This is a genomic window from Microvirga sp. GN3 (assembly GCF_055792825.1).
Genome location: NZ_JBVVAK010000044.1, coordinates 1 through 55,756, shown reverse-complemented (window position 1 = coordinate 55,756; position 55,756 = coordinate 1). Strand labels below are relative to the sequence as shown.

General features: G+C 62.7%; 57 protein-coding genes, 1 tRNA gene and 1 pseudogene. 39 read left to right on the top strand and 20 right to left on the bottom strand.

The features are described from left to right. Positions 1–105: 105 nt before the first annotated feature. From ACS5Q1_RS21040 to ACS5Q1_RS21005, 8 genes are all read left to right on the top strand, one after another. Complete coding sequence (locus ACS5Q1_RS21040; protein WP_473100005.1) at positions 106–1,023, top strand: ABC transporter permease; 918 nt, start codon at positions 106–108, stop codon at positions 1,021–1,023. Position 1,024: 1 nt separating this feature from the next. After that, positions 1,025–1,921 (top strand): ABC transporter permease, encoded by an 897-nt coding sequence (locus ACS5Q1_RS21035; RefSeq protein WP_473100004.1) that lies wholly within the window; start codon positions 1,025–1,027, stop codon positions 1,919–1,921. Positions 1,922–1,924: 3 nt separating this feature from the next. After that, a complete protein-coding gene (locus tag ACS5Q1_RS21030) occupies positions 1,925–2,899 on the top strand; it encodes an ABC transporter ATP-binding protein (protein WP_473100003.1) in 975 nt (324 codons plus the stop codon). Further along, positions 2,896–3,927: an ABC transporter ATP-binding protein gene (locus ACS5Q1_RS21025; RefSeq protein WP_473100002.1), complete on the top strand. Its 1,032-nt coding sequence runs from the start codon at positions 2,896–2,898 to the stop codon at positions 3,925–3,927. The genes ACS5Q1_RS21030 and ACS5Q1_RS21025 overlap by 4 nt, the downstream gene beginning before the upstream one ends. Continuing rightward, positions 3,928–5,325 carry a M20 family metallopeptidase gene (locus tag ACS5Q1_RS21020; RefSeq protein ID WP_473100001.1) on the top strand — a complete coding sequence of 466 codons (1,398 nt, stop codon included), beginning with the start codon at positions 3,928–3,930 and terminating at the stop codon, positions 5,323–5,325. A gap of 99 nt (positions 5,326–5,424) precedes the next feature. Beyond that, the gene (locus ACS5Q1_RS21015) at positions 5,425–6,414 is read left to right on the top strand and encodes a bile acid:sodium symporter family protein (RefSeq protein ID WP_473100000.1); all 990 of its coding nucleotides are present in this window, start codon (positions 5,425–5,427) and stop codon (positions 6,412–6,414) included. A 78-nt stretch (positions 6,415–6,492) separates the two neighbouring features. Next, entirely contained in the window at positions 6,493–7,662 is a 1,170-nt protein-coding gene (locus ACS5Q1_RS21010; protein WP_473099999.1) for a M20 family metallopeptidase, read from the top strand. 578 nt (positions 7,663–8,240) lie between these two features. After that, positions 8,241–9,266 carry a 1-aminocyclopropane-1-carboxylate deaminase gene (locus ACS5Q1_RS21005; RefSeq protein ID WP_473099998.1) on the top strand — a complete coding sequence of 342 codons (1,026 nt, stop codon included), beginning with the start codon at positions 8,241–8,243 and terminating at the stop codon, positions 9,264–9,266. 29 nt (positions 9,267–9,295) lie between these two features. Here the strand turns inward: ACS5Q1_RS21005 and ACS5Q1_RS21000 are convergent, their stop codons facing one another. Beyond that, entirely contained in the window at positions 9,296–9,775 is a 480-nt protein-coding gene (locus tag ACS5Q1_RS21000; RefSeq protein WP_473099997.1) for an Lrp/AsnC family transcriptional regulator, read from the bottom strand. Between ACS5Q1_RS21000 and ACS5Q1_RS20995 the strand changes: the two genes are divergently transcribed. Both ACS5Q1_RS20995 and ACS5Q1_RS20990 read left to right on the top strand, forming a co-directional pair. Beyond that, entirely contained in the window at positions 9,723–10,862 is a 1,140-nt protein-coding gene (locus ACS5Q1_RS20995; RefSeq protein WP_473099996.1) for a DMT family transporter, read from the top strand. The genes ACS5Q1_RS21000 and ACS5Q1_RS20995 overlap by 53 nt on opposite strands. Before the next feature lie 14 nt (positions 10,863–10,876). Next, positions 10,877–11,173: a hypothetical protein gene (locus ACS5Q1_RS20990; protein ID WP_473099995.1), complete on the top strand. Its 297-nt coding sequence runs from the start codon at positions 10,877–10,879 to the stop codon at positions 11,171–11,173. 165 nt (positions 11,174–11,338) lie between these two features. Here the strand turns inward: ACS5Q1_RS20990 and ACS5Q1_RS20985 are convergent, their stop codons facing one another. From ACS5Q1_RS20985 to ACS5Q1_RS20975, 3 genes are all read right to left on the bottom strand, one after another. Continuing rightward, the gene (locus ACS5Q1_RS20985) at positions 11,339–11,611 is read right to left on the bottom strand and encodes a hypothetical protein (RefSeq protein WP_473099994.1); all 273 of its coding nucleotides are present in this window, start codon (positions 11,609–11,611) and stop codon (positions 11,339–11,341) included. Between the two features lie 227 nt (positions 11,612–11,838). After that, entirely contained in the window at positions 11,839–12,576 is a 738-nt protein-coding gene (locus tag ACS5Q1_RS20980) for a hypothetical protein (RefSeq protein WP_473099993.1), read from the bottom strand. A gap of 155 nt (positions 12,577–12,731) precedes the next feature. After that, positions 12,732–12,801, bottom strand: a tRNA-Cys gene (locus ACS5Q1_RS20975). A gap of 446 nt (positions 12,802–13,247) precedes the next feature. Here ACS5Q1_RS20975 and ACS5Q1_RS20970 point away from each other — a divergent pair. The 3 genes and pseudogenes from ACS5Q1_RS20970 (at position 13,248) to olsB (ending at position 16,298) form a co-directional block, all read left to right on the top strand. Beyond that, complete coding sequence (locus ACS5Q1_RS20970) at positions 13,248–14,414, top strand: site-specific integrase (RefSeq protein ID WP_473099992.1); 1,167 nt, start codon at positions 13,248–13,250, stop codon at positions 14,412–14,414. 93 nt (positions 14,415–14,507) lie between these two features. Further along, positions 14,508–15,188, top strand: a pseudogene (locus tag ACS5Q1_RS20965) (ATP-binding protein); the annotation flags it as partial. A gap of 177 nt (positions 15,189–15,365) precedes the next feature. Then, the gene (gene olsB / locus ACS5Q1_RS20960; protein ID WP_473099991.1) at positions 15,366–16,298 is read left to right on the top strand and encodes a l-ornithine N(alpha)-acyltransferase; all 933 of its coding nucleotides are present in this window, start codon (positions 15,366–15,368) and stop codon (positions 16,296–16,298) included. Here the strand turns inward: olsB and queG are convergent. After that, positions 16,295–17,539, bottom strand: coding sequence for a tRNA epoxyqueuosine(34) reductase QueG (gene queG / locus ACS5Q1_RS20955; RefSeq protein ID WP_473100010.1), 1,245 nt, complete (start codon positions 17,537–17,539; stop codon positions 16,295–16,297). The genes olsB and queG overlap by 4 nt on opposite strands. Then, positions 17,437–18,129 (bottom strand): glutathione S-transferase family protein, encoded by a 693-nt coding sequence (locus tag ACS5Q1_RS20950; protein WP_473099990.1) that lies wholly within the window; start codon positions 18,127–18,129, stop codon positions 17,437–17,439. Before ACS5Q1_RS20950 ends, queG begins: the two co-directional genes overlap by 103 nt. Positions 18,130–18,308: 179 nt before the next feature. Here ACS5Q1_RS20950 and ACS5Q1_RS20945 point away from each other — a divergent pair, with 179 nt between their 5' ends. After that, positions 18,309–19,106: an undecaprenyl-diphosphate phosphatase gene (locus ACS5Q1_RS20945; protein ID WP_203442702.1), complete on the top strand. Its 798-nt coding sequence runs from the start codon at positions 18,309–18,311 to the stop codon at positions 19,104–19,106. 316 nt (positions 19,107–19,422) lie between these two features. On the opposite strand, the gene nth is transcribed toward ACS5Q1_RS20945, so the two are convergent. Then, positions 19,423–20,166 carry an endonuclease III gene (gene nth, locus ACS5Q1_RS20940; RefSeq protein ID WP_473099989.1) on the bottom strand — a complete coding sequence of 248 codons (744 nt, stop codon included), beginning with the start codon at positions 20,164–20,166 and terminating at the stop codon, positions 19,423–19,425. A gap of 20 nt (positions 20,167–20,186) precedes the next feature. Here nth and ACS5Q1_RS20935 point away from each other — a divergent pair, with 20 nt between their 5' ends. After that, a complete protein-coding gene (locus tag ACS5Q1_RS20935; protein WP_473099988.1) occupies positions 20,187–20,696 on the top strand; it encodes a DUF2244 domain-containing protein in 510 nt (169 codons plus the stop codon). Between the two features lie 743 nt (positions 20,697–21,439). Beyond that, entirely contained in the window at positions 21,440–22,348 is a 909-nt protein-coding gene (locus ACS5Q1_RS20930; protein WP_473099987.1) for a methylated-DNA--[protein]-cysteine S-methyltransferase, read from the top strand. 163 nt (positions 22,349–22,511) lie between these two features. Here ACS5Q1_RS20930 and ACS5Q1_RS20925 read toward each other — a convergent pair whose 3' ends face one another. Together ACS5Q1_RS20925 and ACS5Q1_RS20920 are read right to left on the bottom strand one after the other, a co-directional pair. Beyond that, positions 22,512–22,889 (bottom strand): hypothetical protein, encoded by a 378-nt coding sequence (locus ACS5Q1_RS20925; protein ID WP_473099986.1) that lies wholly within the window; start codon positions 22,887–22,889, stop codon positions 22,512–22,514. A 165-nt stretch (positions 22,890–23,054) separates the two neighbouring features. Next, entirely contained in the window at positions 23,055–23,483 is a 429-nt protein-coding gene (locus ACS5Q1_RS20920; RefSeq protein WP_473099985.1) for a GFA family protein, read from the bottom strand. Positions 23,484–23,845: 362 nt separating this feature from the next. Between ACS5Q1_RS20920 and dnaK the strand changes: the two genes are divergently transcribed. The 11 genes from dnaK to ACS5Q1_RS20865 all read left to right on the top strand — a co-directional run bounded on the left by dnaK (position 23,846) and on the right by ACS5Q1_RS20865 (position 33,374). Continuing rightward, positions 23,846–25,762, top strand: a complete 1,917-nt coding sequence (dnaK, locus tag ACS5Q1_RS20915; RefSeq protein WP_473099984.1) for a molecular chaperone DnaK — start codon at positions 23,846–23,848, stop codon at positions 25,760–25,762. A gap of 207 nt (positions 25,763–25,969) precedes the next feature. After that, entirely contained in the window at positions 25,970–27,121 is a 1,152-nt protein-coding gene (gene dnaJ, locus ACS5Q1_RS20910) for a molecular chaperone DnaJ (protein ID WP_203442694.1), read from the top strand. Between the two features lie 181 nt (positions 27,122–27,302). Beyond that, positions 27,303–27,926, top strand: a complete 624-nt coding sequence (locus tag ACS5Q1_RS20905) for a class I SAM-dependent methyltransferase (RefSeq protein WP_473099983.1) — start codon at positions 27,303–27,305, stop codon at positions 27,924–27,926. A gap of 8 nt (positions 27,927–27,934) precedes the next feature. After that, on the top strand, positions 27,935–28,660 hold the full coding sequence (pyrF, locus tag ACS5Q1_RS20900; RefSeq protein ID WP_473099982.1) for an orotidine-5'-phosphate decarboxylase: 726 nt from the start codon (positions 27,935–27,937) through the stop codon (positions 28,658–28,660). Positions 28,661–28,714: 54 nt separating this feature from the next. After that, positions 28,715–29,002: a DUF1330 domain-containing protein gene (locus ACS5Q1_RS20895; RefSeq protein ID WP_473099981.1), complete on the top strand. Its 288-nt coding sequence runs from the start codon at positions 28,715–28,717 to the stop codon at positions 29,000–29,002. A gap of 3 nt (positions 29,003–29,005) precedes the next feature. Further along, positions 29,006–29,308, top strand: coding sequence for a DUF1330 domain-containing protein (locus ACS5Q1_RS20890; RefSeq protein ID WP_473099980.1), 303 nt, complete (start codon positions 29,006–29,008; stop codon positions 29,306–29,308). Between the two features lie 264 nt (positions 29,309–29,572). Next, positions 29,573–30,379: a 4-hydroxy-tetrahydrodipicolinate reductase gene (gene dapB, locus ACS5Q1_RS20885; protein ID WP_473100009.1), complete on the top strand. Its 807-nt coding sequence runs from the start codon at positions 29,573–29,575 to the stop codon at positions 30,377–30,379. A 184-nt stretch (positions 30,380–30,563) separates the two neighbouring features. Next, complete coding sequence (locus ACS5Q1_RS20880; RefSeq protein ID WP_203442689.1) at positions 30,564–31,184, top strand: 2,3-bisphosphoglycerate-dependent phosphoglycerate mutase; 621 nt, start codon at positions 30,564–30,566, stop codon at positions 31,182–31,184. A gap of 65 nt (positions 31,185–31,249) precedes the next feature. Beyond that, entirely contained in the window at positions 31,250–31,732 is a 483-nt protein-coding gene (locus ACS5Q1_RS20875; protein ID WP_473099979.1) for a hypothetical protein, read from the top strand. A 40-nt stretch (positions 31,733–31,772) separates the two neighbouring features. Next, entirely contained in the window at positions 31,773–32,390 is a 618-nt protein-coding gene (locus tag ACS5Q1_RS20870) for an alpha-ketoglutarate-dependent dioxygenase AlkB family protein (protein ID WP_473099978.1), read from the top strand. Between the two features lie 45 nt (positions 32,391–32,435). Continuing rightward, positions 32,436–33,374: a hypothetical protein gene (locus ACS5Q1_RS20865; RefSeq protein WP_203442687.1), complete on the top strand. Its 939-nt coding sequence runs from the start codon at positions 32,436–32,438 to the stop codon at positions 33,372–33,374. On the opposite strand, the gene ACS5Q1_RS20860 is transcribed toward ACS5Q1_RS20865, so the two are convergent. The 3 genes from ACS5Q1_RS20860 to ACS5Q1_RS20850 all read right to left on the bottom strand — a co-directional run bounded on the left by ACS5Q1_RS20860 (position 33,371) and on the right by ACS5Q1_RS20850 (position 37,591). Continuing rightward, positions 33,371–34,006 (bottom strand): trimeric intracellular cation channel family protein, encoded by a 636-nt coding sequence (locus tag ACS5Q1_RS20860; protein WP_246776755.1) that lies wholly within the window; start codon positions 34,004–34,006, stop codon positions 33,371–33,373. The genes ACS5Q1_RS20865 and ACS5Q1_RS20860 overlap by 4 nt on opposite strands. A 153-nt stretch (positions 34,007–34,159) precedes the next feature. Beyond that, a complete protein-coding gene (gene grpE, locus ACS5Q1_RS20855; RefSeq protein ID WP_473099977.1) occupies positions 34,160–34,777 on the bottom strand; it encodes a nucleotide exchange factor GrpE in 618 nt (205 codons plus the stop codon). 63 nt (positions 34,778–34,840) lie between these two features. Further along, positions 34,841–37,591, bottom strand: a complete 2,751-nt coding sequence (locus ACS5Q1_RS20850) for a [protein-PII] uridylyltransferase (protein WP_473099976.1) — start codon at positions 37,589–37,591, stop codon at positions 34,841–34,843. Between the two features lie 262 nt (positions 37,592–37,853). Between ACS5Q1_RS20850 and ACS5Q1_RS20845 the strand changes: the two genes are divergently transcribed. The 4 genes from ACS5Q1_RS20845 (at position 37,854) to ACS5Q1_RS20830 (ending at position 41,129) form a co-directional block, all read left to right on the top strand. Further along, complete coding sequence (locus ACS5Q1_RS20845) at positions 37,854–38,822, top strand: aliphatic sulfonate ABC transporter substrate-binding protein (protein ID WP_473099975.1); 969 nt, start codon at positions 37,854–37,856, stop codon at positions 38,820–38,822. An 83-nt stretch (positions 38,823–38,905) separates the two neighbouring features. Beyond that, complete coding sequence (locus tag ACS5Q1_RS20840) at positions 38,906–39,811, top strand: ABC transporter permease (RefSeq protein WP_473099974.1); 906 nt, start codon at positions 38,906–38,908, stop codon at positions 39,809–39,811. After that, positions 39,812–40,600 (top strand): ABC transporter ATP-binding protein, encoded by a 789-nt coding sequence (locus ACS5Q1_RS20835; RefSeq protein ID WP_473099973.1) that lies wholly within the window; start codon positions 39,812–39,814, stop codon positions 40,598–40,600. 19 nt (positions 40,601–40,619) lie between these two features. Then, entirely contained in the window at positions 40,620–41,129 is a 510-nt protein-coding gene (locus ACS5Q1_RS20830; RefSeq protein ID WP_473099972.1) for an OsmC family protein, read from the top strand. A gap of 369 nt (positions 41,130–41,498) precedes the next feature. On the opposite strand, the gene ACS5Q1_RS20825 is transcribed toward ACS5Q1_RS20830, so the two are convergent. Next, entirely contained in the window at positions 41,499–42,773 is a 1,275-nt protein-coding gene (locus tag ACS5Q1_RS20825; protein ID WP_473099971.1) for a penicillin-binding protein activator, read from the bottom strand. A gap of 139 nt (positions 42,774–42,912) precedes the next feature. On the opposite strand from ACS5Q1_RS20825, the gene rsmI reads away from it, so the two are divergent. Together rsmI and ACS5Q1_RS20815 are read left to right on the top strand one after the other, a co-directional pair. After that, positions 42,913–43,851 carry a 16S rRNA (cytidine(1402)-2'-O)-methyltransferase gene (gene rsmI / locus ACS5Q1_RS20820; protein WP_473099970.1) on the top strand — a complete coding sequence of 313 codons (939 nt, stop codon included), beginning with the start codon at positions 42,913–42,915 and terminating at the stop codon, positions 43,849–43,851. Next, positions 43,848–44,225 carry a YraN family protein gene (locus ACS5Q1_RS20815; RefSeq protein WP_473099969.1) on the top strand — a complete coding sequence of 126 codons (378 nt, stop codon included), beginning with the start codon at positions 43,848–43,850 and terminating at the stop codon, positions 44,223–44,225. Before rsmI ends, ACS5Q1_RS20815 begins: the two co-directional genes overlap by 4 nt. Positions 44,226–44,333: 108 nt before the next feature. Here ACS5Q1_RS20815 and ACS5Q1_RS20810 read toward each other — a convergent pair whose 3' ends face one another. Further along, positions 44,334–45,206 (bottom strand): LysR family transcriptional regulator, encoded by an 873-nt coding sequence (locus ACS5Q1_RS20810; RefSeq protein WP_473099968.1) that lies wholly within the window; start codon positions 45,204–45,206, stop codon positions 44,334–44,336. 103 nt (positions 45,207–45,309) lie between these two features. On the opposite strand from ACS5Q1_RS20810, the gene ACS5Q1_RS20805 reads away from it, so the two are divergent. Next, positions 45,310–45,519, top strand: coding sequence for a DUF1127 domain-containing protein (locus ACS5Q1_RS20805; RefSeq protein WP_246776753.1), 210 nt, complete (start codon positions 45,310–45,312; stop codon positions 45,517–45,519). Here the strand turns inward: ACS5Q1_RS20805 and ACS5Q1_RS20800 are convergent. Next, the gene (locus tag ACS5Q1_RS20800) at positions 45,516–46,397 is read right to left on the bottom strand and encodes a lipid kinase (RefSeq protein WP_473099967.1); all 882 of its coding nucleotides are present in this window, start codon (positions 46,395–46,397) and stop codon (positions 45,516–45,518) included. The two genes, ACS5Q1_RS20805 and ACS5Q1_RS20800, sit on opposite strands and share 4 nt — an antisense overlap. 176 nt (positions 46,398–46,573) lie before the next feature. Between ACS5Q1_RS20800 and gshB the strand changes: the two genes are divergently transcribed. Then, on the top strand, positions 46,574–47,518 hold the full coding sequence (gene gshB, locus ACS5Q1_RS20795) for a glutathione synthase (protein WP_473099966.1): 945 nt from the start codon (positions 46,574–46,576) through the stop codon (positions 47,516–47,518). 207 nt (positions 47,519–47,725) lie between these two features. Here the strand turns inward: gshB and hemW are convergent, their stop codons facing one another. Continuing rightward, positions 47,726–48,886 (bottom strand): radical SAM family heme chaperone HemW, encoded by a 1,161-nt coding sequence (gene hemW, locus ACS5Q1_RS20790; RefSeq protein ID WP_473099965.1) that lies wholly within the window; start codon positions 48,884–48,886, stop codon positions 47,726–47,728. 449 nt (positions 48,887–49,335) lie between these two features. On the opposite strand from hemW, the gene ACS5Q1_RS20785 reads away from it, so the two are divergent. Then, complete coding sequence (locus ACS5Q1_RS20785) at positions 49,336–50,007, top strand: TetR/AcrR family transcriptional regulator (RefSeq protein WP_473099964.1); 672 nt, start codon at positions 49,336–49,338, stop codon at positions 50,005–50,007. Between the two features lie 75 nt (positions 50,008–50,082). Next, complete coding sequence (locus tag ACS5Q1_RS20780; protein ID WP_203442673.1) at positions 50,083–50,562, top strand: DUF2852 domain-containing protein; 480 nt, start codon at positions 50,083–50,085, stop codon at positions 50,560–50,562. Between the two features lie 216 nt (positions 50,563–50,778). On the opposite strand, the gene ACS5Q1_RS20775 is transcribed toward ACS5Q1_RS20780, so the two are convergent. Next, positions 50,779–51,414, bottom strand: a complete 636-nt coding sequence (locus ACS5Q1_RS20775) for a non-canonical purine NTP pyrophosphatase (protein WP_473099963.1) — start codon at positions 51,412–51,414, stop codon at positions 50,779–50,781. Positions 51,415–51,532: 118 nt separating this feature from the next. Next, positions 51,533–52,246 (bottom strand): ribonuclease PH, encoded by a 714-nt coding sequence (rph, locus tag ACS5Q1_RS20770; protein WP_203442671.1) that lies wholly within the window; start codon positions 52,244–52,246, stop codon positions 51,533–51,535. Positions 52,247–52,393: 147 nt separating this feature from the next. On the opposite strand from rph, the gene hrcA reads away from it, so the two are divergent. Together hrcA and ACS5Q1_RS20760 are read left to right on the top strand one after the other, a co-directional pair. Continuing rightward, positions 52,394–53,485, top strand: a complete 1,092-nt coding sequence (gene hrcA, locus ACS5Q1_RS20765; RefSeq protein ID WP_473099962.1) for a heat-inducible transcriptional repressor HrcA — start codon at positions 52,394–52,396, stop codon at positions 53,483–53,485. Positions 53,486–53,606: 121 nt separating this feature from the next. Continuing rightward, a complete protein-coding gene (locus ACS5Q1_RS20760; RefSeq protein WP_473099961.1) occupies positions 53,607–54,011 on the top strand; it encodes a hypothetical protein in 405 nt (134 codons plus the stop codon). A gap of 58 nt (positions 54,012–54,069) precedes the next feature. On the opposite strand, the gene ACS5Q1_RS20755 is transcribed toward ACS5Q1_RS20760, so the two are convergent. Continuing rightward, complete coding sequence (locus tag ACS5Q1_RS20755; RefSeq protein WP_473099960.1) at positions 54,070–55,056, bottom strand: Bug family tripartite tricarboxylate transporter substrate binding protein; 987 nt, start codon at positions 55,054–55,056, stop codon at positions 54,070–54,072. A gap of 213 nt (positions 55,057–55,269) precedes the next feature. Next, a complete protein-coding gene (locus tag ACS5Q1_RS20750; protein ID WP_473099959.1) occupies positions 55,270–55,599 on the bottom strand; it encodes a hypothetical protein in 330 nt (109 codons plus the stop codon). Positions 55,600–55,756: the final 157 nt, after the last annotated feature.

The window sequence follows — 55,756 nt, the reverse complement described above, 5'->3', positions numbered from 1 at the left end:
ACACGCGCCATGCGCGCCTGCGCGAGTCTGTTTCACAGTTCCGACCGTCGCTGCGCGGTTTGGATCGGCGAGTGGCCTTTAATCAAAGCAACACGGAGCAATGCCGTGATCGGCTATATTCTCAAACGTTTGGGCCTGGCGCTTCTCGTCGCGCTTGCGGTCTCGGCAATCGCCTTCTTTCTCCTGCGCCTTTCGGGCGACATCGCCATGGCTATCGCCGGTGAAGGCGCGCGGGAAGAAGACTTGGCCATCATCCGCAAGACTTACGGCCTCGACAGGCCGCTGCTGATTCAATATGCGGACTGGCTCTGGCAAACTCTTAAAGGCAATTTCGGCACCTCCATCTATTTCAAGACCGATGTGAGCAAGCTCGTTCTCGACAAGCTGCCGACGACGATCCTCCTCGGCATCCTGGCGCTTGGATTCGCGCTGCTGATCTCGATCCCTCTCGGCGTTTTGGCGGCGGTCTATACCAATACCTGGATCGACCGCCTGGCGCTCGCCATTGCGGTGATCGGACAGGCGCTGCCGAACTTCTTCTTCGCGCTCATCCTGGTGATGATCTTCTCGATCACGCTGCGGTGGCTTCCGGTCTCCGGCTCGGCCACATGGCTGCATTTCATCATGCCGACTATTGCTCTGGGCTATTACGTGGCTCCCGCCTTCATGCGCCTGATCCGAGCCGGCATGATCGAAGTGCTTTCCGCCGATTACATCCGCACCGCCCGCGCGAAGGGGCTGCCTGCAGGAAAAATCGTCTTCAAGCACGCGCTGCGGAACGCGGTGGTACCTGTGGTCGCGTTGACGGCCGTGCAGCTCGGTTTCCTGCTCGGCGGCTCGGTTGTCATCGAGACGATCTTCGCCCTCGATGGACTCGGCTATCTCGCCTACCAGAGCATCACCTACAAGGACTTCCCGGTAATGCAGGTCATCGTTCTGCTCCTGTCGGTGGTCTATGTGCTTCTGACCCTTGCCTCCGACATTGCCAACGCGTGGCTCGATCCGCGTATCCGGGTGGCCTGACATGACCGATATCGCTCTCTCCATTCCCAACGTTCCGGAACCATCTCCTGGCATGCGGCTCCTCCGCCGCTTTCTGGGCCAGAAGGCTTTCGTCCTTGGCGCGGGCATCCTTGTGGTGATCATTGCGCTGGCGCTCCTGACCCCGCTGATTGCTCCGCACGACCCTTATGCCCAGAACCTTGCTCTGCGGAATGTGCCGCCCGTCTGGTACCAGAAGGGATCCTGGCTGCATCCGCTCGGCACCGATCAATTGGGCCGCGACTACCTGTCCCGCGTTCTCTATGGCGCCCGCATCTCACTCCTCATCGGCGTGAGCGTCGTTCTCATCTCCGGCGTGATCGGCACGGCCATGGGCCTTCTCGCCGGCTATTTCGGCGGAAAGGTCGATATGGCGGTGACATTCCTGGTCACGACCCGGCTGTCCATGCCGGTCATTCTGGTGGCGCTCGCCGTGGTGGCCATGATTGGCGGCTCACTGTGGATCGTAATCCTCGTGCTCGGCCTCCTCAAATGGGACCGCTTCGCCGTGGTGATGCGAAGCGCGACTCAGCAAGTTCGTTCCCTCGACTATGTGGCGGCAGCGGAAGCCGCCGGGGCGTCGACCCCTCGCATCATCGTGCGGGAGGTGCTGCCCAACATTGTCCCGCATCTGATTGTCGTCGCAACCTTGGAGGCGGCGAGCGCCATTCTGCTTGAAGCAGCGCTCTCCTTCTTGGGTCTCGGCGTTCAGCCTCCCCTACCCTCGTGGGGTCTCATGATCTCCGAGGCAAAGGCCTACATGTTCTTCTCGTTCTGGCTCATCGCCATTCCCGGATCGGCGCTCGCGCTGCTGATCTTTGCCATCAATCTCGCGGGCGACGGCCTGCGCGACGTGATCTCACCGGAAGGACGGGCCTAACCCATGAACGACACGATCCTTGAGGTCGACGGCCTGAACGTCGACATTTCTACTCCCCGCGGCACCTTGCATGCGGTCCGCGACATCTCCTTCTCCGTCAAGCGCGGCGAGACGCTCTGTCTCGTGGGAGAATCCGGCTGCGGAAAATCCATGACGTCCCTGGCGATCATGGACCTCTTGCCAAGGGCCGCGAAGCGCAATGCGCGCCGCCTTGCCTTTGCAGGAGAGGATCTTTCCAAGGCATCCAAGCGGCAGATCAATAGCTTACGCGGCAACCGCATGGCGATGATCTTTCAGGAGCCGATGACTGCCCTTAACCCCGCCTACACCATCGGCAATCAACTCGTGGAGGCGTATCGCCAGCACAAAAACGCAAGCGATGCAGAGGCCCGCGAGCGCGCCGTTTTCCTGCTCAGCAAGGTCGGCATCGCGTCGGCGGCTGAGCGCCTTGGTCAATATCCGCACCAACTCTCGGGCGGCCTGCGCCAGCGCGTCATGATCGCCATGGCGCTGATGTGCAGGCCTGAACTCCTGATCGCCGACGAGCCCACCACCGCTCTCGACGTGACGATCCAAGCCCAGATCCTGCGCCTTTTGGCGGATCTGCAGCGCGAGCTCGGCATCGCAATGCTCTTGATCACCCATGATCTCGGTATCGTGGCCCGGATTGCGGATCGCGTCGCCGTCATGTATGCGGGCCAGATCGTCGAGGAAGGACCGACCGCGTCGCTCTTCCGGAAACCGCAGCATCCCTACACGCAGGGACTGATCGACTGCATTCCGGTACCGGGGCGCACGGTGCCGGGCGGCCGGTTGGGCGTCATTCCCGGCGTCGTGCCTTCGCTTGTCGGCGACATTCGCGGCTGCAGCTTCCGCGACCGTTGCAGCCGAACCCAGTCCATCTGCACCCAAGCACCACCTGTCCATGAAGCCAAGGATGGCCAGAGGTGGCGCTGCATTCTGGAGAACGCAGCATGACAGCGCTTCTTAAAGCTCAAGGCCTCACCCGCTCCTTCGGCGTCAGCCAAGGCATGTTCAAGCCGCGGCGCACATTGCATGCCGTGAACGGCATTAACCTCGACATCCGCAAGGGCGAAGTGCTCGGCATCGTGGGGGAATCGGGCTGCGGGAAATCCACCCTCGCCCGCATGCTGCTCGGCCTCCTGCCGCCGACGGCGGGCAGCATCACCCTCGACGGCCAGGACATCCATACGCTGGGCCGCCAGGGCATGGCGCGACGCGTGCAGCCGGTTTTCCAGGATCCCTATTCGTCTCTCAATCCCCGCCGCACCATCGCGTCCATTGTGGCCCTGCCGCTTGAGGTTCACGGCATCGGCAACGCGGCGGAGCGGCGCAAGCGCACCCTCGACATTCTCGACAAGGTCGGCCTGCCCCAGCGCTTCGCCGACCGTTACCCGCGCGAATTGTCGGGCGGCCAGCGGCAGCGCGTGGCGATTGCCCGGGCGCTAGTGATGAACCCGGAAATCGTGGTCTGCGACGAGCCGACCTCCGCCCTCGACGTTTCGGTACAATCGCAGATCCTGAACCTGCTGATGGATCTGCGGCGCGAGCTCGGCCTCACCTATGTATTCATCAGCCACAACCTCGCCGTGGTCGAGCACATCGCCACCCGTGTGGCGGTCATGTATCTCGGCCGCGTCGTGGAGTTGGCTGAGACGGAGGCGCTCTTCAAGGCGCCGCGCCATCCCTACACCAAGGCGCTGCTGGCTTCCGTTCTGACGCCCGACCCCGGCGCGGGTATTCCGGAGACGGGGCTTGGGCTCGCTTTTCCGGATCCTCTCAATCCGCCGCCCGGATGCCCCTTCCATCCGCGTTGCCCCGAGCGGCTGACCCAATGCAGCACGACCGCCCCTCGGTTCACGCAGCACGGACACGACGCCGTGGCCTGCCACCTCCATGACCCTGAACTGAGCGTCCCTGTTCCGCAGAACGTGCCGCCGCTCCAGGTTCATTCCGCTCCCTTCAAGCAAAAGGAAAACTCCTAAATGTCTCGCGAAGCGGCCATTGCAAAGGCTGAAGCCTATTTCGAGTCCGGGGCACTCAAGGCCGATCTTGCGCGCCTGATCGCTATGCCGACCGAAAGCCAGAACCCGGATCGCGCCGAGGTACTCACGGCCTATATTGAGAGCGAGATGCGCCCGCTCCTGGAAAGCCTCGGCTTCACGTGCAAGACCTTGCACCATCCGAGGGCCAAAGGTCCGTTCCTCTTCGCCGAGCGCATTGAGGATCCGTCCCTCCCGACTATCCTCGGCTACGGACACGGCGACGTCATCCGCGGGCTCGACAAGGATTGGAGCGAAGGGCTCTCCCCCTGGACCCTTACGGAAGTCGGCGACCGCTGGTATGGCCGCGGCGTGGTGGACAACAAGGGCCAGCACGTCATCAACATCGCGGGTCTGAAGGCCGTGCTGCAGATCCGCGGCAAGCTCGGGTTCAATGCCAAATATCTCATCGAGATGGGCGAGGAGATGGGCTCTCCGGGCCTGCGCGAGTTGTGCGAGGAGCACAAGGAGCTGTTGAAGGCGGATGTGCTCATCGCCTCAGACGGCCCCCGCCTCAATGCAGAACGTCCGACAATCTTCCTCGGCTCGCGCGGCGGCGTGACCTTCGACCTGACGATCAACGCCCGTGACAGCGGCCACCATTCCGGCAACTGGGGTGGCCTCTTGTCGGATCCGGCCATTCAGCTCGCCCATGCAATTGCGACCATTGCTTCTCCCACCGGCCAGATCCGTATCCATGAATGGGTGCCGAAGGAAGTTCCGGCCTCGGTCCGCCGGGTGCTCGCCGATTGCGAGGTCAATGGCGGCCCCGATGGTCCCACCATCGATCCCGTATGGGGCGAACCCGGCCTGACACCCGCCGAGCAGGTGTTCGGCTGGTGCTCGTTCGACGTGCTGGCCATGAAATCCGGCAATCCCGAAACGCCCGTGAATGCCGTTCCGCCGAGCGCCTGGGCCCGCTGCCAACTGCGCTTCGTCGTCGGCGTGGACCCAAACGAGGTTCTTCCCGCCCTACGCCGTCATCTCGACCGGCATGGCTTCACCATGGTCGAGATCGCCAAGAGCCGTGACGAGATCTTTCATGCCACCCGCCTCGATCCAGAGGATCCGTGGGTGCACTGGGCCGTGAACTCGCTCGCCAAGACGACGGGCAAGAAACCGGCCATCCTGCCCAATCTCGGCGGCTCTCTGCCCAACGACATCTTTTCAGAGATCCTGGACCTGCGGACCATCTGGGTGCCCCATTCCTATCCGGGCTGCTCCCAGCATGCTCCGAACGAGCACTTGCCGGTTGCCATCGCCCGCGAGGCCCTCGCGATGATGGCGGGCCTCTATTGGGATCTCGGTACTAGAGACCTCCCGCCGCTCACCAAGGCTTAAACATCACAAGGGCGGCTGTCTGACATTCGGCATCCGCCCTTTACATTGCGACTGCGCGTCCTGGTCACAGCCTTAAGGCTGTGACCGAAAGAGTTTTTCATGACCTCACTCATCAAACGGGAATGGTACACGATCACCATCTTCGGGATGGTCGTGCTGGCCTCGTTCGTGCCGATCAGCGGCGAGCCTGCCCATGCCTTCTCCATCGGCACCCAGGCTGCCGTCACGCTCCTGTTCTTCCTGCACGGTGCCCGCTTGTCGCGCGACGTGGTGTTGGCGGGCATGATCCATTGGCGGCTGCACCTCTTCGTGCTCGCCACCACCTTCGTGATCTTCCCGATCCTCGGCCTGATCATCGTTGCTCTGCCAAGCCTCGCAACCTCGGCGCTCGGCACAGGCATCCTGTTCCTATGCGTCCTGCCTTCCACGGTTCAGTCTTCGATCGCCTTCACGTCCATTGCAGGCGGGAACGTCCCTGCAGCGATCTGTTCTGCCTCGGCTTCGAATATCCTAGGCATGTTCCTGACCCCTCTGCTGATCGGAGTGCTATTCCATACGCAAGGTAATAGCAGCATCTCGCTCGATGCTGTCGAAAGCATTCTCCTGCAGCTGCTCGCCCCCTTCGTCCTGGGGCAGCTCGTCCAGCCGCTGATCGGCCAATGGCTCGGACGCCACAAGTTTCTCACGCAGATTGTGGACCGAGGCTCCATCCTAATGGTCGTTTATGGAGCCTTCAGCGAAGCCACGATCAGCGGCCTTTGGCGCAGTCTGTCTATCGGCGATCTCAGCGCCATTGTCGCAACCGATATCGTGCTTCTCGCCGTGGTGCTGTGCTTCACGTATTTCGGCAGCGGCTGGCTCAGGTTCAACCGTGAGGATCGCATTGCCATCACGTTTTGCGGCTCCAAGAAGAGCCTTGCCTCCGGTGCACCGATGGCGAGCGTGATCTTCGCTGGGCAGAACATCGGCCTGATCGTTCTTCCGCTGATGCTATTCCATCAGATCCAGTTGATGGTATGCGCTGTCCTCGTCCGTTACTTTGCGAGCAGCGGTCGGGAGATGGGCACAGAGCTGGTAGAAGCTCGTTGATACTTCACTGGAAGACGACACGCCTCAACGGATATCCGTCACTTGCTTCGGATTCCTAAACACAGAGCGAGCAACGCTATGCATACGCACAGTTCGCAAGCGATCACCCACTGGCTTGGCGAGCAGCAGGAAGCGATGGTCCAGCTTCTCTCTGACCTCGTCAACATCGATTCTGGCTCTTACAACAAGGCTGGTGTCGACGCCGTGGGCATGCGACTCACTCGGTTCTTTTTAGACCACGGCATTGAAGTGTCGGTGACATCTCACGCAGAATTTGGCGACATACTCCGTGCCGAAAGCGGAGATGTCCGCCGGGATGAGCGTCGGTACAACGTCCTGTTGCTGGGTCACCGGGATACCGTCTTTCCGACCGGAGAAGCCTCGCGGCGGCCATTCACAATCAAGGATGGGCGTGCCTATGGACCGGGCGTTGCCGACATGAAGGCCGGCCTAGTGATGAATGCTTTCGTCCTGGTGGCGTTCAAACGCTTCGCACCACAGTTCCCCCTCGTCGCGATGATGACAGGCGATGAGGAGATCGGCTCCAGCGCATCGCGGGATTTCATCATCCAGGAAGCCAAGAGCGCCCTTGCGGTGTTCAACGCTGAACCGGGGCGGGCTTCCGGCAATATCGTGACCGGCCGCAAGGGCAGCCTGAGTTATCGTCTCGACATCAGCGGGAAGGAGGCCCACTCCGGCGTAAACTTCGCCGAGGGGGCGAGCGCCATTGCGGAGCTCGGGCACAAGATCGTCGCCTTACATGACCTGACCTGCGTTGAAGATGGCATCACGGTCAACGTTGGTCTGATATCCGGTGGTCAGTCCGTGAATACGACCGCTCCTCATGCGAGTGCCGAGTTTGAAGTGCGCTTCGTCACGAATGAGCAGCGCGAGGCTGTCAGCAAGGCGATTAAGGCCATCATGGCGGCCTCAAACGTTCCTGGAACGGCAATAAAGCTGGTCTGCAAGAGCAATTTCCTGGCGCTCGTACCGACCGCCGAAAGCGAGAAAATCGCAGCCTCCTATCTCCAATCGGCCCATGACTTCGGGGTTGATATCGAAGGTGAGTTTACCGGCGGCTGTGCCGACTCCGGCTTTACCGCGAGCGCCGGTGCCCCAACCCTATGCGGTGTAGGACCGGTTGGCGGCAAGGCCCATACTGCGGCTGAGTATATCGAGCTGCATACTCTCCACGAGAGAGCTCAAATCCTGGCAGAACCGATCCGGAAAATCTTCATAGCCGCTTGATAAGCTGACCTGCCCCAGCGATGACCAACCTCATCACGGTCGAACTCCCTGCCTGTGGCGACAGGCACGCATCACTCATGCTCCCAGCACTTCTAATCTGAAGAACTCCCAGCACTTCTAATCTGAAGAAACGGGTGATCTCTTGAACGCGCTGCAAGAGGAGTGGTGCTGAACGGGCATCGAAGCTGAACAATGTACCCATCGTGGGCACTTAGAAGTCTGTGGTGCAGAGATTGCCGATCCCGTCTCGACTGCGGCCCTATCTTTGGTCAGATAACGGCCTCGCATCCCTATGCTGCCATTCCCCACTAACGCGCTAGCCCATAGCAGGATGGGTAACTTGCGGGCGTGAGACGCTGTTGGCCTAACCCTCGGTTTACTTCTGAGGAGTGACAGGGGCCAACCTTGACGTTGAAGATGTTCAACCTTCGGCCCTGAAAGGATCTTTCATATTCTGGCTCATGATCGAACATGTCGTTCATAGAATACGGCACAACCTCAGAACACGCAAAAATGAGAGGCGAACTTAGAGAGCACCTTTCACAGGGTCTCTGATACGAATTGTCCATCGATGATCGATGGAGACATCAATGCTAGACAGATTTGAACGTTACCCGCTGACCTTCGGGCCAACACCGATCGAACATCTGCCGCGCCTCAGCGCGGCCTTGGGAGGCGAGGTAGAAATCTGGGCGAAGCGAGACGATTGCAATTCCGGCTTGGCCCTGGGCGGTAACAAGTTGCGAAAGCTGGAGTACATCATCCCGGACGCGATCGCTTCCGGTGCTGACACCCTCGTCTCCATCGGCGGCGTACAATCCAACCACACACGGATGGTTGCTGCGGTCGCAGCCAAGATCGGCATGAAGTGCCGGCTTGTTCAGGAGAGTTGGGTTCCCCACGAAGATGCGGTCTATGACCGCGTCGGGAATATCCTGATGACCCGGCTCATGGGAGCTGACAGCCGCATCGTCGAAGATGGCTTCGATATTGGCATCCGGAAGAGCTGGGAGGACGCCATCCAGTCGGTGATCGATGAAGGAGGCAAGCCTTATCCGATCCCGGCCGGCGCATCCGTCCACAAGTATGGTGGCCTCGGCTATGTCGCATTCGCCGAGGAAGTGCGGCAGCAGGAAGCAGAACTTGGCGTCCGCTTCGATTACATCATTGTCTGCGTGGTCACAGGATCGACGCAGGCTGGGATGATTGTCGGCTTCGCAGCGCAAGGTCGGGCCGACAAGGTGATTGGCATCGATGCTTCAGGAACGCCTGACAAGACACGGTCGCAAGTCCGCCAGATCGTGGACAACACCGCCTTCCTCGTCGGACTCGGTCGCAATGTCCGGGAGGATGAGGTCGTCATCATCAATGACTATGCGTATCCGGCGTATGGCGTCCCATCCAAGGAAACCAACGAAGCGATCCGCCTTGCCGCCCGCACGGAGGCCATGATCACGGACCCTGTATATGAAGGCAAGTCGATGCAAGGTCTCATCGATCTCACCCGTAAGGGCTTTTTCCCCAAAGGATCCAAGGTGCTCTACGTCCACCTCGGCGGCGCTCCGGCAATCAACGGGTATAGCTACACCTATCGGAACGGCTGAGACCGCTTTGGACACCTTCTGCTGCCGCGTCAGAACGCCAGCGGGGCATTGTCCGTGACTTCCTTCATCACGAAGAAGGTCCGCGTCTGACGAACACCTGGCAGCTTCAGCAACTGGTCACCGTGCAAGCGATTGAAGGCCTGCATGCTGCTGACGCGGATCTTCAGGAAGTAATCATAGTCGCCCGCAATCAAGTAGCACTCGATCACGAAGCGCAGTTTCTTCACTGCGGTCTCAAACGCCGAGAAGGACTCTGGTGTCGATCGGTCCAGAACAACGCCAACCATCACCACGACCTCCAAGTCGACGCTTGCGGGATCAATGATGGCGCGCACCCCCCTGATCGTCTTCTTGAACAGGCGCTGCGTCCTGCGATGGCAGGTTGCAGGGCTGAGGTTCACCCGCGTTGCAAGCTCCGCATTGGTCAATCGACCGTCCTTTTGCAGATGGCGCAGGATGTTCAGGTCGATTGCATCAAGTTCATCGTCGGAATCGAGAGATTCTTTCAAGCGGACGCCTCTTCTTCACCGTATTGGATTACAGCTTATGCGATCCACGCACGAGATCACAAGGGCTGCTGGCGCCAGGTCACGGGCCAAATTGCAACCTGCGGGTGGATACCCGACCCCTCACCTACAATGGCAAACCCGGTGGATGGATACGCTTCTAATACTCGGAATGGTAATCCTCTGGGGGGTGAGCTGGCCCGTGATGAAGCTGGCTGTTGGTCAAGCGCCCCCGCTATGGCTCGCGGCGATCAGGTTCGCGAGCAGCGCGATCTGCCTGTTCTGGGTCAACCTGTTGCGCCGGGATCTCCGCCTACCCTCGGTCGAGGACCTGCCCATCGTTTGCAGCATCGGCGTGCTACAGATGGCAGTCTTCACGGGCCTTGGAATGGTTGCCATGCAGACTACCAATGCCGGGAAGCCCTCATTGCTCGCCTATTCAACTCCGCTCTGGTCGGTGCTGATCGCGTGGATCATCTTCCTTGAACGACCAATGCGGCTCCAGGTCGTGGCGGTCGTTACAGGCCTCGTTGGCATTGCGATCATCTGCTCACTACCCGCCATGGATTGGCAGAACCCTTACGCACCAACAGGGGCGATGCTGCTCGTGCTTGCTGCGATCTGCTGGTCCGTGGTGATCCTCCATGTGCGTCGCCATCGATGGGTTACCACACTGCTCCAACTCGCTCCCTGGGAGATGGCCCTGGCGAGCGGGCTTCTCCTGCCGCTGGCTTGGTTTGTCGAGGGACCTCCTACCCTGGTGGACTGGAACTCAGAGCTGCTCGTACTCATCCTGTATTTCGGCCCAGTTGCGACTTCGTTCTGCTTCGTTGTCTCGGCGGATGTTGGTCGCAGGATCTCCAGCTTTGCGATGGCCAACGCGACGTTCGGCGTAGCCATCGTCGGAACGGTCACATCCATCGTCTTTCTTCAGGAAAGGCTCTCTGCCCTGACGGCTCTCGGCTTTTTATTGATCCTTGCCGGAATTGTCGTTGCCGGATGGGCTGTCAGGGCCAAAGCACGGATCAATCCTCGCACGCGCGAACGAGATGCAAACGAAGAACGCCAATGGCCGGTGGGCCGAGCCTGATACAGGATGACTCTATGAATGTACTGATCGTCTGTCATTTACGGGACAGCTCTTCACTCGGACAAAACGCCCTGGAGGCGAAACTGAAGCTCTACCTCCGATCAGGGAAGCCTTTCGAAGGATGCTTTATGAGGAAAGACCTCAGTCGATCCCTCAGTGAACAGCTTCTTCTCTTGGCCGCTCCCTCTCTCCCCACGGCCCAAGCACTGGCGCAAGAGATTAAGGCTGACTTTGGTGACCTTGTAGAGGTGACGGTGTGGCAGCAGGCACGGGAATCCACCTGCCCTGATTACCCACTGCTGTTCCCTTGAGATCTTGGCTTAACGAAGGGCAGCTTTGGGTCAAACTGAGACGTGTAGCGAAAGCCTCAGAAGGTCCGCTCATGATGCTAGTACGGAAATTGAGCGACCGTCCGCCTTGAGCCCGATCTTGCCGAAATATGTCGGAGGAAGATTATAGGGAACCTGCTACAGCCGTTAGGGTACGTATACGTCCTGACCGGTGCTTTTGATCGCCCGCTTTGAATATGCCCGGCGGGAGGTTCTTGGCGCTTTGGCTTTCTCGGACCGGCAGAAATCGATCGCGGCTTCCAAGAAGGCTTGGCGGGCTTCCGAGTGTTTGCTCACAGCCTTTACCCAGGGTTTGTCCGCAATGAGCGTCACGAGTCGTTCCGGGATCAGGCGCTGCTTCTCCTCCTCCGCTGTCACCATCCGCTCATATGCACTCAGCAGTTTTGATGGGATAGCCATGAACACTCCTAAAGCGACGAACTGCAGACACGGCTTTCGTCTCGACATGCAGTTTGTCTTTAGCGCAAATCAGTCTAGCGATCGTTAAGCTGGAACCGTAATTACGATTCAGGATCCAATGTTGCTGCGGACATGAACTGGACTCGCCCCCACAAACCCTGAAGGCGCTTGGGCTTGGTGGACGCTCAACCCCGAAAATCAAGGAGGTGAATTGGTCGTAAGGGCAGCTAAGGCCTCACCGGCCCTTCCTCTGGATAGTCACTGAGGAAGCCGAGCTTACGAGCGTGGGCCTCCGTATCAGCTTTGAGCTTGTGTATCTCGCGTGCGAGCTCGACCGCCCATGATTCTCCCATCTCATGAGCAATTGCGCAGAATACCTCCGCTGCATCTGCGAACATGCTCACAATTGCGATGAAGTAAAATCTGAAATCGTTCGGAACGTCAGGAGCATCAAAGAAGCTAAAGAAAGCCTGATCTCCTTCCTCACTTACCCTGAAAACATAGGCAGCAAACTCAGAATGTGCACCCCACTTGCTAAGCTTGGTTCTAATATTAAGGAGTTCTTTGAGGTCCGGTATGTAGTTTCTATGCTGCGGGTTGCTGACCGTCCGATAGATGTCCTGCATCGTTCGCCCGCCTTCTCCAAAGATAGCCGGCGAGACAATGCGCCTGTGTAAAAGAAAGGCGTTAATTGCGGCCTCGACACCACCTCTAGTTAATCCGAAGCTGTCTGCTCTCTGCCCCCTTGCATATGCAAGCGCGGCATTGAAGAGTCGAACGTGGACAAAATCCTGCAGAAAACGAATGTGCTTGCGCTCGTCATCGATAACCTTCGTAGCCTCATCTAGATGGCCAAAAAGTCGGTCGAGCCTTAAGAGGAAATCAAACTCCTCTTGAAGTCGCAGCATGGAAATGAAATGTGCTCGTGCCTCGCCAGCCACAAACTGATCGAAGGTGATTGCCATACTGGTGCACTGCCTATTCTGCACTGCCTATTCGTTCTTCAATCACACTCTGGAGTGCGATCGAGGTTGAGCCATGAAATTCTCATTATAAACTATCCGTTTGAGGCTAGCGCTGTCTTCCGGAGGAGAAAACCAGTCTCTGATAAGAAGATGAATGGCGCTCTCGAAAGGATCCGAACCTCTGCCCCCAGATTTGTAGTCTGGTGCTCTATCCAGCTGAGCTACGGGCGCATGAAATTTCGCCAACTAGCTCAATCTGCTTCCAAAGGGAACAGGTCTTCCGTCAAGCAGGCTGAGGTCGAATTCAACGCGGCAAGTCTGCGAGCCTACGAATCGCCCCTTTATGGCTCGAGCACAACCTTCCCCTCTACTTTATTTGACGGATTTCGCAGCTAACATATTGTTTTCAAGAATCATAACGATGCTTAACGAAGTCAAATCGGCATTAATTATGCTCATGTCGGAGGACAACATATGTTGCATCTCACTCCCGATAATCCCCAATTATCGGGAGTGTTGCGCTTACCTTTGAAAATGGGCCATAAAGGGCCCCCGTTCCCTCTGGTCCAAGCCGCCATGCCGCCTGTTGCCTCTCCGGCGTCTGATCTCGCTCCACTTGTGAGCCAATGTGTTCTGCCGATCCTGCAGCGCCTTCTGTGTGGAGCCTCGGCTTGAGCACGCTCGATGATGATCGTACGGAGGATGACAGCCTCCACCGCGCGAATGAACTTGACGCCCTAGCCGGCATCCTTCCGGCCGACCGCCGCGAGGCGCTGGCGGCCCTGCTCACGGACGAGGATGTCGCCACCCTCAAGCACTTGGTCGAGGAGGGCATGGGGGCCAACACCCTGCGCGCCCTTGCCTCCGACTTGGGCTACCTGGAGGCCTGGGCGCTCGCCGCAACCAAGTCTCCCCTTCCCTGGCCGGCCCCCGAAGGCCTAGCCCTGAAATTCCTGGCTCATCATCTCTGGGATCCGATTAAGCGGGAGACGGACCCCGTGCATGGAATGCCCAAAGGGGTCGCCGAGGCTCTCAAGGCTGAAAATTTTCTGCGATCAGACGGGCCGCATGCGCCGAGTACTGTTCGGCGCCGCCTTGCGAGTTGGGCGACGCTGCATCGCTGGCGCGGCCTTGAACCAGCATTTGCTACACCGACCTTCAAGACGGCGCTCCACCTTGGTGTACGCGCATGTCCACGGCAACCTCAGCACAAGAGCCGGCGAGCGGTCACTCGCAAAGTGCTCGACCGGTTGCTCGCCACCTGTGTGCTAAATCGGCTCGTTGATTGCCGCGACCGAGCCCTCCTTCTGACGGCGTTCGCTTCTGGCGGAAGACGGCGGTCGGAGTTGGCCTCATTGAGGGTTGATCAGATCGAAACACTCCCCCTCGTTCCCGAGGACCCTCAAGATCCAGAGTCTCCCAAGCTATCGTGCCTTGCTCTTCATCTCGGACGCACGAAGCGCGGCAATGCTGATGAGGGTTCACGTGCCCTCCTCATCGGGCGCCCCGCCGATGCTCTCACAACGTGGTTGGAGCGTGCCGAGATCGCGTCAGGACCCGTGTTTCGAGCCATTGACCGGTGGGGCCGGATCGGAACCCGCGCAATCAGCGACGATGGCATCAATGATGTCATCAAGCGGCGTTGCCGATTGGCAGGGCTCGATTCAGCTCTGTTCAGTGCCCATGGCCTGCGATCAGGCTATCTGACCCAGGCCGCTCAGGACGGAGTGCCGCTGCAAGAGGCAATGCAGCAGTCCCAACACCGTTCTGTGCAACAGGCTGCTGGCTACTACAATGACGCTGAAACCCTGATGGGCAAGGCGGCGCGGCTCTACTGAGAAGTCACAACCAGGAGGTGAAATCTGTAAGAACTTTATTATCTTCGCTCAAACTTTATTATCATTGTAAGAACTTTATTATCATTCCATAGTCCCGGCGAGGCCTCATTGGCTCATCACGGCGTTCTCTTCCTCGACGAGCTGCCGGAGTTTCAGCCCCAGGTTCTCGATTCGCTGCGCCAGCCCCTGGAGGCCGGGGAGATCCTGATCGCCCGCGCCAACCACCGCGTCACCTATCCGGCCCGCTTCCAGCTCGTCGCCGCCATGAATCCCTGCCGCTGCAGACAGGCCACCGAGCCCGGCTATGTCTGCCGCCGTCAGCCGAACGAGCGCTGCATCGCGCAATATCAGGCCCGCCTCTCCGGCCCGCTCCTCGACCGTATCGATCTCGCCATCGACGTTCCGGCAGTCACGGCCGCCGACCTGATTCTGCCGCCGCCCGTGGAAGGATCTGCCGATGTTGCGGCGAGAGTCGCGCGAGCCCGTGAGCGTCAGGCAAAGCGCTATGCGGCCCTGAATCTCGAGGGCATCACCACCAATGCGGCCTGCCCGCCGGCGCTTCTGGAGGAGGTTGCCCAGCCCGATCCGGAGGGCCTGACCCTTATCCGCGACGCCGCCAATGCCATGCGCCTGTCGGCCCGGGGGTTCCATCGCGTGCTGAAGGTCGGGCGCACGCTCGCCGATCTCGACGGAGAGGATCGCGTCCGGCGCATTCACGTGGCCGAAGCTCTGTCCTATCGCGCCCACGCGGACCGTCGGCCGGCGGCGGCGTGAGCGCAAGCGATGTCCCCTCCCGCCTCACCGCCGGAGCCCATGTTGCTCTCGATATTTTCCATCGGGACAATTATGTTTTCTGTCACAAAACAGTTTGAAACGGGTCTTATGTCATGGCGGAAGCGGGGCAGCGGAGTGACTGACCCGCGATCAGAGGCACGACCCTGTGAGGCAGCGATGAATCCTTCCCCGTTGAATGAGGCGGCCGCTCTTCCCGCTTCCGTGGGTCTGCGCCCTCACGGTTTGACCAAGTTCATCCCGGGCGCCGACAAGATCGTCCGCGATTACGGCTCTCTCGATCTCGTACTCGGCCGGATCGGTTCGCTGGAGGTACGTCTCGCGACGACGACCCGGGAGATCCGAAAGGCCCAGCGCCTGCGCTTCAAAGTTTTCTACGAGGAAATGTCGGCCTCTCCCAACGGGGCGTCCCTGATCTCGCGCCGCGACGTGGATGCCTACGACGCCATCTGTGACCATCTCCTCGTCATCGACCACGACGTGAAGCCGAAAGCCTTCCGTCCGGCCAAGCCGAAGGTGGTGGGCACCTATCGCCTGCTCCGCCAGGATGTCGCTAATCGCCATGGCGGTTTCTACACCAGGGGCGAATACGACATCGCGCCTCTGCTGAAGGCACATCCCCACTTACGCTTCCTCGAACTCGGCCGCTCCTGCGTCCTCGAAGCCTATCGCAACAAACGCACGGTCGAATTGCTCTGGCACGGTATCTGGACTTACGTCCTTCACCATCGAATCGATGTGATGATGGGCTGCGCCAGTCTCGAAGGCACCGATCCGCAGGATCTGGCCCTGCCTCTGAGCTTCCTCCACCATTACGCGGCTGCTCCCGCAGAGTGGCAGGCCCGCGCGCTGCCGGAGCGCTTCACGGCGATGGATATTCTGCCCAAGGAAGCCATCGATCCCAGGGCTGCGCTCCATGCCCTGCCGCCTCTGATCAAGGGCTATCTGCGCTTGGGCGCCACCTTCGGCACAGGAGCGGTGATTGATCGGCAGTTCGGCACCACCGATGTGCTCGTCGTGCTGCCGGTGTCTGCGATCAACCCGCGCTATATCGACCATTTCGGCCCGACGGCGAACCGTCACGCGGCCTAAGCCACAGCCTCGACAGGCGTCACCATGGCGCGACGCCATTCCTCGCGCACGTCCGGATCGTCCTCGTGTTCCAGCCGCCCTGCGGCGTGACGAGAAACAGTCTCCGGCGGGAGCAGGCGACCGATGGCCCAGACCGCCATCGCCCGCACGAGGGGCGAGGCATCGTCAAGGAGGCGCAGAGCCTCTTCCGCCAAACCTGGATCGCCCGAATTGCCGATGGCGATGAGCACGTTGCGGATGAAGCGGTCGCGACCGGTGCGCTTGATCGGCGTGCCGGCGAATCGGGTGCGGAAAGCGGGGTCGTCGAGCTGCACCAACTCCTTGAGCGGTAGCGCCGCCAGATCCTCCCGCTGCATGAGCCGTGCCTCGCGCCCCGCTTGAGCGAACTTGTTCCAGGGGCAGACGGCGAGGCAATCGTCACAGCCGAAGATCCGGTTACCGATTCCCGGACGCAATTCCTCTGGGATATGCCCTTTATGTTCAATGGTGAGATACGAGATGCAACGCCTCGCATCGAGCTGGTAGGGCGCGGGAAAGGCGTTGGTCGGGCAGATATCGAGACAGCGGCGACAGGAGCCGCAATGATCCCGCTCCGGCTCGTCGGCCGGCAGCTCCGCCGTGGTGAAGATGGCGCCGAGAAAAAGCCAGTCGCCGAATTCCCGCGAGACGATGACGGTGTGCTTGCCCTGCCAGCCGAGCCCCGCGGCCTCCGCCAGCGGCTTTTCCATGACGGGCGCGGTGTCGACGAAGACCTTCACGTCGGAGGAGGCCTTCGATGCGAGAAAGCCCGCCGCCTCCTTGAGTTTGCCCTTGATCACATCATGATAGTCGCGGTTGCGGGCATAGACCGAAATGTAGCCGCGATCCCTCTCGGCCAGCTCGGCCAGCGGATCCTCAACGGGGCCGTAATTCAGCCCGAGCAGGATGACGCTGCGCACCTCGGGCCAGAGCGTGCGGGGATCGGCGCGGCGCTCGGCCGTTTCCGCCATCCATTCCATGGAACCGTGATGCCCGGCATCCAGCCAGGCCTTGAGCCGCTCCGGCGCGAGCGGGATCACGTCAGGCTTGGCGATACGGACCGTGTCGAAGCCGAGGGCCTTGGCGCGCTCGACGAAGGCTTTCTTGAGAGCCTCGCCGTCTAGAAATCCAGGTTGTCGTAATGCTCCGCCGGCGCCATCCCCGGCACCCGGTCCGCGAGGAGCGCGCGAAAGGACGGCCGGGACTTGATCCTGGCGTACCAATGCTTCGCTGTTTCGTCCTCGTCCCATGGCACGTCGCCGAGATAATCCACCACCGACAGATGGGCCGCCGCCGCCAGATCCGCATAGGTCATCTGGTCGCCGGCCAGCCAATTCCGCTTGGAAATCAGAAAACCGATATATTTGAGATGGTATCGCACATTGGTCTGGGCAGCGCGAATCGCGCCCATATCCGGCGGACCGCCCCCGAGTTCGATGGGCATGAACCGCTTATAGATCTTTTCCGTGGCAAGGTAATCCGAGACCTCGCCGTGAAACTTGACCAGAAACCAGTCAAGCAGGCGGCGGACCTCGACCCTCTGCGCAAGATCCCTCGGCAGCAAGCGCCGATCCCTTAAGTCCTCGCCGCGCGTCTCGTCGAGATACTCCGCAAGACCCGTCGGTCCCGCCACCACAAGCCCGTTATCGTCGATGAGGAGCGGCAGATTCCCGGCCGGGTTGATCTCCAGAAAGGGAATGCGCCGGTCCCACGGCTTTTCCTCGACCATCTCTGGCTCAAGGCCGAGCTCTGCGAAAATAAGACGCGCGAACCGCGACTGCGAGCAGAACGGATAAGAATGCAGGATGGCCATGAATCTATGTGTGACGCGAAACAGGCGGCGAGAATAAGGCCGTGCTTCGTTAAGGGTTGGTAAGGAATATTGGTGAATCTCATGTCCGTGATGCAGAAGGGTTAAGCCGGCGGCGCAAACCTTGCTTGACAGACTTGGGATAGCTCCCGCATCTGGCGCCGTTTTTCAGGATTTCAACGATGTCGCAAATCATCGAGGCGCTCTTTCTCGGCCTCATCGAAGGTCTGACGGAATTTCTTCCGGTCTCCTCCACGGGCCATCTGCTCCTCGTCGGCCATTTCCTCGGCTTCGAGTCGACCGGCAAGACCTTTGAGGTTCTGATCCAGCTCGGCGCGATCTTGGCGATCCTGTCAGTCTACTTCCACAAGCTCTGGTCCATCGCCAAGGCGCTGCCGCACGATCCAATGGCGCGCCATTTCGTCATCGGTGTTCTCGTCGCCTTCCTGCCTGCGGCCGTGATCGGCGCAGTGCTGCATGGCTTCATCAAGGAAGTGCTCTTCAATCCCTGGATCGTGTGCACGACCCTGATCGTCGGCGGCTTCGTGCTGCTCGCCATCGACCGTCTGCCACTGGAGGCGACGAAGACCGACGCGACGCGGTTTCCGCTCTCGATGTATTTCAAGATCGGCCTCATGCAATGCGCGGCCATGATCCCCGGCGTCTCCCGCTCCGGCGCCACCATCGTCGGCGCGATGCTGATGGGCGCATCGAAGCGCGCAGCGGCGGAGTTTTCGTTCTTCCTCGCCATGCCGACCATGGCGGGCGCCTTCACCTACGATCTGTTGAAGAACTACAAGATTCTCTCCGCCAATGACGCCGCGATCATCGTCGCCGGCTTCCTCTCCGCCTTCATCGCGGCGTTGCTCGTCGTGAAGCTGCTCTTGGACTACGTCTCCCGCCACGGCTTCACGCCCTTCGCCTATTGGCGGATCCTCGTTGGCGCCGCAGGCCTCGCCGGCCTGATCGTCTACGGCTGATCGATGCCGGCGCGCGACGAGGCTCTTGCGGTTACTCTTTCGATTGCGGTTGCTCTGCTAATGGTCATCGTCGCCGTGATCGCGAGTGCGAGCGCCGGACCGCAACCCGCGACGGAGAGCGGGCCTCTCGATCCCGCCTGCATCGAATGGACGGATAGCTGCGTGGTCTGCTCCCGCACGGCAGAGGGACTCGCCTGCTCGACACCGGGAATTGCCTGTACCAAAGGCGCGCCGAGGTGTTTGAGGCGGTAGTTTTTCGCCTCGTTATCTGAGCGTCATCCCGGATCGGCTTTGCCGTCCAGGACGACACTTCATCTCACGGAATCGTCTTGTCCGGATAGCGGCACAGGTCGTTGATCGGGCAGCGCCAGCATTCGGGCCGGCGCGCCTTGCAGATGTAGCGACCGTGCAGGATCAGCCAGTGATGGGCATGGAGCAGGAACTCGTGCGGGATCAGCTTCTCCAGCGCGATCTGCGTTTCCAGCGGCGTCTTGGTGATCGCGAGCGGGATGCGGTTGGTGACGCGGAAGATATGCGTGTCGACGGCGATACGCGGGTTCTTGAAGGCGATGTTGACCACGACGCTCGCGGTCTTGCGCCCGACACCCGGCAGCGTCTCCAGCACCTCGACGGAATCCGGCACCTCGCCGCCGAACTCCTCCACGAGCCGCCGTGCCGTCGTGATGACGTTCTTTGCCTTGGTGTTATAGAAATTCAGCGTCTTGATGTGCTGGCGTAGGCCCTCCTCGCCGAGATCGAGCATCTTCTGCGGCGTATCGGCGATGGGGAAGAGATTCCGGGTCGCCTTGTTGACGCCGACATCGGTCGATTGTGCCGAGAGCGCCACGGCGACCAGCAGCGTGTAGGGATTGGTATGTTCGAGCTCGCCCTTGGGCTCGGGATTGGCCGCGTGCAGGCGACGGAAGATCTCGATCATCGTCGCTCTGTCGACGGGCTTCGGGCTGCGCGCACGCAGAGCCTTCCCGACCTTTTTAGCCGGGACGGCGGGCTTTGCTTTCGGCTTGGCGATGCGGCGGGGAGAGAGCTTCAGATCGGACATTTCTGCGTTATACTTAAGGCATGGCAAGCGGCAAGGCGACATATGGCGAAATCGGCCGGTTCGAGCAGCCGGTGTTCTCGGCCGTGATCCGCCCGCACCGGTCGCTGAGCCCGCAGGGTTTCAAGATCGTCATGGTGCTCGTCTGCCTCGTTTCTGTGGTGGCGAGCCTGCCCTTCGTGATCATGGGTTTCTGGCCGGTCGCCGGTTTCTTCGGCCTCGATTTCCTCGGCCTCTACATCGCCTTTCGCCTCAGCTATCGCCAAGCCGAGGCGTTCGAACTTCTGGAGCTGACGCCGATCCGGCTCCTGTTCCGCAAAGTGAGTCCCCGGGGCGAAGTACGGGACTGGCAGTTCAACCCGCTCTGGACTCGCCTCGAGCGCGAGGTCGACGACGAATACGGCATGCAGCACCTCTCGCTCACCTTCCGCAATGAGCATGTCGAGATCGCCCGCGATCTTTCCCCGCCGGAGCGGGAAACCCTGGCGGAGGCCTTCGGCCGGGCCCTGGCGGATGTGAAGCGGGGTCATTGATCTAACTCCAGCACCGTGGGGCCCGCAGCTTGCGCTGCGAGCCTGAGGGTTGATCGAGGGTGGCGCGACAGGCAGCCCGGCTCGATGTCTGATGGGATGATGGAAGAGCCGAACTGCCTCTTCGCGCACGGCTTGTTGAGGCGGACAGGCGAGGCCGGCTCAGTCAACCGCCGCAGGCGGTGACCGTCTGCGCGACGGCGGCCTGCGACCGATCCCGACGACCACCCGCCCACATCCTGGGCCTCCCGTCACCCGCACCTGCGTTCAGTGCGTGCACGGGACCGTGCCTGCTCCCACACTGCGACGCCTCGCGAGCGCGCCCCTCGCCAGGAGCAGATCTACGGCAATGATATAGCCATGATTGGGAATGATGTCAAGAACAAAATAAGAACATTATCCAAGCGCCTATCGCGTCATGGCCGGCCTCGTGCCGGCCATCCCCGTCTTGGGAACTACAGCGCCCCCAAGGCGTGGATCCCCGGGACTGATCCCCGGATCAAGTCCGGGGACGGGGATGACGGCGGAGGGGCGGCTCCAGCGTCATTCCCGACCGGAGCAGAGCGGAGGGGAAGGGAATCTATAGAGGCAGCGTGTTTCAATGGATCCCCTTCCCTCGCTGCGCTCGACGGGGATGACACGGGTGCGATCCTATTTCCGGATGGAGGGGGCTCAGACTGTCACAGAAATCGGGTGTCGTCCCTACTCCCGGATCGCTAGGATGAGCGTCAATCAGGATGAAAGCCATGCTTGATACGTTACGCAACATCACCATCGAACCGGGCGCGATCACCGTGCCGGACGAGCCGCATTCCGATTACGAGCGGGTGCGCCGGATCATTGCGTTCATCTCGGAGCGCTGGCGCGACCAGCCCTCGCTCGAGGCGATCGCCGATCATGTGGGCCTGTCCACCACCCATGTGCATCATCTCTTTCGCCGCTGGGCCGGTTTGAGCCCGAAGGCTTTTCTGCAGGCGCTGACTCTCGACAACGCCAAGGCACTGCTGGCCGATTCCGCGAGCGTGCTCGACGCCACCTACGAGGTCGGGCTCTCCGGCCCGGCCCGGCTGCACGACCTCTTCGTCACCCATGAGGCCATGACGCCGGGGGACTACAAGGTGGGCGGCGCAAGCCTCACCATGCGCTTCGGCTTCCACCCCTCCCCCTTCGGCGAGGCAGTGCTGATCGCCACCGACCGAGGACTTGCAGGCCTCGGCTTCGTGGATGACGGCGACCGGCAGGCGGCCCTGACGGACCTCACCCGCCGCTGGCCCAAGGCCACCTATGTGGAGGACGAGGCCGCCACCGCACCGCTGGCGAAGCGCATCTTCAACCCGACGCAATGGCAGGCAGAGCAGCCCCTGCGGGTAGTTCTCATCGGCACCGATTTCGAGGTCCGGGTCTGGCAGACCCTGCTGCGCATTCCCCGCGATAAGGCCACGACCTATTCCGACATCGCCCGCCATATCGGCAAGCCCTCGGCCTGCCGGGCGGTCGGCGCGGCGGTGGGCAAGAACCCGGTCTCCTTCGTGGTGCCCTGCCACCGGGTGCTCGGCCGTTCCGGCGCGCTCACCGGCTATCATTGGGGCCTGACCCGCAAGCAGGCCATTCTGGGCTGGGAAGCGGGGCAGGCCTTGGGGGAGAAGGCTGCTTAAGGGACGTCCCTGACACTAGAGCATCGGATCGACCCCAAAAGTGGGTCCACTTTTGGGGTCGACCCCAAAAGTGGGTCCACTTTTGGGGTCGATCCGATGCTCAATCCCTTAAGTGGCGCATCGTTCGGGGCGGAAAACCGGGTCCACTTTTCCGCACGATGCGCTAATTGCCGAACCCGAGGGGCGAACTAAAGAGGGCCGCAGTGCTTGGAGGGAGCACCGCGCATTGCGTGACATGGAAGATGCTGTCATCGACCTTCTGGTAGGCGCGACCGCACCAATGCCCCCCGCCCGATTCACCGGTATCCCCGAGCAGGGCCTGATACTGGATCGTATGACCTGGCACCTCGATCCAGTCTCCGTCGACGAGCATCCGCACCCCCGCCGGGGTGATCCGGTAGGGCGCGGGCCGACAATCCGTATCGTTGCAGCAGCTGTTTCCCCACGTATCCGTCAGGCGTGAGTAGATGTCGTGGGCTTCGGCCGGGCGATCAAACCCCATCACGAGCACGATCAGGGCGAGAAAAAGTTTCTGAACCATAGGCCGCTTCCATCGGACAGGTGAGCGGCGCTCATGAGAGCGTCGGGGAAACGCCACGAACCCTTATCCTACCGCAGGACGGGGACAGAGGATACTCGGATGGTTTGTGCATCGCCTTGGATATCGCCTTGGATGACAAAACCCTCTCGTGCGAGGCGAAGCGCCCTAATCGGGCTCTCCCGGATATTGCCGGTTGCCCTCGGGGATGACCACACCGTTGAGCTTGCGGGAGGTCCAGATGTGGATGGCATCGGTCAGATCGACCGGTTCGTCGAGGGAGCCTCCCTTGATGCTGATCTCATCCTCCTGGTCCTTGTCCCCATGCCATACGCGCGATCCGCAATCCGGGCAGAAGAAGCAGGTCAGGGTCCGTCCGGCATCGGTCGGACGCGTCCAATGGCTGAGCTTGCCGGTCAGGAGCCTGACATCGGCGCTGCGGGCCATGACTGAAATCCCGAGGGCCGAGGCCGATTGCTTCTGGCACTCGCGGCAGTGGCAGACATAGATTTCACGCGGCGATCCCGTGAACTCATACCGCACCTGGCCGCATTGGCAGCCGCCCTGGAGCGGATATGCTCCCTTCAACCTATCCATGACCGTTACCGTATTGCGATGTTTCCCGCCTAGATAGGGCGAAAAATCCCGCTGTCGCGAAGCCATGCCGTTGCAATGACGTATCATGCCTCTTCCCGAAAGCGTTGCCGCGACCAAACCGGGCAACCAAATCGGGAAGGTCTCGCCATTGCAGTCATGCAACAGGCCTCGGATCAGACGAAATGAGGCAATCTAGCCTTCAGGATTGTCTTGCAGCCCCGAAAACCCCTTCTTATATCAGCGCCAGCACGGGGCACGGCTCGGTTGAGGCGGTCCCGGCAATCAGTCAGCAACATCCAGTAAGCCATGGGCCGGGCTGCTTTTAGGGCTCGGCGGTCTGCTTGAAAGTGAGGGATCCCGCCATGGGTAAGGTCATCGGTATCGACCTCGGCACTACCAATTCCTGCGTCGCTGTCATGGAAGGCACGACGCCCAAAGTTATCGAAAACGCGGAAGGCGCCCGGACGACCCCGTCCATCGTGGCCTTCACGGATGAAGGCGAGCGCCTCGTCGGCCAGCCGGCCAAGCGCCAGGCGGTCACGAATCCGTCGCGCACCTTCTTCGCCATCAAGCGCCTGATCGGGCGCACCTTCGACGATCCCATGACCAAGAAGGACATGGGCCTCGTTCCGTACCACATCATCAAGGGTCCGAACGGCGACGCCTGGGTCGAGGCCGACGGCAAGCAATATTCGCCCTCGCAGATCTCCGCCTTCACCCTGCAGAAGATGAAGGAGACCGCCGAGTCCTATCTCGGGCAGCCGGTCACCCAGGCCGTCATCACGGTTCCGGCCTACTTCAACGACGCTCAGCGTCAGGCCACCAAGGACGCCGGCAAGATCGCCGGCCTCGAGGTCCTGCGCATCATCAACGAGCCGACTGCGGCTGCCCTGGCCTATGGCCTGGACAAGAAGCAGACCGGCATGATCGCGGTCTACGACCTCGGCGGCGGCACCTTCGACGTGTCGGTGCTCGAGATCGGCGACGGCGTGTTCGAGGTGAAGTCCACCAACGGCGACACCTTCCTCGGCGGTGAAGACTTCGACATGCGTCTCGTCGAGTACCTCGCGGCCGAGTTCAAGAAGGAGCAGGGCATCGACCTGACCAAGGACAAGCTCGCCCTGCAGCGCCTGAAGGAAGCCGCCGAGAAGGCCAAGATCGAGCTTTCCTCCGCGTCTCAGACCGAGATCAACCTGCCCTACATCACGGCGGATGCCTCCGGTCCGAAGCACCTCGCTCTCAAGCTCTCGCGCGCCAAGTTCGAGCAGCTCGTGGACGACCTCGTGCAGAAGACCATCGAGCCCTGCCGCAAGGCCCTCAAGGATGCCGGCATCTCGCCCGGCGACATCGATGAGGTGGTTCTCGTCGGCGGCATGACCCGCATGCCGAAGATCCAGGAAGTGGTGAAGACCTTCTTCGGCAAGGAGCCCCACAAGGGCGTCAACCCGGATGAGGTCGTGGCCATTGGCGCCGCCATCCAGGCCGGCGTGCTCCAGGGCGACGTGAAGGACGTGCTGCTCCTCGACGTGACCCCGCTCTCGCTCGGCATCGAGACGCTAGGCGGCGTGTTCACCCGTCTGATCGACCGCAACACGACGATCCCGACCAAGAAGAGCCAGGTGTTCTCGACCGCGGAAGACAACCAGAACGCGGTGACCATCCGGGTCTTCCAGGGCGAGCGCGAAATGGCGGCGGACAACAAGCTGCTCGGCCAGTTTGACCTCGTGGGCATTCCACCCGCACCGCGCGGCGTGCCGCAGATCGAGGTGACCTTCGACATCGACGCGAACGGCATCGTGAATGTCACGGCGAAGGACAAGGCGACGGCCAAGGAGCACCAAATCCGCATCCAGGCCTCCGGTGGTCTGTCCGACGCCGACATCGACAAGATGGTGAAGGACGCCGAGGCTCACGCCGAAGAAGACAAGAAGCGCCGCGAAGTCGTCGAGGCCAAGAACCAGGGCGAAAGCCTGATCCATGCGACCGAGAAGTCGCTGACGGAATACGGTGACAAGGTCTCGGAATCCGACAGGCAGGGCATCACGACCGCCATCGATGCGCTCCGTCAGGCTCTCGCCGGCGAGGACGCTGAGGTCATCAAGGCCCGCACCACGGACCTGATGCAGGCTTCCATGAAGCTCGGTGAAGCCATGTATGCCGCTCAAGCGAACGCTGGCGAAGGCGGCGAGCAACCTGAGGGCGAGGCCGCCCAGAAGGATGACGTCATCGACGCCGACTTCCAGGAAGTCGACGAAGGCGACAAGAAGAAGCGCGCCTAAGGCAATGGCAGCTTCCTAAAGAATTCGGCACCCGGTTTCGTGACCGGGTGCCGTTTTCATGAAACGAGTTAAAAATATCAATGACCGATCAAACGACCGCTTCTCGCGATGTTCTGGCAAAGGCTTCCGGAGCCTTTCCCTGTGCAGCGCAGGCAAAACGGTCCGGCAACATGACGGAGCACACCGACGCTCCGAGGGGCGCCTGACATGTCCAAGCGCGATTATTACGAGATTCTCGGCGTCGCGAAGACCGCCAGCGAAGCGGAGATGAAATCCGCCTTCCGCAAGCTCGCGATGCAGTACCACCCGGACCGCAATCCGGGTGACCACGAGGCCGAGGTCAAGTTCAAGGAGTTGAACGAGGCCTACCAGACCCTCTCCGACGGCCAGAAGCGCGCGGCCTACGACCGCTACGGCCATGCGGCCTTCGCCAATGGCGGGCCGGGCGGCGGCGGACCGGGCTTCGGCGGCGATTTCTCCGACTTCATGTCGGACATCTTCGAGAATTTCTTCGGCGATGCCACCGGACGCGGCGGCGGACGGGGGCGTGGCGCCGGCGGCCGCGAGCGCGGCGCCGACATGCGCTACAACCTCGAGATCTCCCTCGACGAAGCCTTCAACGGCAAGACCGCCGAGCTGAAGATCCCCACCTCCATCACCTGCGAGGCCTGCTCGGGGAGCGGCGCGAAGCCGGGTTCCAAGCCCAAGGCCTGCCCCACCTGCGGCGGCGCCGGCCGGGTTCGCGCGACACAGGGCTTCTTCTCCATCGAGCGCACCTGCCCCAACTGCCATGGGCGCGGCGAGGTCATCGACGATCCCTGCGGCCAGTGCGGCGGCGCCGGCCGCGTCACCCGCGAGCGCACGCTCTCGGTCAACATTCCGGCGGGCGTCGAGGACGGCACGCGCATCCGGCTCGCGGGTGAAGGCGAGGCCGGCCTGCGCGGCGGGCCTCCCGGCGATCTCTACATCTTCCTGTCGCTCAAGCCGCATCCATTCTATCAACGCGACGGGGCGGACCTGTTCTGCCGCGTGCCGATCTCCATGGTGACGGCGGCGCTCGGCGGCGAATTCAGCGTTCCGACGCTCGGCGGTGCGGAAGCCCTCGTGAAGGTGCCCGAGGGCACCCAGACCGGCAAACAGTTCCGTCTCAAGGGCAAGGGCATGCCGGTGCTGCGCTCGCGGGATGTGGGTGACCTCTACATCCAGGTTGTTGTGGAGACCCCGCAGAAGCTCACTAAGCGCCAGCGCGAGCTCCTGATGGAGTTCGACCAGGAATGCTCGAAGGAAAACCACCCGGAAAGCTCGGGCTTTTTCTCGCGCTTCCGTGAGTTTATCGACGGCTTGGGTGGATCAACTTAACTTGACGGTCGTTTTCTCAGCGCATCGTGCGGAAGAAGTGGATCCGGTTTTTCCGCTCTAGACGATGCGCTCGTTAAATGAGAAGCATCGGGTCGATCCCGAAAGTGGCCTCCACTTTTGGGATCGATGCTCTAGGGTTCTAAACAGCCAACGTGATCCGTCGCACAAGGGGTCCTGATCAGTGCTTCAGTCGTTCCAACGGCCAACGGCCCGGAAAATCCCCCTCAAGAAGGATCGTTTCCAGGACGAAGCCCGGTTCCTGCGCTCCTGGCTCGAACGGCCCCTCGTCGTCGGGGCCGTGACCCCTTCTGGCAGGATCCTGGCCCGGACCATGGCGTCTTACGTGGATCCGCGCATTCCCGGTCCCGTCATCGAGCTCGGCCCCGGCACCGGTCCGGTGACCGACGCCCTGATCCGGCGCGGCGTAGCCCAGGATCGCTTGGTCCTGATCGAATACAGTCCCGAATTCTGCCAGCTCCTGAAGCGGCGCTTTCCCAAGGCGACGATCATCCAGGGTGATGCCTACGATCTCAAAGAAACGTTATCCGACATCCTGAAGGAGCCGGCTGCCGCCACCGTGTCGAGCCTGCCGCTCTTCACCAGGCCCATGGACCAGCGCCTGGACCTCCTGGAAGCCGCGCAGGAATTGATGCACCCCAACGCGCCCTTCATCCAGTTCACCTATGCGGTGGTGCCGCCGATCCCGGCGCGCTCTCAAACCCATAAGGCCAGAGCCTCCAACCGGATCTGGCGCAACCTGCCCCCGGCCCGCGTCTGGGTCTACAACAAGGTCAATCATCCATGAGCGCTGCGATGTCTCTCCCGACGAATTCCGCTTCAGGAGACATTCGCGACAAGCTCATCATCGGCCTCGACGTTCCCTCCGTCGAGGAGGCGCGCTCGGTCGTCCAGCGTATCGGCGAGGCCGGCACCTTCTACAAGATCGGCTACCAGCTGGCTTACGCTGGCGGCTTCGAGTTCGCCCGCGAGCTGATCGGCCAAGGCAAGAAGGTCTTCCTCGACCTCAAGCTCCACGACATCGGCAACACCGTGGAAGAAGGCGTGCGCTCGGTCGCCCGCCTCGGCGCCACGTTCCTGACGGTCCATGCCTATCCGCAGACAATGCGCGCGGCCGTGGCCGGCAAGGCCGGCACATCTCTCAAGATTCTCGCGGTGACCGTGCTCACCTCCTACGACGACAGCGATCTCCTCGAGTCGGGTTATGCCCCCGTTTCGGCCGCGGACCTCGTCGCCCGCCGCGCGGGGCAGGCCTACGACCTCGGCATCGACGGCATCGTCTGCGCGGCGGCGGAAGCGGAGCGCGTACGCGCCATCGTCGGCCCCGATCGTCTCATCGTGACGCCGGGCATCCGCCCGGCCGGTGCAGATGCGGGCGACCAGAAGCGCGTCGTCACGCCGGCGCAGGGCATCCGGCTCGGTGCCAACCATCTCGTCGTCGGGCGTCCCATCGTGAAGGCCGCCGACCCGCGCGCGGCCGCGGAAGCGATTGTGCGGGAAATCGCCGACGTGAAGGCTTGACGATACGGCTCCTCTGGCGTTCGCTGCCTCCCCCAAATCGAAGAGGAGCGCCCGATGCCCAAAGGCTATGTCATTGCCCGCGTGACCGTCACCAATCCCGAGGCTTACGCGGAATACGCCAAGGGCGCCACGGAGGCGATCCGGCAGTATGGCGGACGTCCGCTCGTGCGCGGCGGTGCCTACGAGGTTCTGGAGGGTGAGGCGCGGCCCCGCAACGTGGTGATCGAATTCGATTCCGTCGAGCAGGCCAGGACCTATTACAATTCGCCCGAATACCAGGCGGCGAAGGCCAAGCGCGAAGGCGCCTGCATCGCCGAATTCGTGCTCGTGGAAGGAGCCTGAGCCATGAAGGGCTACTGGATCGGCCGCGTCGACGTCTCGAACCCCGACGCCTACCAGAATTACGTGAAGGCCAACGCAATCCCCTTCGCCAAATACGGCGCTCGCTTCCTGGTCCGCGGCGGCGCGTATCGCGTGGCCGAGGGCAGAGCCCGCGCCCGTAACGTGGTGATCGAGTTCCCGAGCTATCAGGCGGCCCTGGAATGCTGGGACTCGCCCGAGTACCAGGCGGCAAAAGCCGAGCGTGACGGCCACGCGGTCGCCGATATCATCATCATCGAGGGCTACGAGGGGCCTCAGCCGGGCTAATGCAGAAATATTGCCCTCTCTGTCATTCCGGGGCGGCCATGGGCCGAGCCCGGAATCCATAACCACTAGCGCTGCGGAAAGAAGCGCAACGCTCATCATACCTTCCTGATACGTTGTGTTTATGGATTCCGGGCTCCGCTACGCGGCCCCGGAATGACATAGGCCGGATCGCGATGACACCGCGAGCAAGCCTCCGCGCTTCTCAGCCCCACCTTAAGCGGCTATACCCTGAGCCCGAAACAACAGGAGAGCGGCATGAGCGAGATGCGACTCGTCGTGGTGGGGGCTGCCGGACGCATGGGGCGCATGCTCATCAAAACGGTGGCCGAGACCGAGGGCTGCACGCTCGTCGGTGCCATCGAGCGGGAGGGCTCTCCCGCGCTCGGGCATGATGCCGGGCTGCTTGCCGGGGTCGGTCTCCTCGACGTGGATGTGACCGACGATCCGCTCACCGTCTTCGCCCAGGCCGACGGCGTTCTCGATTTCACGGCGCCTGCCGCTACCACGGCTTTTGCCGCTCTCGCCGCTCAGGCGCGCATCGTCCATGTGATCGGCACCACCGGCCTGCAGGAGGCCGATTTCACCAAGCTGGAGGCGGCCGCGCGTCATGCACGCATCATCCAGTCCGGCAACATGTCGCTCGGCGTGAACCTTCTCGCGGGGCTCGTGCGCAAGGTCGCCGCGACGCTCGGCGAAGACTTCGATATCGAGATTCTGGAAATGCACCACCGCATGAAGGTGGATGCGCCCTCGGGCACGGCGCTGCTTCTCGGCGAGGCGGCTGCGGAAGGCCGCAAGATTTCTCTGAAAGACCGCTCGGTACGCAGCCGCGACGGCCATACCGGCGCGCGCAATCCCGGCGATATCGGCTTTGCGACCTTGCGCGGCGGCTCCGTGGTCGGCGATCACTCCGTGATCTTCGCCGGCCAGGGCGAGCGCCTGGAGCTGGCGCATCGCGCCGAGGACCGCTCCATTTTCGCCCGCGGCGCGGTGAAAGCCGCCCTCTGGGGCTTCGACAAGAAGCCCGGATATTACACCATGGCCAATGTCCTTGGCCTCGATCAGCTTTAATTTCCTCCCTCCCCCTTGCGGGGAGGGATTGAGGGTGGGGGTCGCAAAGTCGGAACGCTGTGATCGCTTGAGAAATTTCTAGATCGAAACAGAGCCTGACTTAGAACCTCTTTCACCCCGTCGAACCACCCCCACCCCTACCCCTCCCCGCAAGGGGAAGGGAATATAGCGGAGAACTCTCAGCATGAACCGCCTTCTCGTCCTTGCACGCCATGGCCAGAGCGAATGGAACCTTAAGAACCTGTTCACCGGCTGGAAGGATCCGGGGCTCACCGATCTCGGCATCGAGGAGGCGCGCAATGCCGGCCGCCGGCTGAAGGAGATGGGCATCCAGTTCGATGTCGCCTTCACGTCCGATCTGTCGCGCGCCCAGCTCACCTGCAAGCTGATCCTGGAAGAGATCGGCCAACCCAATCTGAAGACCATCGCGAACCAGGCGCTCAACGAGCGCGATTACGGCGACCTCTCGGGCCTCAACAAGGACGATGCCCGCGCCCGCTGGGGTGCGGAGCAGGTCCATCTCTGGCGCCGCTCCTATGACGTGCCGCCTCCCGGCGGCGAGAGCCTGAAGGACACGGTCGCCCGCGTGCTGCCCTATTACATCCGCGAGATCCTGCCCCGCGTCATGCGCGGCGAGCGCGTGCTGGTCGCCGCCCACGGCAATTCGCTGCGTGCCCTCGTGATGGTGCTCGACGGCCTGACCTCGGAGACGATCCCGAGCCTCGAGCTCGCGACCGGCATCCCGCTGGTCTACGACCTCAACGACGACACCACCGTCGCCAGCAAGAAGGTGCTGGAGGGGTAAGGGGTAAAATTGGCAGAGATCGCTGCTCTGATGACACGCGATCTCTGTCACTTTATAACAAGAAAATGCAGGTTTCCCCACCCTCTCGATGTGATGAGTTCTACCGGTTCACCGGCAAAGTCACACTTGGCATTTTGATGCTTTTTCTCGGGCTCGGTACAGTTGTCTTTGGCTTGGGACGTTTCCTGCCCTTGGGCGACGATCATTACGTCAATGTCGAGTTCTCACCCTCGGGGCACATGAAAGCCGCCCTCATCAGTCGCTCCGGAGGAGGAGCCATTTCCCCGTACTGCACCGAAGCCATAGCTGTGGCCCCGTCAGCAGCGACTGAGGAAGAGATCATGACACAAGAGTTTGAGATCTACTCGTCAAGCGAATGCGACACGTTTTCTGATCACTCGCCATCGCCTGTCGCCGAGTGGGTCTCAGACACAAATCTCAAGGTTAGCTTCTCAATCAACAGAACAGCAGCATTCATGAAAACTGTTCAATTGAGGAAGCGGGATGCATCGGGGCGGGTTAGTGTCGATTTCACGATACGTCCTTAGCCATTGCTCTTTCATCCGACCTGCAGAAAGCTGACCCAACGTGGCTCTCGCGCTCGCTCCCGGCCTCACCTACTACCCCGATTATCTCGACCGACCGGCGCAGGAGCTGCTGCTCCAAGCTCTGCGCGAGATTACGCGCGTGGCGCCGCTCTATATGCCGCGCATGCCGCGCACGGGAAAGCCGTTCTCCGTGCGCATGACCAATTGCGGGCGGCTCGGCTGGGTGTCGGACGTGGATGGCTATCGCTACCAGCCCACCCATCCAGAAACCGGCGAGCCCTGGCCCGCCATGCCGGATCAGGTGCTGCGCGCCTGGGAAGACCTGAGCGACTATCCGCACCCGCCCGATGCCTGCCTGATCAATTTTTACGAGCCCGCGGCCCGCATGGGGATGCACCAGGACAAGGACGAGGAGGAGTTCGCAGCACCCGTCGTGTCGCTCTCCCTCGGGGACACGGCGCTCTTCCGCTATGGCGGTCTGGAGCGGAAGGATCCGACGAAATCGATCAGGCTCCGCTCCGGCGACGCGATCGTGTTCGGCGGCCCCGCGCGGCTGATCTATCACGGCATCGACAGGCTGACGGCAGGAAGCTCGGACCTGCTGCCGCAGGGCGGTCGACTCAATCTGACCTTGCGCAAGGTAGACAAGCCGATTTAGCCTTAAGGCCATGATTACCTGCAGGTTTCCTTCGAAGAGGCATCCATGAAAGGTTTTGCAGCCGCTGCTTTGGGTCTCATCCTGTCAGCTCAAGCCGCTTTCGCAGCCGAACCGGTTTTCCCGCCCGCGTCTCGGATCGGCATTGTCCCGCCCGAGGACATGATCATCTCGAAGCGCTTCAGCGGCTTCGAGAGCGAGGGAAGAGCCGCCGCCATCAACTTCGTGGAAATGCCTGCGGGGGCTTACGGTCAGTTGGTGAACGGATTGACCAAGGATGCCCTGAAGCGTCAGGGCATGAGCGAGACCTCGCGCGAAAACCTGAAGCTCGGCACCAGGGCAGCCGTGCTGATCGGCGGCACCATGGCAGGGCCGGTCCAAGGCCGCAAATGGGTGATGGCCGTCAAGGACGAGGACCTCACGGCCCTCGTGATCGCGCAGGTGCGCGGCGGCCAGGACGGCTACAGCGAGGCGCAGATGCGCGAAGCTCTGAAGAGCATCGCCCTGCGCGGCCCGGTTTCCATCGAGGAACAGATCTCCGCCCTGCCCTTCCGGCTCGGCGACAAGGCCGGCTTTCGCCCGGTGCGGGTGATGGCGGGCAACTCTGTCCTGTTTACCGACGGGCCGAAGGATACGGTCAAGGCGGTGGAACAGCCGATCTTCATCATGGCGGCCACCGTCAATGTCCCGGTTCCGCCGGCGGAGCGGCGCAAGCAGTTCGCTCATGCGGCGCTGAATTCCAACCAGATCCTCAAGGACATCAAGATCGAACGCTCGGATTCCTTCCGCTTCAAGGGCCAGGACTGGCACGAGATCGTCGCCAAGGCCGTGGAGGCGGAATCGGGCCAGCCGATCGTGGTGATGCAGACGATTCGCTTCGAGCCCGACCGCTACGTGCGTATGGTCGGCCTCACCCGTGTCGAGCAGCGCGACCAGAACCTGCCGCGCTTCCGGACCGTGATCGACGGCGTGGACCTCAATCCTTAATCGCGGCGGGGAAACGCGGGCAGCGACCAGCCACGCAGGAGGGCAAGCGCCCTTAACGTGAAGGCCGCGGCGAAACCCGCGGCGGCGCTCAAAAACGGATCGAGGCCTGCAGCCTGCAGGGCGACCATGACGCTGGCCCCCAGGGCGGCGGCCGTAACATAGATCTCCTGACGCAGCACCAGCGGCGTCGTTCCGGCAAAGATATCGCGGACGATGCCGCCGAAGGTGGCCGTGGTGGTGCCGAGCGCGATGGCGGAGAGTGCCGGCACGCCAGCGGCGAGCGCCTTGCCGGTGCCGGTGACGGCGAAGAGGGCAAGACCCAGGGCATCTGCCCAGAGAAGGACGCGCCCCTGCCGACCGCCCTCGATCATCGCCACCCGCTTCGGCCCGAGGACGAAGACGAACTCCGCCACGATCAGGCAGACGAGCACGTCGGTCGGATCGCCGACCCAGAAGACCGGTCGGATGCCGATGAGCAGATCCCGGATGGTGCCCCCGCCGACGCCGGTGAGCGTGGCAAGCAGGGCGAAGCCGAACGGATCCATGCCCTTGCGGGCTGCCATCAGGGCGCCGGAGAGCGCGAAGACAGCGACGCCGATGGTCTCGAAAGGGATGCTTTGAAGGAAGTCCACCGGGGCCCGATCTTACCTGCTGGAGCTGTAAATCTCCCGGGTATTGATCATGCAGGTCGGTTTCAGGCAACCGCCATTCTCGGTAGCACCCACCTCCCTAGCCCCCCACGAGGAGGGAGGGGATCCCCGCGCTAGGCTCGAATTCGAACGTCCCTACGAAGCCGCCGACGAATTGTCCGCAGCCTCCGAGCCGTTGCCGTTGGCCTTCGGGCCACCCTTGGAGACACCGACCAGGGCCGGGCGCAGGACGCGGTCACCGATGACATAGCCCGACTGGACCACCTGCAGGACCGTGCCGTTCGGCACCTCCGCATTGGGGATCTCGAACATGGCCTGATGCAGGTTGGGATCGAATTTCTGGCCCTGCGGGTCGAGTTTCTTCACGCCGTGACGCTCGAGGTTCTTCAAAAGGTCACGCTCGGTGAGGTCGATGCCCTCGATGAGGCCCTTGAAGGCGCCCTCGGCGGTCTTGCTCGCCTCCTCCGGCACGCTCTCGATGGCGCGGCGGACATTGTCGGCCACGTTCAGCATGTCGCGGGCAAAATTGGTCACGGCGTAGGTGCGGGCGTCCGTGATCTCCCGCGCCGTCCGGCGGCGCAGATTCTCCATATCGGCCATCAGGCGCAGGAGCTTGTCCTTCAGATCCGCCTTCTCGGCCTCGAGAACGGCAAGCGGATCGGCCTCGGGCGCGGACGCTGCCTCAGGGGTGGCATCGTTGGCGGGCTCGGCCTGCGGGGCAGCGTTCTGGTTTTCCGTGTCGTTCGGATTCATGATCGATACTTATGATGGGAAAAGAAAGGTTCGGGGCACATATCAGGTCGAAGGCGCCACAAATCAAGCGCTGCGCCGATGAACCGGCTCGGTTTCCTCGTTCTTGAACACGTCGAGGAGGGTTCGGCTGATGGTGGCCTGGCGGCCCGCATGGGTGATTTTCGTGCCCGTCAAATCCGTCACATAGAACACGTCCACCGCCTTTTCGCCGAAGGTCACGATATGGGCCGAGGCGATGTTGAGGTTAAGCTTGCCCAAGGCCGTCGTCAGGTCATAGAGCAGGCCCGGCCGGTCGAGGCCCGAGATCTCGATCACCGTCTGGCGGTTCGACAGGGAATTGTCGATGGAGACCTCCGGCGGGACGTGGAAGGCCTTGGAACGCTCCTTCATGGGGCGCTTGCCGTCGACGAGGTCGGCAATCTTGACCTCCCCTTTCAGGGCCCGCTCGATGGCCTTGGCGACCCGCTCGGCCCGGCGCAGCTCATCCTCGTCCCGGTCGAAGGCGCGGGAGAGCACGATGGTGTCGAGCGCGATGCCGTCCGTGGTGGTGAAGATCTGCGCATCGACGATGTTGCCGCCGGCCGCCGCGCAGGCGCCGGTCACGATGGCGAGCAGGCGCGGATGGTCCGGCGAGAGGATGGTGAGTTCGGTCACGCCGCGAAACTGGTCGGTCTCGTAGGCGGTGGTGACCGTCCGGCCCGCCTTTTCGGCCTCCCGCAGGAGCCGCGCCTGCTTGGCCCGCCGGGTCTCGTCGGTCTTGAGCCAATAGCCGGGCGTGTGGCGCGAGGCGAAGGCCTCGAACTCCGCATCGGACCAATCGGGCAGCTCCGAGCGCAGCCGTTCCTGCGCCAGACGCACCCGTTCCGAGCGGGCGAGATCCACCGCACCACCGCCGAGGATCACTTCCGTTTCCTGGTAGAGATTGCGCAGGAGCTGGCCCTTCCAGCCGGTCCAGGTGCCGGGGCCGACGGCCTTGATGTCGGCGATGGTCAGCACGAGCAGGAGCTTCAACCGCTCCATGGTCTGCACCACCTCGGCGAAGCTCTTGATGGTGGCGGGGTCGGAGAGATCGCGGCTCTGGGCCGTGTTCGACATCAGGAGATGGTGCTCGACGAGCCAAGCCACCGTCTCGGTCTCCGCCTCGGTGAGGCCGAAGCGCGGCCCGAGCTTGCGAGCGATGGCGCCGCCGGCCTCTGAATGATCCTCCGGCCGGCCCTTGGCGATATCGTGCAGGAAGACGGCGACATAGAGCGCGAGCCGGTTCCGGATCGTGGGGAAAATCTGGTTGGCGAGCGGATGCTCGCCGCCGAGCTGACCCGCCTCGATTTCGGTCAGCACGCCGACCGAGCGGATCAGATGCTCGTCCACCGTATAGTGGTGATACATGTTGAACTGCATCATCGCGACGATGCGGCCGAAATCCGGGATGAAACGCCCGAGCACGCCGGTCTCGTTCATGCGCCGCAGCACCACCTCGGGCGAGTTCTTGGAAGAGAGGATCTCCAGGAACAGCTTGTTGGCCTCCGGATCGTTGCGCAGGCTCGGACCGATGAGCCTGAGGGAACGGGTGGCACGGCGCGTCGCATCGGGATGGATCGCCAGATTACGCCGGTCGGCGAGCCAGAACAGGCGGATCAGATTGACCGGATCGCGCTCGAACGCTTCCTCGTTTTCGACATTGAGACGGTTGTTGTCGATGATGAAGCCTTCGCTCACGAGTGCACCGCCGCTGCGGCGCCGGAAGCGACCGAACATCCGGTCGAGCATGGGGCGGCGCTTCGTCTGACGCGCTTCGAGTTCGGCGCAGACGATGGCCGTGAGATCGCCCACATCCTTGGCGATGAGAAAATACGCTTTCATGAAGCGCTCGACCGCCGACAGACCGCCGCGCGGCGCAAAGCCGATGCGCTCGGCGATGCTGCGCTGCAGATCGAAAGCGAGGCGCTCCTCGGCGCGGCCGGTGGCGAAATGCATGTGGCAGCGCACGCGCCACAAAAACTCATCGCAGCGGGAGAACAGATTGAACTCTCCCTGCGTGAAGAGCCCCGCCTTCACCAGCTCCTTGGGCTCCTTTACCCGGTAGACGTATTTGGCGATCCAGAAGAGCGTATTGAGATCGCGCAGGCCGCCCTTGCCGTCCTTCACGTTCGGCTCGACGAGGTAGCGCGACGCGCCGGCCTTGGCGACGCGGGCATCGCGCTCTTTCAGCTTCGCGTCGACGAATTCCGCCGCCGTGGTCGCGACGATCTCCTGATCGAAGCGCTTTTCCAGATTGTCGAAGAGCTCCCGGTCTCCGAACAGGAAGCGCGCTTCCAGCAGCGACGTGCGGATCGTCATGTCCGCATGCGCCTCGCGCAAGCACTCCTCCACCGAGCGGGTGGCATGCCCGACCTTGAGCTTCAGGTCCCAGAGCACATAGAGCATCGCCTCGACGACGCTCTCGCTCCAGGCCGTCTGCTTGTAGGGCAGCAGGAACAGGAGATCGACGTCGGAGCCCGGCGCCAGGGTTCCGCGTCCATAGCCCCCGGTCGCCGCCACCGCGAGGCGTTCGCCGGCCGAAGGGTTGGCGGCCGGATAAAGATGCTGGACCACGGCGTCGTGAACGATGTGCACCAGCTCGTCCATCCGCGCGGAAAGATAGCGGGCGCAGACGAGCCCGTTATGGCTGTCCTGGAGTTTCTCCTGAGCCTCCTGATGGCCCCGGTCGAGCAGCTTCTTCAGCTCCGGGACAAGCTTGGCGCGCAGATCCACCGCATCGCGGATCGGCTGGCTACCGAGGCTTGTCAGGACGCTCTTGGGGCTATGAGATGTCATGGAACAACCGGGCATGAGGACGTGTTTGACTTATCACTTGATGGTGCCTCCGCCCAAGGGCGGACTGGCATTATCCGCCTGAGCGGATATGTTGTTCTTTATAAGAGATAGTGTTTGACATAAAAAACACTGAGTTCTATAAACCGGACACGCGCCGATTTGAGCATGCAGATTGCGGGCGCGAAACAAGTGCAGCTAAAGCGCCGGGCGCCGCGAGACCTCAGGTCAAAGCTCCCATGCGCAAGACATGGGAGTGAATACAATGACCCTGACCCGCCGTTTTCTCATCGCCGCTTCCCTCGCTACGGGCCTCGCCTCCTTCGCGACCGCCGCCTCCGCGCAGGTGAAGGAGATCCGCATCGATTACGCCACCTACAACCCGGTCAGCCTCGTCCTGAAGGACAAGGGCTTTCTGGAGAAGGAACTGGAAAAGGACGGCATCAAGGTCCGATGGGTGCAGTCGCTCGGCTCCAACAAGGCGCTCGAATTCCTCAATGCCGGCTCGATCGATTTCGGCTCCACCGCCGGCGCCGCTGCCCTGATCGGCAAGATCAATGGCAACCCGATCAAGTCGATCTATGTCTATTCCCGTCCCGAATGGACGGCGCTCGTCACCCGCAAGGATACGGGCATCAGCAAGATCGAAGACCTGAAGGGCAAGCGCGTAGCGGTCACGCGCGGCACCGATCCGCACATCTTCCTGGTGCGCGCCCTGCAGGAAGCCAAGCTCACCGAGAAGGACGTGAAGCTCGTTCTGCTCCAGCATCCGGACGGTCGCACCGCGCTCGAGCGCGGCGACGTGGACGCCTGGGCCGGTCTCGACCCGCTGATGGCGGCATCTGAGGTGGAAAGCGGCGCTCAGCTCTTCTACCGCAATGCGGGCGCCAACACCTGGGGCGTGCTCAACGTCTCCGAGTCGTTTGCCAAGGACAACCCGGCTCTCGTGGAGCGCGTTCTGAAGGCCTATGAGGAAGCGCGTAAATATGCGCTCACCAACAAGGACGAGCTGAAGAAGTCTCTCATCTCCTACACCAAGCTCGCCGAGCCGGTGATCGACCGCCAGCTGGAGCGCACGGAACTCACTCATTCCAACATCGGCCAGCCGCAGGCCAACACGATCCTCGCCGCGGGCCTCGCGCTGCAACAGGCTGGCGTGATCACTGCTGAAACCAATGTTCGCACTGCCGTCGATTCCCTCATCGACCGTCGCTTTGCGACCGCGTCGCGCTGATGTCTTCATCGCGGGAGAGCGCCGTGACAGGCGGAGCTACGGCATCGGACCCAAAAGTGGCTTCCACTTTTGGGATCCATCCGATGCCAGCTTCCTTGAAGGGCGTGTCGTTGAGTGCGGAAAACCGAAGCCACTTTTCCGCACGACACGCCAGCCAAGCCTGGTCCTCCCATGAGGGTGCCGCCGCTCTCGCGGCCCCTGACTTTGCCGAGAAGAGACGCGCCTTCGACTGGCGCATCCTTCTCGGTTTTTTATTGCCTATCGCCATTGCGCTTCTCTGGGAAGCGGCCGTTGCGCTCGGCCTCGCGGAAGGACGCCTGGTTCCGCCGCCGAGCCGCATCATCGCGACGCTCTGGGGTCTCGCCGAAACCGGCGAATTGTGGACCCATGCCTGGATGACGCTCTGGCGCGTTCTCGTCGGCTTCGTCATCGGCGCCGTCGCCGGCATCGTGCTCGGCGCGCTCTCCGGCTCCAGCAAGACCATGCGCCAATTGCTCGATCCGACCCTGCAGGCCCTGCGCGCGATTCCCTCCATCGCCTGGGTGCCGCTGTTCATTCTCTGGCTCGGCATCTTCGAGGCCTCGAAGGTGGCGCTGATCGCCGTCGGTGTGTTCTTCCCCGTTTATCTCGGCATCGCGGGCGCGATCCTTTCCGTCGACCGCAAGCTTGTGGAAGTCGGCCATGTGTTCCGTCTCTCGCGCGTCCAGCTCGCCCGGCGCATCCTCCTGCCGGCCGTTCTGCCAGAGGCCGTGATCGCGCTGCGTTCGGGCCTTGGCCTCGGTTTCATGTTCGTGGTCGCTGCCGAATTCATGGGCGCATCGGAAGGTCTCGGTTATCTGCTCGTCGATGGGCAGCAGATGGGCAAGCCCGACCAGATCCTCGCCGCCATCATCGCCTTCGCGTTGCTCGGCAAGACCGCCGACAGCCTGCTGCTGACGGCCACCAAGCCGCTCGTGCGCTGGCAGGACACTGTGCGGGAGAGATTGTAAATGCTGTTCCTCGAACACCTCTCTAAAACTTACGCCGACGGCACGCGCGCGCTTTCCGACATCAATCTCATTGTGCAGGAAGGCGAGATCGTCTCGCTGATCGGCGGCTCGGGCTGCGGCAAGACTACTCTCTTGCGTCTCATCGCCGGTCTCGACCGGGCGAGCGGCGGCCGGATCAGCCTCGACGACGAGGTACTCTCGGGGCCGCATCCCGCCGTCGGCATCGTGTTCCAGGAGCCGCGTCTGCTGCCCTGGCTTTCGGTCTTCGACAACATCGCTTTCGGGCTCGACGGCGTGAGTGCGGCCGAGAAGAAGGCGCGCGTCGCGCATGCGCTCGACAAGATCGGCCTATCGGAGCACGCCGACCGCTGGCCGCGCGATCTGTCCGGCGGACAGCAGCAGCGCGTCTCGATCGCACGCGCCTTTGTGACCAACCCGAAGGTGCTGCTCCTCGATGAACCGTTTTCGGCGCTCGATGCCTTCACCCGCGCGAGCCTGCACGAGCATCTGCTCGGCCTGTGGGAGGAGACGCGCCCCACCGTCGTGCTCGTGACGCACGACGTGCAGGAGGCCGTAACGCTGGCGGACCGCGCCATCGTCATGCAGCCCAAGCCCGGCCGCATCTTCGACGAGCTCCCGCTCACCCTCTCGCGCCCGCGCGACAAGTCAGGTCTTCCCTTCGAGACATCTGTGCGCCGCGTCTTGACGGCCCTCGATCATTCCCTCAAAGCACCGCAATTGCAGCCTCAGCGTGAACGCGACCGCCAGGCCGCTGCGTTGTGGTGGTAGGTACCAAAAGGACTTCATCATGGATGCGACTGCCCTTCGCGCTCTCCAGGCGCCGTTGAAGGATCAATACCGCAACGATCCGAACTCCGCCGTGATCACCCTGAAGGCACAGGGCACGCTCGACGACCAACACATCGCCTGCAAGGTCGAGACCGGCCGCGCGCTCGCCGTCGCAGGCTTACACCCGGCGACCGGCGGCTCCGGCGCGGAGCTGTGCTCCGGCGACATGCTGCTCGAAGCGCTCGTCGCCTGCGCCGGCGTAACGCTGAAGGCGGTGGCGACCGCGCTCGAAATCGACCTGCGTCACGGCGCGGTGAAGGCCGAAGGCGACCTCGATTTCCGCGGCACGCTCGGCGTCGACAAGACAGCGCCCGTGGGCTTCAGGAACATCCGCCTCTCCTTCGAGGTCGACACGGATGCGCCGCAGGAGAAGATCGACCAGCTGCTCAAGCTCACCGAGCGCTATTGCGTCGTGTTCCAGACCCTCAACAGCAAGCCGGACTTAAGCGCCACGCTGACGCGCAAGTAAGTTGGCTTGCTCGGCCGCCGCACTCGTATATTCGCTCCGGAGTATTCCCTCCCCCTTGCGGGGAGGGATTGAGGGTGGGGGTCGAAAAGTCGGGGCGCTGCACCTCATCCATTTAGGATCGGAGCCGCTACAGCCTCACCTCTCCTTGAGGGCGAGGTCGGACCGTTAGGTCCGGGTGAGGGTTACAGGTCTATCCAGAGAGCGCTCTCACCCTCGCTGCGCCCGACCTCTTCCCACCGGGGAGAGGCGAAACCGCGCCTCACTTGAGCAACCACTCACCCAGTCTAATCACCCCCACCCCTACCCCTCCCCGCAAGGGGGAGGGAAACGCGCGCGACCTCAAGATGAGGTTGAGATGCTGAAATGATCTCAGTTCCCGGCCACCAAGGTTCGCGGGGCGCCGCTGATTGCAACAGCAGCGCCGCCGCGGATTTCCTGCACAGTCAAGGCGCGGTCATTGGTGCCGTCGGGGTTGAAGCGGAACACGCCGTCCGCGCCGGCAAAACCCGCCGGGTTCGTGAGCATGGCATCGGTGAAGGCCTGCGCGCCCTGCATCCTGGCGAGTGCGGCGGCGAGCGTCACCGCATCGTAGGACAGCGTTGCAAGCCGGATCGGATCGACATTGAAGCGGGCGCGATAGCTTTCAGCGAAGGCGGTGAATCCACGCTTGTCGGGTGCCGCGAACCAACCCCTCTGCAGACTGGGCAGAGCGGCCACGCGAGGCTCGTCCCACAGACCCGTGCCGAGCGGCTTGACGCGCAGCGGATCGAAGCCCGCCATCTGCAGTGCTTGGGCGACGGCGGGCAGGCCATCGCCGCTCTCCGGAATGAACAGGGCATCGGCCTGCGGCGCCGGGCCGCCGATGAGAGGCGCCATGCGCTGCACGGCATTCTGCGGCTGCCCTGGAGGATAATATTCGAGCGCCGCAATGCGGATGCCCTGCTGCGCCGCCGCCTGCTGCAGACGCGCGCCGGCCACGCGGCCGTATTGCGTTTCGGGAATCAGGGCCGCGATGGAACGGCGGCCTTGGGTTGCCGCGAACGAGACGATGCGGTCGACCTCCTCCTGCACCATGAAGCTCAGGAGATAGACGCCCTGAGCGGCGACGCTCGCATCCGTCGAAAAGCCAATGACGGATTTGCCTCTCTGGCGCGCCACCTGCCCGGCCGCCTGGACGGAGCCCGCATAGAGCGGCCCGATAACGAGTTCGGCACCTTCAGCGAGAGCCTGCTGCGTCGCATTCTGTGCGCCTTCCGGCGTGCCGTTGTCGTCCTTCACGAGAAGCGTGATGTCCGAATTCTGGAATTCGCTGAGCGCCAGTTCCGCCGCGTTGCGCATGCTCTGCGCCACCACCGCCCCCTGCCCCGCTCCGGTCATGGGCAGGATCAGCGCGACCTTGACGGGGCCGTTGCCGATGGCGGTGCCGGCCATGGCCGGAATGCTCTGCATCGGAGCATCGGGCGGCGTGACACCTGCCGCATAGGCAGGCTCGACGGAAGCCGGTTGGGTCCGACCAGTCTTGCGCGGCGGCGACAGGCTGCCGGAGCCGACGCAGCCCGACAGAACCAGCGACCCGGCAATGACAAAAACCCAAGCGGCCCGGCCCGCAAAGCCTCCGACAGAACCTTTCGACACGCGCGCCATCTCCACTCCCTTTTGGAAACAGCTATCCGTTATGAGGAGAAGCATGACAGCAAAAGGTAAACATTGTTTCCAATGCAGGATGATGGTCTTAACAACACGGCTTTCGCGGGCCTGCCCCTTCATGCGACAGTGACGAACGATGAGCCAGAGAATCGATAACCGGACCAAGCGGCGCGAGCCGAACGAGCGGGTCGCCACCTTCACCGCCTTCGGCCTCGCCGCCGAGGCCAAGCCCCTGTCACCCGGCCTCTATGTGGTCGCGACCCCCATCGGCAATCTGCAGGACGTGTCCTTCCGTGCGCTGAACGTGCTTGCCGCCGCGGACGCGATCCTGGCCGAGGACACGCGGGTGACGAAGACCCTGCTCGCCCATTACGGCATCACGACGCCGCTGGTGGCCTATCACGAGCATTCCAACGATGCCGTGCGCGAGCGCATGGTCCACCGCATCCGCGAAGGTCAGGCGCTTGCCCTCGTGTCCGATGCCGGTACGCCCCTGGTGTCGGATCCGGGCTACAAGCTTGTGCAGGCGGCGATTGAGGAAGGGCTGCCGGTCACCCCGATTCCCGGTCCCTCCGCGGTGCTCACCGCGCTCGTCGCCTCGGGCCTGCCGACGGACCGCTTCTTCTTCGAAGGCTTTCTGCCATCGAAGAGCGCCGCGCGGCGCACGCGGCTTGCCGAGATCGGCGCGATCCCCGGCACGCTGATGCTCTTCGAAGGCCCGCACCGGCTGCCCGAGATGCTCGCCGATGCGGCGGCCGTTCTCGGCGAGCGGCAGGCCGTGGTGGCGCGCGAGCTGACGAAAATGTTCGAGACGATCCGGCGCGGCACGCTCCCCGAACTCGCCCGCCAATTCGCCGAAGAAGGTCCGCCCAAGGGCGAGATCGTGGTGCTGATCGGCGAAGCGACGAAAGAGATGCACGCGGCGGAAGCCGATGCGGCGCTCGACGGCAGACTGGAGGCAGCGCTCAAGAACCACTCGATCAAGGATGCTGCGGCGCTTGTCGCTGCGGAGCTCGATCTGCCCAAGCGCGAGGTCTATGCCCGCGCCTTGACGCTCGCGAAGAAGGACGCATGACGAGCGCACTCGAACGGCGCAAAGCAACCTTCCTGCGCGGCCATCGCGCGGAATGGATCGCATTGCTGTTTCTCGTGATGAAAGGCTACCGCCCGCTCGCGCGTCGCTATGCAGCATCCGGCGGCGAGATCGACCTGATCGTCATGCGCGGCGACACCATCGTGTTCGTCGAGGTAAAGGCGCGTGGCCTGATGGACGATGCGTTGTCCGCCATTACCGCCCGCAAGCGCCAGCGTTTCTCGCGCGCAGTGCGGACATGGCTCACGCGCAACGACTGGGCTAACGGCAAGACATGGCGCGCCGATGCGGTGTTCATCGCACGAAAACGATGGCCGCAGCACATCGTGTCTGCGTTCGAGTTGGAGATGAATTGAGAATACACCATCGTCATGCCCGGGCTTGTCCCGGGTATCCACGTCTTAACCGCGCAAGGCGTGGATGGCCGCAACAAGTGCGGCCATGACGGCAAGACAAGACTCAGTCTAAGCCGCCATCCGATGCCGGTCCGCAACCGCTTCGCGGATGTGCCGCGCCAGCTCCTGCACGACATGGTTGCCGCCGTCGCGCGGCAGATAGAGATTGACCATGAAAGGCGGCAGCGTCGGCAGGCCTGAATCGGGCCCCAGCACGTCAAACCCACTCGGAACGGTCGAGGCCATCCAGGCCATGACGGCGATATCGGCCGCCACCGTCGCCACTTGAGCCGATGTGTTCGTCACTTCGGAAACCGAGCGCCATTCAATGCCGGCTTTCTGCAGCACCTCGCGGATCGGCGCCCGGAAGGCGCAGTCCGAGCAGCCGACGGAGACCGGCAAGGGACGCTGGCGCGCCGCATCGCCGCCGCGCGCGCCGACCCACACCAGACGATCCATGACGAGGTTCTCGCCATCCGGATCGCAGGCCATCTCGGTGGCCAGCACCACATCGACCTTGCCGCCATAAAGCTGCGAGCGCAGCGACGCGCTGGAGCCGCTGTTGAGCGAGATCTGCACGCGGGGATAGCGGCGCGCAAAGTCCTTGAGGAACGTCGGCAGATAGGTGGTGATGATGTCGCTCGGGATGCCGAGACGCACCTCGCCCTCGAATTCCGGCGTCGTCATCTCGGTCCAGATTTCGTCGTTGAGAGCGAGCATCCGCTTCGCACGTCCGAACAGCCGCTCGCCGGCGGCCGTGAGCTTCATGCCGCGCCGGTCGCGGGTAATGAGCTCCTCGCCAAGCGTCTCTTCCAGGCGCTTGATCTGCTGGCTGACCGCTGCCTGGGTCAGGTTGAGAACTCCGGTGGCGGCGGTCATGCCGCCGGCATCCACCACTGCGACGAATGCCCTCAAAAGGCTGACATCGAGATTCCGGGTCATGGCCGACCTCAATAACAGTTCGTTATTCTCACTATAATGAACATTCGTTTCACTTATGCAAGGGGCAGGCGCATCATTCCTTCATCAAACGAGGAGATGAGCCATGACCACCTATTCCACCACCTGCGATTGGACCTCCGAGCAATCGGCTCCCAAGCCCTCTCGCCTCAAGAGCCTCTTCGCATCGCTCATGCATGAAATCGAGATCCGGCGCGCCCTGCGCGAGGTCGGAGCCCTCGACGAGGCCGCCCTGCACGATATGGGCATCAGCGCCGGCAATCTCGAGGACGCCGTCCGCTGCGGCCGGCACTAAACACTGGTCTTTGGTGCAAACACCGTCACGGCCGCCGGCCGGATCGAGAAATGGGCAGGCGTCCGGGTCACGATCTCGCCATCCGCATTGATGGGCCTCGGCTTGCGGGTGCGGATGTCGAACTCCTTGGCCCGGACCGCCCTCACCTCTTCCCAAGCCCCATGTTGCCCGTAACGGAACGAGCGCGCCATGAGGGCGAGCTTCCAGGCCCGCTCCAGTTCCAGGCTGTAGAGATCGAGATGCTGATCGTCGATGGCCGCGTCCTTTTCCACCGCATTCCCGCCACCGTAGAAGCGGCCGTTGCCGACCGCGATCTGCAGCGTTCTCACGCGCACGGATTCATGTTCGCTGATGATCGTGGCGCGGAAGGGCTTTGCGTGCGCGAGAACATTCAAGGCGACCAGCGCATAGCCGAGGCGCCCCCAGCGGCGCTTGATGTCCCGTGTCAGCTTCTGCGCCAGTTCCGCCGAAAGGCCGAGGCTCGCCACGTTGAAGAACGGCTCGCCGTTGACGATGCCGAGATCGATCTTGCGCGTGAACCCATCGGCGATGACATCGGCAGCACCGTCGAGATCGAACGGGATGCCGAGCGTCCGCGCCAGATCGTTGGCTGTGCCCATCGGCAGAATTCCCAAGGGTAGCCCGGCCTTGATGACGCCGAAGGCCGCCGCATTGATGGTGCCGTCACCGCCGCCGACGATGGCGCAATCCACGTCCCTGGCATGCTCGACGATGAGCGGCGAGAGATCCTCCCGGCGGCCGCATTCCAGATGAACGGGCTCGATGCCATGATCCTTCAAGCGCTCGATGGCGATGTCGCACTGGACGGCGCCGCTGCGGCTCTTGGTGTTGACGATCAGAAGGGCGCGGCGGGGCATGGGCTATCACATGGAAAAGCTTGAGTGGATCCGCAAGGGGCGGAGCCGAAGCGGGGCCGTTCGATAACCCGCGTCCCCGCTTTTCGTTCATTCTGGCACCTTCGAGAGTTGCCATCCTCGATTTTAAGGCCAATAACCCTGCTTCCTCAAAGAGTCTTGCCAAGGAGGCTTGACGCATGACCCTGACCGTTGCGTTCCAGATGGATCACATTCGCAGCATCAAGATCGCAGGCGATACGGGCTTTGCGCTGCTGCTCGAAGCCCAGCGGCGGGGGCACCGGGTGCTACACTACACGCCCGACCGCCTGTCCCTGCGCGACGGCGCGGTGATCGCGATGGCGGAGACCATCGAAGCGCGCGACGTGGAGGGCGACCACTTCACTCTGGGCACGCCTGAACGGGTTGATCTATCGGGTGTCGACGCGGTGCTCATGCGCCAGGACCCGCCCTTCGATCTGGCCTATATCACCGCCACCCATTTCCTGGAGCGCATCCATCCGAAGACGCTCGTGGTCAACGATCCGACCCATGTGCGCAACGCGCCGGAAAAAATCTTCGTCACGCTCTTCCCGCACCTGATGCCGCCGACGCTGATCTCCCGCGACAAAGGTGAGATCGAGGAGTTTCGGCGCGAGCACGGCGACGTGGTGATGAAGCCGCTCTACGGACATGGCGGCGCGAGCGTGTTCAAGGTCGGGCGCGAGGATCCGAATTTCGGCTCGCTCTACGATCTGTTCTCCAACCTGTTCCGCGAGCCCTGGGTGATCCAGCGCTTCCTGCCGAAGATCACGGAAGGCGACAAGCGCATCATCCTCATCGACGGCGAAGCGGCCGGCGCGATCAACCGCGTTCCGGCAGCCAACGACATCCGCTCCAATATGGTGCGGGGCGGCGCGGCCAAGCCCACCGATCTGACGCCGCGCGAGCGCGAGATCTGCGAGACCATCGGCCCTGACCTCAAGCGCATGGGCCTCATTCTGGTGGGTATCGACGTGATCGACGGCAACCTCACCGAGATCAATGTGACGGCGCCGACGGGTATCCGCGCGATCAAGCGGCTGGGAGGGCCGGATCTCGCGGTGAAGGTGTGGGATGTGATTGAATCGAAGGTGAAGCGGTAGACGCTCGTCATCCCGGACGACAAAGTCGATCCGGGATAGAGAGCAGGATGGAGCGCCTGAATCTCAACACTGTCATCCCCGCGAAGGCGGGGATCCACAACCACGACGTGCCAAGACAAGGCGAAACGCGTTCCGCCTCTTTTTGCATCGTCAGCGCTTATGGATTCCGGGCTCGCCTGCGGCGCCCCGGAATGACAGTGGTGTGCCTTACGCCGCCAATTCCGCGATCACCGCGTTCAATACCGGAAAGCCCTTCGGTGTCACGGCAAGGCGCGAATCGGCGATCTGGATCAGGCCTTCCTCTTCAAGAATCCGCAAACCGCGCTGGTTGAGCGTCTTGCCCGTGAACGCCTCGAAACGACGCGGATCGACGCCTTCCGTCAGGCGAAGCCCCATGAGCAGGAATTCGTCGCCCTCGGCCTCGGAGGTCAGCACCTCTTCGTCGATGACGCCGTGTCCCTCGCGCTCCACCAACTCCAACCACGTCTCCGGATGCTTCTCCGTCGCCGTTGCCAAGCGTGCATTGCCGGTCACGAGCCGCCCATGGGCGCCGGGGCCGATGCCGGCATATTCACCGTAGCGCCAGTAGAGCAGGTTGTGGCGGGATTCTGCGCCGGGCCTGGCGTGGTTGGAAATTTCATAGGCCGGCAGCCCATGCTTCTCGCACACCTCCTGCGTGATGTCGTAGAGCGCGCGGCCCGTCTCCTCGTCCGGAACCGAGATCTTGCCCGCGTCGTAGAGACGCTGGAACCAGGTGCCGGGCTCGATGGTGAGCTGGTAGAGCGAGAGGTGCTCGACCGCGTGCGAGATCGCCTGCTCCAGCTCCGCACCCCATCCTTGAGGCGTCTGGCTCGGGCGGGCATAGATGAGGTCGAAGGAATAGCGCTCGAAGATGGAGCCTGCGATCTTCACGGCGCCCAGGGCTTCATCCACCGAATGCATGCGTCCGAGGCGCTTCAGATCGGGATCGTTGAGTGCCTGAACACCGAGCGAGACTCGGTTGATGCCGGCCGCGCGGTAACCGCGGAAGCGCTCAGCCTCGACGCTTGTGGGATTAGCTTCCAGCGTCACTTCGGCTTGTCGGTCGATCGCCCAGGCGCCACTGACGGCATCGAGGATCGCGCCGACGGTGTCCGGCCTCATGAGCGAGGGCGTGCCGCCGCCGAAAAAGATGCTCGTAACCGTCCGCCCGGGAATGCGTGACGCCGTATGGGCGATCTCGCGCCGGAAGGCCGCGAGAAACCGCTCCTGGTCCACCGGCTGGTGGCGGACATGGCTGTTGAAGTCGCAATAGGGACATTTGGAGGCGCAGAAGGGCCAATGGATATAGACGCCAAAGCCCACATCGCGCGTCGGATGATCGATCATGGGGCGTATATGGCAGGTCGAAGGGCGAACGTCACGGGTGCTGGTGTCGCGTTGAAGCGTGATCTTCCCTCCCCCTTGTGGGGAGGGATTGAGGGTGGGGGTCGCAAAGTCGGAGCTCTACGCCGAATTAAGCAAGACAGTACGGCCCTTACCACGTCATCACCGGCCTCGTGCCGGTGATCCCGATACGAGAGGCATAGTGCTTCACAGGATCGGGATGGCCGGGACTGATCCCCGGATCAAGTCCGGGGACGGCCATGACGGGTGGGGCTCACCCAGTCGCACCACCCCCACCCCTGCCCCTCCCCGCAAGGGGGAGGGGAAACAGTGCCGCAAACTTTTCCGGACCTCTTCGCTCACAAGGTTGTTCACCCTGAGAGAGGCTTCCATTCTGGCCTCCGCGGGCGCGGAGCTATAAGATCGGCAAGCTCAAGAGTTAGGAACCCACCATGCGGCATTGGCGCGGCCCGTTCGACCGGCAGGGCTACCACCACGGCAATCTGAAGGAGGCGCTGATCGAGGCGGCGCAACGCTTCATTGCCGAGCGGGGCATCGGCGGGTTCACGCTGGCGGACGCGGCCAAGCTCGTGGGCGTGACGCCGGCGGCTCTCTATCGCCATTTCCGTGGCCGGGATGCACTCGTGGCTGAGGTAGCCTTCCGTGGCTATGACGAGCTGGCAAAGCGACTCGGGCGGGCGCTGCAGAGCGAGGGCACGGCGCTGGAGCGCTTCACCCGCATGGGCGAGGCCTATCTCGCCTTCGCCGAGCAGGAGCCGGGCTTTTACACCGCCATGTTCTCGGCCAAGCCCGCCGAGGGCGAGGCCTCGTGCGGCCCGTTCTGGGCCAAAAGCGTCCAGAGCGGCGGCAAGCCGGTCGGCAATGCCTTCGATTTCCTGGTCCAGGCCCTGTCCGAAACCTTCCCAGAGGGCTTCCAGAGCGTCGATGTCCGCTTCATCGCCATCGAGGTCTGGGCGCTCTCCCACGGCATCGCCACCCTCGACGCCGCCGGCCAGCTCCCGAAAGGCCCTGGCTTGCCGGATAAGTACGAGCTGCTGCGGGCCGGCGTGCTCGCCCTCGTCCACGGCGCCCTGAAGGGCCGCTCCAACACCTCGGCAAAATAATCGGCGCCACCTCTCTTGAAAGCGCCAAAATCGATCCGCATGTTAATGTTGTTAGCATTAACATAGGGACCTCCAATGTCTGACTCTGCCTCCGCCGCCTGGAACGCGGGCCCGCATGCGGGCCCCTGGAACAACGGCACTCACCACCGCTGCGGGCGCAAGCCCGGACGCGGTCTCGAGATCGTCGGCATCATTCTGGGCTTCATCTTCGTCTGGCCGCTCGCGCTGGCCTATCTGGTGTGGAAAATGTGTGGATATCCGAAATACGATGAGGCCAGGACCTTCTTCCGCGACACCTTCGGTCGCGCCCGCGACGATTTCTTCGCCGCTCGCGGCCCCGCCGGCTTCGGCGGCTTTGCCAGCACGGGCAACGCGGCTTTCGACGATTACCGCCGCAGCGAGCTCGAGCGCCTCGAGGAAGAGCGCCGCCGGCTCGACGAGGAGGTCCGTGAGTTCCGCAATTTCGTCGAGGAACTGAAGCGCGCCAAGGACCGCGAGGAGTTCGACGCCTACATGGCCAAGCGCCGCGGCAACAACGGCCCAACGGCCGTCTAACCGACCTCGCTGGCCCAGCGGAGCGCCCTTCGGGGCGCTCTTTTCTTTTGCCTTCACTGTCATTCCGGGGCGAGCGTAAGCGAGAGCCCGGAATCCATAAACACGACGCAGATCAAGAAAGGCGCTACGATCATCGCAGTGCCTTTTCTGTTTCCCGTTGCGGTTATGGATTCCGGGCTCTCGCTTACGCTCGCCCCGGAATGACATGGGAATGCATCAATCCCTGTGCAGGCAACCGGCCGCGAGCTTCACGAAGGCACGGGCGCGGTGGGACAGGCCCACGGGTTCCGGCTTCGACCAGTCGATGCCGTGCTTCTCCTCCGAAGAGATCTCCCCGAACGTCTCGGTGAAGCCGTCCGGCTGGAACATGGGATCGTAGCCGAAGCCCTTGTCGCCCCGCGGCGGCCACACGACTTGGCCGAAGACGCGTCCCTCGAACAGCTCTTCGTGCCCGTCGGGCCAGGCGATGACGAGGGCAGAGACGAAATGGGCCTGGCGGTCCGTCGCCTCACGCCTCAGCAATTCGCGCTCCACCCGCTCCATGGCGGCGTTGAAATCCCGCTTCGGGCCAGCCCAATCGGCCGTGAACAGGCCCGGGGCTCCATCCAAAGCGTGCACGCACAGGCCGGAATCGTCCGAGAGCGCCGGCAGGCCGGTGGCGATCGCCGCCGCATGGGCCTTGATGGCCGCGTTCTCGGCGAACATGTGCCCCGTCTCGTCGGGCACGGGCAGGCCGAGTTCGCCCGCCGAGACGGCCTCGACTCCGAAGGGGGCGAGCAATTCCTGCATCTCGCGCAACTTGCCCGCATTGTGGGTGGCGATGACGACCTTTCCGGTCAGGGGACGGTGCATGACTTCTTCCTCGTCATCCCGGACACCGCTTGCGGTGACCCGGGATCGTTATCTGCGTTAAACTCGTCTTGCGTTCCCGGCTCTCCACTGCGCTTCGGCCGGGATGACGGTCTCTTTCTTAAGCCACGGCCTTCTTCTGCAGGTCCACCAGCTGCGCCACGCCGGACTTGGCGAGTCGCAGGAGGCTCAGGAACTCCTCCTCGGAGAAGGGCTTGCCCTCGGCCGTGCCCTGCACCTCGACGATGCCGCCCGAACCCGTGATGACGAAGTTCGCGTCGGTCTCGGCTGCCGAATCCTCCGCATAATCGAGATCGAGCACCGGCTGGCCCTGATAGATGCCGCAGGAGATGGCGGCGACGGGCTCGCGCAGCGGGTTGATCGAGATGATCGAGCGGTTCTGCATCCAGGTGAAGCACTCGTGCAGCGCCACCCAGGCGCCGGTGATCGACGCCGTACGGGTGCCGCCATCGGCCTGGATCACGTCGCAATCGACCACGATCTGCTTCTCGCCGATGGCCGGCAGGTTGACGACGGCGCGGAGCGAACGGCCGATGAGGCGCTGGATCTCCTGCGTGCGGCCCGAAGGCTTGCCGGAATTGACCTCGCGGCGCGTGCGCTCGTGGGTGGCCCGCGGCAGCATGGAATATTCCGCCGTCACCCAGCCCCGGCCGGTGCCGCGCAGCCACGGCGGGCCCTTCTCCTCGAGCGAGGCGGTGCAGATCACCTTCGTGTTGCCGAAGGTGACGAGGCAGGAGCCTTCCGCATACCGCGCGACGCCGCGCTCCAGGGTGACGGGACGCAGTTCGTCGGGGGCGCGGTTGGACGGACGCATGGCGGGATTCTCCTGAAAGATCTTGATTCCTCGCCTGTTTGAAGCGCTGGCGCGGTTTAGGCAAGCGCAAGGCTTGCCTAAGGACCTTCCGATCCGCACATAATACGGACTTGCAGGGTTGAATTGTGAGAGCGTAGAACCCTTCGGATGCACCCGACCGGTCCCTTTTCCCATCTCTCGGAAACCCGCGCCATCGCGGAGCTGAACGACCGTTCCCGCGAAATCTTCCGTCAGATCGTCGACTCTTATCTCATGACCGGCGAGCCCGTGGGCTCGCGCCATCTCTCGCGCATCCTGCCGATGACGCTCTCGCCGGCCTCGATCCGCAACGTCATGGCGGATCTGGAGGCGGCAGGCCTGATCTTCGCGCCGCATACCAGCGCCGGACGCCTGCCGACGGAGACGGGCCTGCGTTTCTTCGTCGATGCCATGATGGAGATCGGCGACGTCACCTCCGAGGAGCGCTCGCGTATCGAGGCGCAGATGCGGGCGGCCGCCTCCGGCCACACCCTGGAGACGGCACTGGCCGAGGCGTCGACACTGCTGTCGGGGGTCTCGCGCGGCGCCGGCGTCGTGGTGACGTCCAAGTCCAATGCGCGCCTCAAACATATCGAATTCGTACGCCTCGACCCGACCCGTGCCCTGGTGGTACTCGTCTCCGAGGACGGATCGGTGGAAAACCGCCTCCTCGACCTGCCCGCAGGACTGCCCGCCGGCGCTCTGATCGAGGCCGGAAACTTTCTCAATGCCCGCATCCAGGGCAAGACGCTCGGCGACATCAAGCGCGAGATCCAGACCCGCCGCGAGGACATGGAGCGCGAGCTCGACGCGCTCACCGCGAGGCTCGTCGAGGCCGGGCTTGCCACCACGGTGGGCCCAGTCGATTCCCGCCAGCTCATCGTGCGCGGTCAGGCCAACCTCCTCGACGATCTCAAGGCCGTGGAAGACCTGGAGCGCATCCGCCTGCTCTTCTCGGATCTCGAGACCCAGACCGACGTGATCGACCTCTTGAGCCGGGCCGAGGGCGGCGAAGGGGTTCGCATCTTCATCGGCTCGGAGAACAAGCTCTTCTCGCTCTCCGGTTCGTCGATGATCGCGGCTCCGTTCCGGGACGGCAGCCAGAAGATCGTCGGCGTGCTCGGCGTCATCGGCCCGACACGGCTCAACTATGCCCGCATCGTCCCGATGGTCGATTACACGGCCAAGGTGATCTCACGCATCCTGGAACAGGGCCGATAGGCTCCCTATCGGGACCATGAGCCCGCCGGATGCTGCGATATAAGGGAACCATCTCCGCTTCAGGCGTTAAACCTCCTGTCCGCGAATGCGGCCATTGTTCCCATCGATAGAGGAGGTTTCCTTGAAGACAGCGACAATCATCGCCAGTGCCGGGCTCATGATGCTCGGCGCTATCGGCTCGGCCCAGGCCCAGACCAGCGGCACGCCCGGCTCTCCGTTTCCGAACGCCGCTCCGCACGAAATTCAGATGATCAACGGCGTTCCCTGCCGCACCATTCTTGACAGGCAGAGCAACGCGCGCATTCCGGTTCAATGCGCCAGCTCGGCCGGCATCGTCGGCACGGATCCGACGACGACCGGCAGCGTCCTCGTCGGCCCGCCCGCCGGAGCTCCCGTGTCGGGCACACCGGCATCTGCCTTCCCGACGGCCGCTCCGCATGAAATTCGGACGATCAACGGTATTTCGTGCCGCACCGTCCTCGTTCTGGGAACCGAACAGCGCGTTCCCGTCGAGTGCGCTCGCTAAGTGCTCGTCCCGATCGATCCCAGAAGTGGGCGTCCACTTCTGGAATCGATGTTCTTGATCAGTCGATCTGAACGCCGGCTTCCTTGACCACCGGAGTCCACTTCGCGATCTCGGTCTTGACGTGCTCACCCAGAGCCTCCGGCGTCGAGCCGACCACGGTCGCGCTGAAGGTCTTGAGTCGCTCCTGCACGGCCGGATCCTTCACGGCCTTGAGCGCCTCGGCGTTCAGGCGATTCACGATCTCTTTCGGGGTCTTGGGCGGCGCAAACACCGCATTCCACGTATAGGTCTCGTAGCCCGGCAGCGATTCGGCGATTGTCGGCATGTCCGGGAAGGACGGAGCACGCTCCTTCGTCGTCACGGCGATCCCGCGCAACGTGCCGGCCTTGATGAATTCAGAAGCGGACGGCAGGTTATCGAACATGATCGGCACCTGACCGGCCACCACGTCGTTCAGGGCAGGTCCGGAGCCGCGATAGGCGATGTGCTGCGCCGACACCTTGGCCATGCTCTTGAACAGCTCGCCCGACAGATGCAGCGGCGTGCCCACACCCGAAGAAGCGTAATTGTACTTCGCAGGATCGGCCTTCAGGAGCGCGATCAGTTCCGGCACCGTCTTGGCCGGCAGGCTCGGATGAACCACGAGCACATTCGGCACGATCACGAGCAGCGATACGGGCGCGAAATCCGTCACGGCATCGTAGGGCTTGCGCTTGAGCATGAGCGGGTTGAGCGCATGCGTCGCCACCGTGCCCATCAGAATCGTGTAGCCGTCGGGCTCCGCCTTGGCGACGCGGGCCGCACCCGTGCTGCCGCCGGCACCGGCTACGTTTTCGACAATCACCTGCTGGCCGAGTCCTTCCGACATCTTCTGCGCGATGATGCGGGCGACTACGTCGGTGGAGCCGCCGGCCGCAAAGGGCACGACCATGGTGATCGGACGGGTCGGGAAGGTCTGAGCCGCAGCCGGCGTCAGACCGAGGGCCGTTCCACCCAGAAGGGCACCGCCGAGGAGCAGCGCTTGGCGTCGGGTTGTGTTGGTCACGATCGTGTCTCCAATGATGAAAGGCTGTTTTCGGGAAATGCCGCGCAGCCGCGTCCGGCAGCCATGCACATTGCACTTCCGATGCGGAAGTCTCGTATGTAGCGAAAACAGAGATGAAAAACAGAGGAGGATCGCCTCAGGCAAACTCTCCTGGGGATCGACGGTTTTCAAACCGCATCCGGGCAATCGTAGAACGGCTCCACTGATCGAGGCTCAGGCGCTCTCGGCCGACAGGTCCGGTGCAAAAAATCGGTACTGGGCATTGATCATGGCCTGGAGCCCGCCCTTGGATCCGTCCGTGTAATACCACTGCCTCAGGGCCGCCGATTGCGAGTATCGGGTCAGATCGACTTCCGCGATGCGGCACAGCATGTCGCTCAGACTGCTGAAGCCACCCTCCAGGGCGATTTCCTCAGCGCTTCTCGGCTGACCCGTCTTGGGCCCGAACAACGGCGGTGGCGGCGATGGCGGATGCGAGGCAAAATCCCGCCCGATGGCGTCCAGGACGCGAAAGTTCGGGTTCTGTGTCAGCGGGTAGAGCACGGCATCATCTTTTGCAGATATCTGTGCCGGCCACCTTATACCACGTCCTGGTGATCAGAACCCGTGTGCCCAGTCGCGCAAGCCGATGGACATAATCGTCCAGGGCTGCTCGGTGAGCCTGTTCCACGCGTCACAGCAATGATCGAGGATGTCCTTG

Coding starts and splice junctions, on each gene's coding strand:
- ACS5Q1_RS20925 (WP_473099986.1), bottom strand. CDS start 22,889: ATGGTTCAGAAACTTTTTCTCGCCCTGATCGTGCTCGTGATGGGGTTT.
- ACS5Q1_RS20880 (WP_203442689.1), top strand. CDS start 30,564: ATGAACCGCCTTCTCGTCCTTGCACGCCATGGCCAGAGCGAATGGAAC.
- ACS5Q1_RS21020 (WP_473100001.1), top strand. CDS start 3,928: ATGTCTCGCGAAGCGGCCATTGCAAAGGCTGAAGCCTATTTCGAGTCC.
- ACS5Q1_RS20850 (WP_473099976.1), bottom strand. CDS start 37,591: ATGACATCTCATAGCCCCAAGAGCGTCCTGACAAGCCTCGGTAGCCAG.
- ACS5Q1_RS20875 (WP_473099979.1), top strand. CDS start 31,250: ATGCAGGTTTCCCCACCCTCTCGATGTGATGAGTTCTACCGGTTCACC.
- ACS5Q1_RS21025 (WP_473100002.1), top strand. CDS start 2,896: ATGACAGCGCTTCTTAAAGCTCAAGGCCTCACCCGCTCCTTCGGCGTC.
- ACS5Q1_RS21010 (WP_473099999.1), top strand. CDS start 6,493: ATGCATACGCACAGTTCGCAAGCGATCACCCACTGGCTTGGCGAGCAG.
- rph (WP_203442671.1), bottom strand. CDS start 52,246: ATGCGTCCGTCCAACCGCGCCCCCGACGAACTGCGTCCCGTCACCCTG.
- hrcA (WP_473099962.1), top strand. CDS start 52,394: ATGCACCCGACCGGTCCCTTTTCCCATCTCTCGGAAACCCGCGCCATC.
- ACS5Q1_RS20935 (WP_473099988.1), top strand. CDS start 20,187: ATGGCAAGCGGCAAGGCGACATATGGCGAAATCGGCCGGTTCGAGCAG.
- pyrF (WP_473099982.1), top strand. CDS start 27,935: ATGTCTCTCCCGACGAATTCCGCTTCAGGAGACATTCGCGACAAGCTC.
- ACS5Q1_RS21005 (WP_473099998.1), top strand. CDS start 8,241: ATGGAGACATCAATGCTAGACAGATTTGAACGTTACCCGCTGACCTTC.
- ACS5Q1_RS21015 (WP_473100000.1), top strand. CDS start 5,425: ATGACCTCACTCATCAAACGGGAATGGTACACGATCACCATCTTCGGG.
- ACS5Q1_RS20865 (WP_203442687.1), top strand. CDS start 32,436: ATGAAAGGTTTTGCAGCCGCTGCTTTGGGTCTCATCCTGTCAGCTCAA.
- ACS5Q1_RS20895 (WP_473099981.1), top strand. CDS start 28,715: ATGCCCAAAGGCTATGTCATTGCCCGCGTGACCGTCACCAATCCCGAG.
- ACS5Q1_RS20825 (WP_473099971.1), bottom strand. CDS start 42,773: ATGGCGCGCGTGTCGAAAGGTTCTGTCGGAGGCTTTGCGGGCCGGGCC.
- ACS5Q1_RS20835 (WP_473099973.1), top strand. CDS start 39,812: ATGCTGTTCCTCGAACACCTCTCTAAAACTTACGCCGACGGCACGCGC.
- ACS5Q1_RS20840 (WP_473099974.1), top strand. CDS start 38,906: ATGCCAGCTTCCTTGAAGGGCGTGTCGTTGAGTGCGGAAAACCGAAGC.
- dapB (WP_473100009.1), top strand. CDS start 29,573: ATGCGACTCGTCGTGGTGGGGGCTGCCGGACGCATGGGGCGCATGCTC.
- dnaJ (WP_203442694.1), top strand. CDS start 25,970: ATGTCCAAGCGCGATTATTACGAGATTCTCGGCGTCGCGAAGACCGCC.
- ACS5Q1_RS20920 (WP_473099985.1), bottom strand. CDS start 23,483: ATGGATAGGTTGAAGGGAGCATATCCGCTCCAGGGCGGCTGCCAATGC.
- ACS5Q1_RS20810 (WP_473099968.1), bottom strand. CDS start 45,206: ATGACCCGGAATCTCGATGTCAGCCTTTTGAGGGCATTCGTCGCAGTG.
- ACS5Q1_RS20815 (WP_473099969.1), top strand. CDS start 43,848: ATGACGAGCGCACTCGAACGGCGCAAAGCAACCTTCCTGCGCGGCCAT.
- ACS5Q1_RS20845 (WP_473099975.1), top strand. CDS start 37,854: ATGACCCTGACCCGCCGTTTTCTCATCGCCGCTTCCCTCGCTACGGGC.
- ACS5Q1_RS20785 (WP_473099964.1), top strand. CDS start 49,336: ATGCGGCATTGGCGCGGCCCGTTCGACCGGCAGGGCTACCACCACGGC.
- ACS5Q1_RS20930 (WP_473099987.1), top strand. CDS start 21,440: ATGCTTGATACGTTACGCAACATCACCATCGAACCGGGCGCGATCACC.
- ACS5Q1_RS20990 (WP_473099995.1), top strand. CDS start 10,877: ATGAATGTACTGATCGTCTGTCATTTACGGGACAGCTCTTCACTCGGA.
- gshB (WP_473099966.1), top strand. CDS start 46,574: ATGACCCTGACCGTTGCGTTCCAGATGGATCACATTCGCAGCATCAAG.
- ACS5Q1_RS20980 (WP_473099993.1), bottom strand. CDS start 12,576: ATGGCAATCACCTTCGATCAGTTTGTGGCTGGCGAGGCACGAGCACAT.
- ACS5Q1_RS20995 (WP_473099996.1), top strand. CDS start 9,723: ATGTTCAGGTCGATTGCATCAAGTTCATCGTCGGAATCGAGAGATTCT.
- ACS5Q1_RS20775 (WP_473099963.1), bottom strand. CDS start 51,414: ATGCACCGTCCCCTGACCGGAAAGGTCGTCATCGCCACCCACAATGCG.
- ACS5Q1_RS20800 (WP_473099967.1), bottom strand. CDS start 46,397: ATGCCCCGCCGCGCCCTTCTGATCGTCAACACCAAGAGCCGCAGCGGC.
- ACS5Q1_RS20780 (WP_203442673.1), top strand. CDS start 50,083: ATGTCTGACTCTGCCTCCGCCGCCTGGAACGCGGGCCCGCATGCGGGC.
- ACS5Q1_RS20890 (WP_473099980.1), top strand. CDS start 29,006: ATGAAGGGCTACTGGATCGGCCGCGTCGACGTCTCGAACCCCGACGCC.
- ACS5Q1_RS20985 (WP_473099994.1), bottom strand. CDS start 11,611: ATGGCTATCCCATCAAAACTGCTGAGTGCATATGAGCGGATGGTGACA.
- ACS5Q1_RS20950 (WP_473099990.1), bottom strand. CDS start 18,129: ATGGCCATCCTGCATTCTTATCCGTTCTGCTCGCAGTCGCGGTTCGCG.
- ACS5Q1_RS20805 (WP_246776753.1), top strand. CDS start 45,310: ATGACCACCTATTCCACCACCTGCGATTGGACCTCCGAGCAATCGGCT.
- grpE (WP_473099977.1), bottom strand. CDS start 34,777: ATGAATCCGAACGACACGGAAAACCAGAACGCTGCCCCGCAGGCCGAG.
- olsB (WP_473099991.1), top strand. CDS start 15,366: ATGAATCCTTCCCCGTTGAATGAGGCGGCCGCTCTTCCCGCTTCCGTG.
- ACS5Q1_RS21035 (WP_473100004.1), top strand. CDS start 1,025: ATGACCGATATCGCTCTCTCCATTCCCAACGTTCCGGAACCATCTCCT.
- hemW (WP_473099965.1), bottom strand. CDS start 48,886: ATGATCGATCATCCGACGCGCGATGTGGGCTTTGGCGTCTATATCCAT.
- dnaK (WP_473099984.1), top strand. CDS start 23,846: ATGGGTAAGGTCATCGGTATCGACCTCGGCACTACCAATTCCTGCGTC.
- ACS5Q1_RS20830 (WP_473099972.1), top strand. CDS start 40,620: ATGGATGCGACTGCCCTTCGCGCTCTCCAGGCGCCGTTGAAGGATCAA.
- ACS5Q1_RS21030 (WP_473100003.1), top strand. CDS start 1,925: ATGAACGACACGATCCTTGAGGTCGACGGCCTGAACGTCGACATTTCT.
- nth (WP_473099989.1), bottom strand. CDS start 20,166: ATGTCCGATCTGAAGCTCTCTCCCCGCCGCATCGCCAAGCCGAAAGCA.
- rsmI (WP_473099970.1), top strand. CDS start 42,913: ATGAGCCAGAGAATCGATAACCGGACCAAGCGGCGCGAGCCGAACGAG.
- ACS5Q1_RS20945 (WP_203442702.1), top strand. CDS start 18,309: ATGTCGCAAATCATCGAGGCGCTCTTTCTCGGCCTCATCGAAGGTCTG.